The sequence below is a fragment of the uncultured Mucilaginibacter sp. genome (assembly GCF_903893715.1).
In the GTDB taxonomy this organism is placed as follows: domain Bacteria; phylum Bacteroidota; class Bacteroidia; order Sphingobacteriales; family Sphingobacteriaceae; genus Mucilaginibacter.
The window spans coordinates 1-41,922 of record NZ_CAITNG010000069.1; the positions used below are offsets into that span (position 1 = coordinate 1).

Below are 41,922 nucleotides of genomic sequence, written 5' to 3' on the forward strand. Positions count from 1 at the left end.
AATTGAAGATATTACCTTTTTTTCTTTTTACAAGCTTCGCTGCAATATTGTACTTCGTCCCAACTTCGGCTCCATTTTTTTCGCCAGGTAAACGGACGGTTGCAGGTTTTGCATATTTTGGCAGGCAGGTTCTGTTTTTTTATTTGGTTCACTTCAAAATTTTTCTGAATGTAAGGTTGATTCTCGGAGAATTAACTTTTAATGATTTTGGCAACGCATGTAACCAATTCTGTTGAATTGGACCTTTCATTTCGAGCAGGGATCCGTTTTCAAGCAAAACAGAAACCGTTTCTTTAGCGTATTTTTGTTTAAAGGAAAATTTCCTTTCGGCGCCCAAGCTCAACGACGCGATAGAACTACCGGGCGCGATCTCTTTTTCGTTATCGCTATGCCAGCCCATGCCTTCGTTTCCGTTATGGTATAAGTTCAATAAACAGGCATTATAGGTTGTTTCGGTATGCTCTTCAATTTTTTTCCTGATGTCCAATAAAAGGGTCGGCATAGCCAATCCTTTTTTGGTTTTTTGCGAATAGGTGTAGGCAATTTCGTCATCGGCGTAAAAGGCTACCTTTCTGGCGGTTGTTATCAGTTTACCAAACATGATAATTTCTTCATTTTGCCATTCGATAGTTTTTAGCAAATCATCAAAATACTGTTTTGCCAATCCTTCTTCAAATATCGCCCCGTAGTACACAGCCTGACCATTAGTATTTATTATCGTTTTGGGTTGGTAAAACATGCCCTAAACTTAGGGAAAGGCAGCCGGATGCAAATTTATTTAATGTAAATTTTTGATTTGTTGAGGCAATGGTCATGGTTCATCTACATTAAGCTGCATCTAACTATTTGTTAATTATACACCATAAAAGCGTTTTACGTCATTTAACAACAGTTTAGCTTATTATTGTTTATATTGCGATGGGTTATCATACAAAACCATACACTATTTATATCCTGCCTAAACCAATTATTTGTCATGACTGCACCATCGCCATTAGCTATTGCCGACCCGCTACCTTCCTTTGCCGTTATTATCAATGGGAAACCGATAAACGATGCGTACCGGGTACTATCGTTAAACATCGCGCATAGCGTAAACTCAATTTCGGAGGCGGCAATCGTGTTCGCCGACGGCGACCCTTCATCAGGCACTTTTCCTTTAAGCGACAGTTCGGATTTTATACCCGGCAATATCATCGAAATAAAGGCGGGCTATGGTGGCGAGCCGGGTGTTTCCATATTTACAGGCTACATTGTAAAAAGCGCGTTGGAGATAAATACTAATTCGGGCCCCAGCTTAACTGTTACCTGTAAGCATAAAGCGGTGCAAATGACTTTTAATCGAAAGGATAGCGTATTTTCCAATACGTTGGATAGTGATATCATCAAAAAAATAATTAACGGCTATGGCCTGTCGTGCATAGTAACAGATACAACTTTTAAACACGAAGCCGTTTTTCAAAAACAGGCGACTGATTGGGATTTTATCCTGTCAAGGGCCGACCTGTTGGGGTACATTGTTACCTTTAAGGGGGACGCTGTTAACGTAGGTGCGCCCAAAACAGATGCCAATGCTGTTTTACGGGTAGCATACAGTGAATCAATATTGGCATTTAGCGCAGAACTTAGTGCCGAAGCGCAAGCTACAAGTATTACAGCATCGGGTTGGGATATTAAAAACCAGGCATTGTTAACCGCCAACGCCACCGAACCAAGTATAAATAAACAAGGTAATATATCCGCCAAAAACTTGTCGGGCGCATTGAACCAAACTTCCCGGGAACTGTTATCGGGCACGCCCACCGCGAAGGATGAATTGAAAACCTGGGCTGACGGTAATTTATTGAAAATGCGGATGAGCGCGCTGAAAGGCGAAGTGAGTTTTATAGGCAATGGCAGTGTTTGGCCCGGCTCCATTATCGAATTGGATGGTGTGGGCGCACGCTTCAACGGCAATGCTTTTGTTGCCTCGGTAAGCCACGAAATTAAAGATGGCAACTGGACAACAACAGTTAAATTTGGGCTCGAAAATACGATTACGGCCAATAAACCAGATTTTGCCTACCCGGAAGCAGCAGGGATATTGCCCCCGATACATGGTTTGCAAATAGCCACGGTGAAACAACTTTTTGGCGATGAGGCCGGCCAGTACAGGATATTGGTGAGCATTGTTTCGAATGCCGGTAATGGAAGCGAAATTTGGGCGAGGTTATCTAATTTTTACGCCACATCGGGGGCAGGGGCGGGTTTTGTTCCCGAAGTTGGCGACGAGGTTGTGGTTGGATTTCTTGAAAATAATCCCGGATATCCCGTGATCATTGGTTCGTTGTATAGCACTGCTCATAAGCCGATTACCGAGGCCACCAGTAACAACAATGATATTAAATCTATTGTAACCAAAAGTCAGCTGAAGATATCGTTTGATGACGCTAAGAAAATTATGCTTTTACAAACCCCCGGGGGTAATAGCTTTATGCTGAATGATGACGCAAAATCGGTCGAAATTGCGGACCAAAACGGAAATTCCATAAAGATGACCTCGTCGGGTATAAACATCATCAGCGCAAAGGATATTACATTGAAGGCGACCGGCAACATAAACCTGGATGCAACCGGAGGGGTAAGTTTAAAGGCTGTGCAAGAGGTTGCGATTTCGGGAATGAATGTAAGCAACACCGCTCAAATGGCCTTTACGGCTAAAGGCAACGCCTCCGCCGAGCTATCTTCATCGGGGCAAACCACCGTGAAAGGTGGAATGGTAATGATCAACTAAGTAAATTGAATAATATGGGAATGATGGCCGCTAGATTAACAGATATGCATACTTGCCCGATGGTTACACCGGGTGTACCACCAATACCACATGTCGGCGGACCGATAATAGGCCCGGGTGCTCCAACCGTGCTGATAGGTAAAATGCCTGCGGCCGTATTAGGGGATAGTCTGGTGTGTGTAGGCCCGCCCGATACGATTGTTAAAGGGTCGGCAACGGTTATGATTTGTGGCAAACCCGCCGCCCGTATGGGTGATGCGACCGCGCATGGTGGCACTATTGTAATGGGTTGCCCAACGGTAATGATAGGTGGTTAAATCCAGGACTCTGCTGATATTGGTTGATGAGGACAAGGAGACGCCCGCTCAACGCCAGCGTTCTGCAAAAGCAGCAAACTCATCGCGGTACTGGTCGGATACGGGGAACATGGATTTGTCCATGTATACTGCGTTTTTTGTAACCGCAGTTACTTTGTCCAGCGAAACAATGGTGGATTTATGTATGCGCATAAATTTATCCTTTGGCAGTTTTTCTTCCAGCGCTTTCAGTGTTATGAGCGAAAGGATGGTCCTGTCGGGGTTCACCAAATGTATCTTGGCGTAATCCTTCAGGCCTTCTATAAAGCTGATATCGGCGCAGGCAATCTTTACCGTTTGAAACTCCACCTTCAGGTAAATGTATTCTTCTTCTTTGGCAGCGGGTTCGGCAGGTACCTGGGGCGCTTTTCGCGATGCCATGTTCAATGCTTTGTTGGCCCCTCTTAAAAAGTCCTGGTAGCCAAAAGGTTTTAACAGGTAATCTATCACATCCAGCTTATAGCCTTCCAAAGCAAATTGGTCGAACGCGGTGGTGAAAATAATGGATGGCGTATGCCCCATATTTCTCCCTGAAAGGATGCGTGCCAGGTCGATACCGCTTAAGTCGGGCATTTGTATGTCCGAAAAAATAAGGTCTACCTCGTTTTCGCTGATAAAGCGTAAACTTTCGATGGCGTTCGAAAAACTGCCCTCCAGTTTTAAAAAAGGGGTTTGCCCGATAAACCTGCACAACAAGTCGAGTGCAGGTGGTTCATCGTCGATGGCGATACAGGTCAATATCATAATACCAGTTTTAATTTAACCTCGTATTCGGTTTCGTTAATCATCCCGGCGGTCAGCGTATACTTGCCGGGGTACAGCAGATCGAGCCTGCGGGTGGTGTTGTTAATGCCGATGCCATTGCTCTCATCCTCACTTGCACGTCTGCTCTCGTAAACGGTGTTCTTCACGATAAGTTCGACTTCGCCGACGCTTTGGATGATCCAAATGCTGATATAACCCTCATCAATGCCGCTTATGCCATGTTTAAAGGCATTTTCTACGAAAGGTAAAAACAACATAGGCGCAATCATTACATCACCAGATGTTTCCTGTACTTGTAATAATACCTTGGTTTTGCTGCTTATCCGCAGCTTCATCAATTCGGTATACTCGCTGATAAAAGCAATTTCTTTGCTCAGCGGTGTTTGCAACCCTGCGGCATCATACAACACATACCGCATCATTTTCGAAAGGTTGGTTATGGCGGCACGGGCGATATCACCGTCGGATAGTGTATATGAATAAATCGTATTCAACGTATTGAAAAAGAAGTGCGGGTTGATTTGCGCCTTCAATAAAGTCAGTTCGGTAGCTATTTTTTCCTGTTCCAATTGTTGGCGAAGGCTGACTTCCTGCTGCCATTTTTGGATAAAGCTGATGGTAATACCCAGGCCTATCATCAACAGGTTCATCCCGGGTACAAAGTTATCAAAATGGCTGCGGCGATCGGGATGCCCGCCCGGGCCACCCGGACCACCATGCGGCGGGCGGGGATGGTTAAATACAAATGGCGTTAAGTTAAATGTGGAGTTGATAAAGCTGTTTAAAAGCGTAACGCTCACCAATAACGCTATCACCACCGCAATATAGATAATTACCTTACGACGGATCAACAGCCGAGGTATAAGCACATAATAATTGAAATAGAAAACAGCCATTAAAATAATGAGCAGGTCGGTTTGCCTGATCCAGAAGCCATTGGTAACGGTAATGTCGAGTCCGGTAGGGTGCGTGTACAGTACACCAACCGCCAGGATGAGCCAGCAGAAAAAGTGTACCAAAATAAATATGTTGTTCTTGTTCAGGATCTTCATTTTCTTGTTTTTCCGTCAATGATAAAGATACAAAATCGATTGTAAAGTACTGATCGTCCAAAACCCATTCCCTGTCGACCATTTACCGCTTTTAACCGATGAGGGGAAAAATACTCTTCATTAAAGTGTTTTTTTTGTGATTTATGGCCACTAGTCGATTACTTTTTAGTAATGGTCTATCGTGTTTTTCGGCGCCGCAAATACACCTTTTCTTTGAGCCGTATTAATTTTTAAGCAACTCAAAATACAAAGGTCATGTTCAGGAAACTCTTATTTATCGCAATCCTTTTTATAGGGCACAGCAGCTTCGCGCAGCAAACTTATACCGTTAACGGTATGGTTAAAGATACCACCAACCAAACTGTACCCGGAGCTACAGTTACTATTTTGGCCGGAAAAGACAGCTTGTCCATGAGCACCGGTATCGACGGCATCTTTATTTTTAAAAGTATGCAGCAGTCTGTTTTTAGCATCAAGATATCGGCTATCGGTTATGCATCTTACCACAAAACATTTGTTGGCGCTAATAAGGCCGGGGCATTTTCGTTAGGTGTCATCACATTAAAAAACGAGGTAAGGCAACTCGATGCGGTAAACGTTGTTGGTATTATATCGGTAAAACTGAAAGAAGATACGATAGAGTTTAATGCAGCTGCCTATAAAGTGCAGGATGGTGCCCCGGTTGAAGATATGCTGAAAAAACTGCCCGGTGTAGATGTGGATAAAGATGGCAACGTAACAGCTATGGGCAAAAGCATCACCAAAGTGCGTGTAAACGGAAAAGACTTTTTTGGCGGAGACCTGAAAACAGCCACCCAGAACCTGCCCGCCAATATTGTACAAAACCTGCAGATAATTGACGACTATGGCGACCAGGCTAACATTACCGGCGTTAAAACAGGCGACCCTGAAAAAATACTGAACATTACCATCAGGCCGGATAAGAACTACGGTTATTTTGGACAGCTTAATTTGGGCGATGGTGCCGACCAGCAAACTTCATTAGTCGGTAAAAACGAAGATGACAGGTATCTCGGTTCGGGCAGCTTGTTTAAATTTAATGGCGACCAGCAAATAGCAGGCCTGGCCAACCTGAACAACACCAATGCCAACCTGTTTACATTTGGCGGCGGCGGCCCGCGTGGTGGTGGCCCGGGCGGCGGTGGCGGCAGCAGTTCGTCAAGCAGTAACGGTATTACTACCACCAAGTCGGCGGGGTTAAACTATCGCGACCAGTGGGGCAAAAAAATATCAGTATATGGCAGCTATAGTTTTTCGGACAATAGCGTGAACACCATCAGCTCTACCATACAAAACAATACATCTTTAACATCGCCGAGCACCAATAATTACAGCAGCAACCAGGTTGATGAAAAGATAAACCATCGTTTTAATTTGAACATCGAGTACAAAATTGATACCCTGAACTACCTGAAAGTTACACCAACCATCACTTACGCCGGGATAAATACGCTACAATCGCAAAACAGCGTGCTTAATCAAAACGGTGCGCTTGTGAGCGATTATAACCTAAACTCGACACTGAACTCATCGGCGCCAAATTTTGGTACCAATATTTTATACAACCATAAGTTTATAACGAAGGGCCGCAATTTGAGCATCAATGTAAGCGCAGGCTCAACCGCCTTAACCCAGACTCAGAACCCGGTTTACAATTATCTTGCAGGTGCGGCTAATGCACCCGCGAACCAATTGATCAGCACCAATGTGAAACTGGATAGCGTCGGCGCTAACCTGTCGTACCTGGAACCATTGGGCAAACGCTCGTTTATGGAACTGAATTATGCTTATCATGATGCACATACTACTTCGAACAAAGAAAATGATACTTTGGCCACTACAGGCAACCGCAACGAATACAGCCTGTTGAGCAACGATTACGCTTTCGACTTTATTACCAACCGAGTAGGCTTGAACTACCGTTTTATCGAACAGAAATATAACTATACACTGGGCCTTGCCGCGCAACCGGCTTTATTAAGTGGTTACTCGCAACTGACAGGAGTGAATACCCGCGTTACCACGTTTAACTTTGCGCCAACTGCACGCTTTGTGTACAATGTATCGCGTAGCCAGGCATTCAACTTTAATTATAGTGGTTCGAGCAACCAGCCCACCTATAGCGAATTGCAGCCTGTAACCGATTTTTCGAACAGCTTATATCCCATACAAGGTAACCCCGATTTGAAGCCTGAGTTTAACAACAGCATTTCGGTACGTTACAATAAGTTCGATTTCCAGACAGGCAACATACTTTTCGCAGGCTTGCAGTTTACCCAAACTGACGATAAGATAGTGGCCAATACTATATCATACCCGCAAACATATACACCTAACAGTAAGTTGGCAGGTACAATACTTACCCAATACCAAAACGCGGGTGGTTTTTATATGGCATCGGGTAACTATACCTACTCCAAACCATGGCAGGAACGTAAATACACGCTGACTTTTAATGGTAACATCAGCTACAGCAATAATATTTCGTACATCAGCAATGTAGCGCCTACAACTTATGCCTTAACCAGCGAAGAGAACTTTGCCAAGAGTATTAATGTTACGCAGGGTCTTAAATTCCGCACCAGCATACAGAATGTTATTGATGCCGAAGCCAGCGGCAGCTACGGCGTTACCAGTACCGACAACTCGCTGACGCAAAACAACCTGAACAATAAGTTCCGCACCATGAACCTGGGCCTGAACGGCAAAAATTATTTTGATAAGACCTGGACCCTGAGCTATGATTATACAAAAACTATATACTACGGCTATACCGGTGCTACCAACCCCAATATATTAAATGCTTATGTGGAGAAGAAGTTTTTGAAACAGAATGTAGGCGCATTACGCTTATCGGCCTTCGATATTTTTAACCAGAACACGGGCTTTACCACAACGCAAAACGGAAGCTATATCAGCCAGACACAGAGCAACCGTTTGGGCAGGTATTTCCTGCTGACATTCACGCTGCGCCTTCAAAACTTTGCCGGCGGCACACGCCCGGGTCCACCTGATGGCGGTCCGCGCGATGGTGGCCCTCGTGGTGGCTTTGGCGGCCCCGGTGGTCCAAGCGGCGAGTAATTGTTTCACCGTTTCCTAATTAATAGAAATATAGATGAACCTTAAAAGCCCTACGAAAGTAATTAATGGTCATCATCTTCCAGCAAAACCCGGCCGCGCTGAAAGCTGTAGATGAGGTAAAAAAGTGCAGGCAGGATAAACAAGCTGCCGGCCAGTAAGGCTATGCCCAAAGTGAGCATGGTTTTATCGCTGCCGCCGCCATCCATGAGCGACAGATAGCCTCCGTTTTTTAGGGTTACGATGTTGGGATAGTGTTTCCAGGTGGTGGTAATAAAAATCATGGTTACCTGGAAGCCGGCTAGCAGGCGGATGATTTTGCGTTTGCCTTTGCCGATGAGGTACCACAATATCACGAGGGAAATAGTAGCGGCGGTTACGGCTGTGATGCCTACGGCATTCCCGAAAACCCAATCGGCGAGAGGGATATGCTCGGACAGGGCAGCCACAAAAACATTGGCGCCAAATATTACCGCGGCAATATTCATGGCTTTAGCTTTGTTTATAAAGCTACGCCTGCGCTCGTCTTCTTCGGCTTCGCCGATCAAAAATATCGCCGCAAGGAAACCACAAAGCGCGATGGTGAATAACCCGATGGATACCGAAAACCAGTTTAGCCAGGAGTAAACGTAGGCCGACATAAAATCGTGCGCGCCGGTATCAATACGGCCCGAAACTGTGCTGCCCGCGATGATGCCCAAAAACAGGGGCGTAATAAAGCTGGAGTAGATGAATATACGGTTATATAGCCGCTGCATATCATCGTGCACGGCGTCGTAATTACGGAAAGCGAAGGCCGTTCCGCGGGCGATGATGCCCATCAGCATGATGAGGAGCGGGATATGCAGGTAGGTGGATACCGTGGTGTAGATGACAGGGAAACCCACAAACAAGATCACGATGGCGATGATGAGCCACATGTGGTTGGCCTCCCAAATGGGGCCTATGGCATGGTACATAATTTTGCGGTTGCGCGCACGGTTAGCACGCGAAGAAAACAGTTCGAGGATGCCCGCGCCAAAATCGGCACCGCCCATGACCAGGTACAGCAGCAGCGCGAGCCATAAGAAACCGATGATGACGTAAATCATGATTTGGAATATTGAATATCGATAGCCTGGTTGTATATTTTGGGCACCATTTTTATCTGGCGGTAAAGCATAAAAACAACGATGCAGCTTAGCGACAGGTAAACCGCTGTAAACAACGAAAAAGAATAGGTGATGCCGGGCATGGGCGTAACGGCATCGGCGGTGCGCATAATGCCTTGTATGATCCAGGGTTGGCGGCCGGTTTCGGTAACCGTCCAGCCGGCCTCCACGGCAATGAAGCCGATGGGTGTTGCCCAGGCAAACAGTTTTAAAAACCAGTTGGCATCAAACCAGCTACGTTTTTTGAACAGGGCGATAAAGTAGAGCAACCCCAAAGCCATCATCAACATGCCCAGCCCAACCATAGTTTGGAAGGCATAATGGGTGATGGGTACGGGTGGCTGGTCCTTCTCGGGAATTTGGTCGAGGCCTTTTACCGGGTGTTTAAAATCATCGTACACCATAAAACTGAGCAGGCCGGGTATTTCGATATCGTAGTTTACTTTTTTGGCCTTCATATCAGGCACACCGCCAATAATGAGCGGCGACCAGGGTTCTGTTTTAAAATGGGCCTCCATTGCGGCCAGTTTAGCAGGCTGGCGTTGGGCTACGTCGCGGGCGGACAGGTCGCCGCTGAAAGGCTGCAAAATACTCGCGGTAACGCCAAATACCGCCGCGATACGGAAGGCTTTTTTATGAAAAGCAACACTTTGCTTGCGTACGATCATGAGGGCATGTACGCCTGCGACGGCAAGCCCCGTGGCTGCGAAGGCCGCTATGGACATGTGCAAGGCTTGCTCAAACCAGGCCGCGTTAAACATGGCTTTGATAGGGTCGATGTTAAGGTATTGCTTGTTAATATAGTCGAACCCTGATGGGCTGTTCATCCAACTGTTGGCGGCTACCACCAGGATACCCGATATGATACCGCTGATGCCTACCACTACGCCCGTTAGCCAGTGGAACCAAGGGTTAAACTTATCCCATCCGTAAAGAAAAAAGCCTAATGCGATGGCCTCGATAAAGAAAGCGGTGCCTTCCAATGAAAACGGCATGCCGAAGATGGGGCCGGCGTGTTTCATAAATTCGGGCCAAAGGAGGCCGAGTTCGAAGGATAATACCGTCCCGGAAACGGCACCTGTGGCGAAAAAGATGGCTACGCCTTTGCTCCACGCTTTGGTGATGTTTTTGTAGACCGGGTCTTTTGTTTTGAGCCAGAGCAAATGTGATATGGCCATAAAAAAAGGCATTACCATACCGATACACGAAAATATGATATGAAAGCCTAACGATAAGGCCATTTGCGAGCGGGCGGCAACGAGGTTATCCATAGGCGTTTTGTTGACCTTGTAAAGTTCTGCTATTTTAAAAGAAGTAGTAGAGTTAATAGTTATTTTTATTGAATATAAATTGCAGAAAATGTTGGAGATCAATCAATAATTTTTAAAGCTTATTTTTCTCCAAACCATTTTTTCCCTTAGTGGTTATGCTTTTATGGACACTAACCGATTATCAGCAACACTCGAAAAGGCTTTAAACGCCCAGATGACCAACGAGGCGCATAATGCGCAAATATACCTCGCTTATGCCTCTTGGGCCAGCGAAAAGGGATATGATGGCATCGCTAACTTTTTGTTTCGCCACGCGAACGAGGAGCGCACCCACATGATGAAATTTTTGGAGTACATTTTAAAACGTGGCGGTAAGGTCACCGTCACGGCCATACCCGGCCCGGGCGATAACCCCAAAAGCGTTAACGACTGCTTTGAAAAGGTGTATACATCCGAAGTGGAGAATACCCGCCGCATTTACGCCCTTGTTGATGCCAGCATGGCCGAAAAAGATTGGGCCACTTATAATTTTATGCAATGGTTTGTTAACGAACAAATTGAAGAGGAAACTTTGGCCATGGACCTGCTTTCGAAAATCAAGGTTGCCGGTGGCGCAGATGCCAAAGATACCGCCTTATACGCGTTGGATGCCGATTTGGGCAAAAAACCCGATGACGCGCAATTAGCGCAGGATGCTACGGTGGAAAATCCGTGATTGAGAATCAAGAGTCGAGAATCAAGAATCAAGAAAAATGGGGATATCTGTAGCCCATGCTATCATTTGCACATACGCACATTTGCCCATCTGCTCATTGAAAACCCTACATCGTCACCTTCACCTTGATTTGCCCGGTTGACAGGGTGCGGATGATGAGCTTGTCGGTAGTGGGGAAGATGGATTGGATGTCGAGGTCCTGTATGCTCACGTCGGAACGCACGCCGTTGCCCATATCGCGGCTCATTTGGCTTTGAATTTTGGCTTTGCTGTCGGCTATAAACGGGGTAAAGTTATAGGTTGCTTTTTGGCGTATGGCCTCGGTTATTTTATTGCTGAACATCCAATTGGCGGCTTTTAGTATCCAGGCCTTGGTTTGCAGGTCGAACGTCAGGTCGGGGAAAGACAGTTCGTGCGTGGCGGTATTATAAACCGGGGTGCCCACCAGGTATATGGTGCCGTTATTCGTGCCGCTAAAATCGACCTGAATGGCTACTTGTTTGCCGGTACCGGTTACTTTGATATTGTCCACAATGAACACCCTACCTGCTACGTTGGTAGTTTGCCCTTTGGCTTGTTGGTTTACCATATTGGTGAGGTGGTCGTAATTCTCAACTAAATCCAGGTAAATATTGAAACCGCTGGCGGGGGTATATGTGCTCAAGTTGGGCAGTGGGGTAGCGGTTTGCGGTGTGCTAACGGTAGTTACCACAGGTTTTGCCGAAAGGCCAACGGAAAAATTGAGTACCGAACCGCTGAGGTTAAAATTGCTCAACCGTACCGATTGCGGGTTGATGTACAAAAAGCCCACATCGCCCATTTTCGTTTCGCTATCCAAATTTTGCCATAACTGGGCTATCATCGGCTTTACATTGTATGCCGCTACTTTGGCATCAACCTGTTTTCCAAGGTCGTTAAGTTGTGGGGTAATGTATTGGATGAGCTTGTCGGTAACGTCGATGTTCCCGAAGAATACGTTGCAGCGGTCGATAGGTTTTGGTGCCGGGTAGAGTACGGTTTTGGACTTGAGGTGGAAATCGGGCGTAACGCTGATGGTAGACTGATAGGAAATTTCCATGCGGCGCGGCGGCTCGTTGCCCCAACCGCACTGAGCAGACAATACAGGAACGATGCATTGTGGCCCCGAGCCTAAAAGACCCGAACATTTAGCGCAATACGATGCCACGAAACCATAATTACCGGTAAACTTAAGGTTTACAACGTTATTGCTGCCGGTAATAACAAAGGGGCTTCGGGTAAAGGTGTAGGTATATCTTAAACCTTCGCAAGGTTGCTGGTTATCGCCAAATTTATTGGGGACTGAGTTTTCGGCCTGTAAGAAGTACTTGTTGAGGTCGACACTAACAGGCATTTCGATGTTGGAAAGCGGTTGTACAAGTTTAGGGATATCAACTGCTGTATTTGCAGGCGCCAACGGTTTCACGGTTGCACAGCTGTAAAACAGCAACGGTAATATAAAGAGCGCTAAAAAGGGCTTGCGGGTCGATTTCATATTTAAATATTGAGTCCGTAAAAATAATAAAGCTTTCGGGTTTTTAGTTTCAATTTTTAGGTTTTGGTGAAAATACTGCGACTACTGAGGGTTAAAGTATTTTGATAATAAACAGAAGGGTTTGTGACCGAAGTCATTTTTGATAGGCTAAATTTTTGGCAATTTTATAGAACATCTTCTTCAAATTCTCGCGAAAATGAAAACTATCCTTGTTATAAACGATGATTCATTTGAAGCCGAGCACGCCGCAAAATTCGCGCTGGTAATTGCACAAAAAGTGCAGGCCGACATTTTGCTGGCCAACCGCCAAAGCGAAACCCGCAAGATTATTGAAAAGGTAGTTGCAGGCAACGCGCAAAAGAATACGGGTATTGAAAAGGGCCCGCACATACTGCACGAACACCTGTCGCTGCTTAACGACCTTTCGGTGGGGTATTTGCCATCGATAAAAGAGGTTGATATTACCGACCTTAATGAAACCGATTTGGCTGAGGTAATCAACCGTAATCAGATATGGCTGGTAGTTAAGGGGATGGCCGATATATTGCCCGAAGAACTGCAAAAAAAACAGGTTAATATTGATACTGTGTTGAAAAGAGTTTTGTGCCCTGTTCTGTTGATTCCGTATGCATGGTCGATAAGGAACATCGAACGATTGGTTTATATTGCCGATTTACGCTACTGCCGCATGCATATTGTAAAATATCTGGTAGAGTTTGCCAAACTGTGGCCGGCCGATTTGTCCATCGCGCATTTATCGGCGAAAGGCCTCCCTAATATGGAGGAAAGTTATGCTCAGGGTATTTTTAGTCAGGAGATATGTAACAATGTGGACTACGACCGTATGTTTTTCAACAACATAAAAGAGCGTAATATGGCCACCGCGGTTGACGTGATGATTAACGGAATGCACAATGATATATTGGCGCTGATAAACCACCGTTTTCATTTCGAGGAGATTATTGGTAATTACATTACTGAAAGATTGCCCTCCGCTATTACCATTCCATTGCTTATCTTTCCTTCGTAGCAAATAACTTGTGAAATTTAATCCTGCCAAAATTATTGATGATGACAATCAAATATGTATCTGACGGGCGTCATGCATTTTTGCAGTAATTGTGGCGAACTTTACTTGATAAACTAATCTTTTTCAATCATGTCAACATTAGTAAAGTCAAATGGGACTTCGTCATTAAAGTCGATGATGGAGGATTTTTGGAACGCCGACAAATTTTTTAACAAGCCGTTTTTTAATCCCGAAAAACTACCGGCGGTAAATGTGCGCGAAACAAAAAATCGTTATGAATTGGAACTTGCTGTACCTGGCTTTAAAAAAGATGATTTTAAAGTAACCACAGAGAATGGATTTTTGACCATTTCGGCAGAAATTAAAGAAGAAAAAAATGAGGAAAAGGAAAACTTTACCCGCAAAGAATTTTCGTACTCATCGTTCAGCCGTACTTTTAATTTGCCCGAAGATGTGGTGGAAGACGACGTGAATGCAAGCTACCACAATGGTATACTTTCAGTCGAACTAAAAAAATCGGGCAAGCAGCTTACCTCCAAAAAAGAGGTAAAAATAAGTTAGCTTTTATACAGTTTCGTTTTCCAATAAATAACAATCAAAAGCAGGGCGCGCGTAATAACATACGCGCGCTTTATTTATGCTTAGCTCTAAAGTGCTTTAAGTCTGTTTGATATATGACGACAGGCATTTCTTTTACCCGCACTTAGGTCGAAATTTACTATACTAAACCCGAAGGAGATGGAAAAGACATATAAACTGTCCCGGTTTTTAAAGTCGAATGCCGAGAGTATGGTGTTAGTATTGATGTTTATGATTTTATTGCTGTTGGTGTTTTGTTTCAGCGCCACTGCATCAAAAAGCAGAACCTATAAGGTCATATCAAATGAGTTGGCAGATACTTCGGTCTCCGCTCAAATCCAGCAACAGCTGAGCAACAACCGTTTCGAATCCGCTTTGTATTTCCCTGTTTCGGTAAGCGGTTTTTATAATGCAAACAACTTTACTCCCGTGTGGACGAAATTTCAAAACGGAACAGGCAAAGGCTGGGAAGCAATGCTGATGTTGGATTGCGTTTTGCAATTCGGGCTTTTATACGAGGATTTTCACCCGCATGAGCTTCTATATGGCACATTGCATGATATGCTGGAAAAGCCCGCCTCTGTCAGTAATTATCAAAAAGCAAGATTTGATATATTGCTTACCGATGCGATGATTGAGTTTATCAACAACCTGCATTTTGGTAAACTTAACCCTGATTACCCCACTGCAAAAATCGATATTGGTAATACAAACGGGTTTAGCGCGATAACCGTTTTAGCCAGCGCTTTACGCCAAACCGATTTTATGGGCACCATAACTGCCGTGCAGCCAAAAGCAAAGGAATACGTTTATCTGCAACACTATCTGCGGGTAGCGGCAGGCCAGGATGCGCAAGACTGTTATGCGTTGCCTGAAGGGGTATTAAAAAAGATAGCCGTCAACATGGAGCGTTTGCGTTGGGCCGCTATAAACAACGATACTTACATCCATATCAACATACCTTCGTTTACGCTTAAATTCCACCAGCCGGATACTACATATCTGTTTAAAGTAGTTGTGGGTAAGCCCAATAACCCTACACCTACGTTGCAAAGCGCCATTGGCTATTTCACAACAGCGCCCGAGTGGAAAGTGCCTGATAAGATTTTTGTAAAAGAAATACTTCCGAGGGCACTGGCCAATATCGATTATCTGGAAAACAACCACTACACTATTTATAATGACAGAGGCGGATGGATAGAACCCAGCAGGGCAAATCTGGCCGTGATAAAGCAAAACAAAAGTAAATATCATGCTACCCAATCATCAGGGTGTGATAATGCCCTGGGGTTGGTTGTATTCCGTTTCCCTAATATTTACGAGGTATACCTGCATGATACTCCTGAGCAGCAATTGTTCAAAAAAGATGTGCGCGATTTTAGCCATGGCTGCATCAGGGTAGAGCAGGCCGAAAAACTTGCGGGGCTTGTATTGAAAAACGACAATTCTGCCGATAAAATTGCCGCGGCGCATCAAGCCATAGTGAAGCGGAAGACAGAAACCTTTACGCTGAAAAAAGTATTACCCATAAACGTAACCTACCTCACTTGCGAAGTAGATAACGGAGTACTGACCATCTATCCGGACATATACGATCTGGACAATCGTTTGGAATGGGCATTATTTGGTATACCGCCAGCCATTTTATAGCGGTACGACAGGGACGATGAAATTTTATTAAAAACATTAAAGTCATGCAAACTATAAGTTTTAAACCAGTGACCGATACCACCAACTATTGGTGGTTGCTGCTTTTTTCGGGTATTGTTTTGATAGGGATGGGGGTTGCAGCAATTATCTACCCTTTGCAATCCTACATGGCACTTTGTACACTTTTTGCCGTCGGCATCATTACAACAGGCTTTTTAGAGGTGCTGTTCTCGATAAACAACCATAGGCATTATCATGGTTGGATATGGATAACCATATTAGGCCTGCTCGATATAGGTTTTGGGGTATACCTTATCAATTTCCCTCAATTAAGCATGAATTTTTTGCCCGTGATAGCCGGTTGCTGGATGCTTTTTAAAGGTTTTACCGCTATGAAAAACGGGCTGGATATGCGCAACTATGGTTTTTTTGAGTGGGGTTGGATATTTTTGACCGGGATAATGTTGATTATATTGGCGGTAATGATGATTGCTGAGCCGGCTTATGGCGCTTTTAACATTATTTTATGGACATCATTTGCCATTATTTTCACTGGGATTTCGAGGATTTACATGTCTATCAAGTTGAAGAAATATAAGAACAACCTATCATAGTTCGTCTGCGGGATCAATAGATGTCATTGTTTGACAGCACAAATTTTGTTGCTCCTGTTTGATGACGCTTATCACATTCTGCCATGAGCGTTATCACAGGCAAATGCTTTTTATCATGTTAATTTTATATCAATCAACAGACTGATGTAATGGCCCCTTTTTCGCAAACTAAAAAGTTTTTAGATGATACCGGAAGCATATCCAGGTTTGCGGGCCACTTCTTCAGCATTGGGATAAAGCCGCGGTACGAAATCAAGGAGTTATTGGCGCAATGCTATATCATAGGCTATAAATCGTTGCCGTTGATAGGACTGACCGGCTTTATCATGGGTCTGGTACTTACTATGCAATTGCGTCCTTCGCTTATTATTTATGGGGTTGAATCGAAACTGCCGGTAATGATCGGGATAGCCATTGTGCGCGAAATCGGACCTGTGATTACCGCTTTGATATTTGCCGGGAAAATTGGAAGCAGCATTGGTGCTGAATTGGGTTCGATGAAGGTAACCGAACAGATAGACGCGATGGAAGTGAGCGGCACTAACCCGTTTAAATACCTTGTTGCTACAAGGATATTGGCTGCCACCTTGATGCTCCCCGTTTTAACACTTTTGGGCGATGCCATCTCGTTATTTGGAGCTTACCTGGGCGTAAATATCCATACAGTAACCAACTATCATTTGTTTTTTACGCAGGTTTTTCAAAGCCTCAGTTTCGGCGATGTTTTGCCGGCATTTATCAAGACATTTTTCTTTGGTTTTGCTGTAGGGGTTATTGGTTGTTATAAAGGCTATTTTTCGAGCAAAGGGACACGTGGGGTGGGTAATTCGGCAAACTCGGCAGTGGTGTTGGCATCGGTAATGATTTTTGTTATCGATTTGTTGGCCGTGCAAATTACAGATGTATTGGGCTTAAATTGATGTAACATGGAAACCGAAAAAGATGATGTGTTGACCAAGCCCGGTACACCCTTAAAAGAGCCGGTTATTGTGATAGAACATCTTTACAAAAGCTTTGGCGACAATGCAGTGCTGAAAGATTTTAACCTCATCATAAACGAAGAAGAGAATGTAGTGGTATTGGGCAAATCGGGCTCAGGCAAATCGGTACTCATCAAATGTATCATCGGGCTGTTAAAACCCGATAGCGGGAACATATTTGTGTTTGGTGAGAATGTACCTGACATGGCGCATGAAGAATTAGATAGGATAAGGACCAAAATGGGATTCCTTTTTCAAGGCAATGCTTTGTACGATTCGATGACCGTCCGCGAAAACCTCGAATTTCCGCTGCGCCGGCACTGGATAGGTTTTTCGCAAGCAAAGGTGGATGGACTGGTGATGGAAGCGCTGGGCAATGTGGGTTTAAAACACGCTGTTGATATGATGCCGGCCGAATTATCGGGCGGAATGCTTAAACGTGTGGCGTTGGCCCGTACCATGATACTGCAGCCAGACATCATTTTATACGATGAGCCAACAACAGGGTTAGACCCGGTAACCGCGCGCGAAATAGATACGCTTATTATAACGCTGCAACGTAAATATCATACATCGTCAATCATCATATCGCACGATATGAACTGTGTTAAAAATACCGCCGACAGGGTGGTGCTGCTGCTGGATGGCAAATGCTATACCGAAGGCACTTACCTCGATTTTGAAAAATCGACGGATGAAAATATCAGGCAGTTTTTTGAATAAAAGGAAATGGCAAACCAGGTAGAAAACAATACCAAACTCGGCATATTCGTACTATCAGGATTGATGGTGCTGATGATTGCATTTTATATGATAGGGAAGAACCACACTTTGTTTGGAAACAACTTCAATTTAAAGGTGCGTTTTGCAAACCTGAACGGATTAACCGAAGGGAGCAATGTGATGTTCGCGGGTTTACAGGCGGGTACAGTTAAAAACATTCAACTGATCAACGACACCAGCATTGAAGTAACGCTATTGATAGATGATAAGATAAAAGATTTTGTTCGTAAAAACGCTTTGGCATCCATCGGAACCGATGGATTGATGGGCAATAAAGTGGTTAACATTGTGCCGGTTAACCAGCCGATGGGCAAAGTTGAAAATGGTGATATGCTAATGGCCAAAAAAGCCGTTAACATGGATCAGATGCTGCAAACGCTATCGAAAACCAATAGCAACGTTGCCGATATATCCGAAGGGCTTAAAACAACGGTACTCAGCATCAACAAAAGTTCGGTTATGGGTATCTTAAATGATAAAAATATCGGCAGCAGTTTGAGTTCATCGTTAAAAAACATCAATAAGGCTACTTTAAATGCCAATCAAATAACAGCGAGTATAAACGAGATGATGTTGCAGGCAAAAAGCGGCAAAGGCACATTGGGCATATTGCTTACAGATACGGCCACGGCCGAAAATTTAAGGGAGGCCATTGCCAAGATAAGGATGGCGGGCGATAACGTGAACCACATGACTTCCGATTTGAATAAAATGGTATTGGACATCAATCATAACCTTACCAGCGGTAAAGGCACGTTAAATACTTTGCTGCGCGATACCACAATAGCCAAAAACCTAAAGGCCAGTATGGACAATATCCAAAAAGGTACTGATGCTTTTAATCAGGATATGGAGGCCTTGAAACACAATTTTCTGTTTAGCGGATATTTTAAAAAGCTGGAAAAACAGCAGGCAAAAGACAAGAAATAACAGGAACCGAGTCCAAACCGTCGGAGCGTTAATACGAGTGTTCAAAAAACCAAAAATGCCGCTAAGTCACCCATTTACATGACTGCCGTCATTTCATGTGAACTCTTTACTACAGAGATTTATAGTTTATAACAGTTTCAAGACTTTCCTGAAGCTGAACGTTCTTTTAATCCATATCATCATGAAAACATTAACTCTTTATCTGACAGGTATTTGTTTGATGTGTTTTTTCACCGATGTTAAAGCGCAGAGCCTTTATTTGGGTGTAAGGGGAGGCCTGAGTATCCCTAACCTAACAGCCGGCAGCGGTTACCAGAACCCGTTAAACACAGGCTATAGTTCGCGCCTTGGCCCCGATGCGGGTATTTTTGCAGAATATAAAATATCGAAGCTTTTTTCATTCGAAACCATGTTGCAATACTCATCGCAAGGGGGTAAAAAGAATGGCTTCCAGGCTTTTACGACACCTACAGAAATGGTGGTTATGTTCCCGCCCGATCAAGCTCCTGCTTATTTGTATGCAGATTATAAAAGCGAGGCTAAAATGAACTACCTGATGTTGCCTATTCTGGCAAAATTCGGTTGGAACATAAGCCGTACACCTTTGCACCTTTATGTTGGTGTCGGTCCATTTACCAGTTATTTAATAAATGCAAGCCAGGTTACCAGCGGGCAAAGCCAGTTTTTTGTGGACGCAGCAGGACAGCAGCCATTGCCCGGCGGCGCACAATCGTTTGATGCTACTACCGATATCAAAGACCAACTACATAGGTTTAATGTTGGTATTGAAGGCAACTTGGGCTTTAGTTACCGAATTGGCGCAGGCAATATCTTTATAGAAGGCGGTGGCAATTACGGGTTGCTCAATATCCAAAAGAACGCGGTGGATGGCAAAAACAATACAGGTGCCGCTACCATTGATGTTGGGTACAGTTTTCTGTTTGGCAAATAATATGTTCCGTGTTTTTTGATTACGACCCCGTTTTAATATTGATTGGTTATGATAAAATGTTTAGCCCGTGAATTATTCTTGACGCTAATTTCTATCGGGGGCTGCGTTTTTCAGTCGACAGGTCAGATGTTACTTTATAACAACAGCAATACCATGCAGTACAGCGCAGTAAAATTGACGAACCCTAGTTTGACCGAAAAAAAAAGGTTTGGCCGGGCAACACTGTTTTTTGGCTTGGGCGAGGCAGTGCCATGGTCGTTTGATAAGTATATCGCAAAAGCAGATTTTGCCAATATCAGTTTCCAAACTTTGGGCTATAACATTAACCCCGGTAGCTGGTCGTGGGATTCGGATGATTTTATTACCAATCAATTGGCGCATCCTGCGCATGGCAATATATTTTTCAATGCTTACCGGTCTAATGGTTACACTTTTTGGCAATCTGTACCTGCGGTATTTGTTGGGAGTTATATTTGGGAAACTGCAGGAGAAACACAGGCCCCGTCAATCAACGATTTTATCAATACAAGCTTTGGCGGCGTAATATTGGGCGAGATGACCCACCGGCTGGCCAATAAGATCATCAATAACCATACCCGTGGGGTTAAACGCCAGCTTAGCGAAATATTTGCCTGTATGATAAACCCGGTAAACGGTCTCACCCGGATAACCAATGGCCAGTGGGGAAAGGTATCGGACAATTCAAAAGAACGCGACTCATCGCTGGTAGCCACGGAGTTTGATGCCGGCATGCGCCGGTTTAGCGCAAACGGTCAGCAGGGGAAGTTTGGTTGGTACGCGCATATCAAACTGATGTATGGTACACCTTTCGAGCAATATAGAACGCCGTTCAGTTATATAGAGGTGAATACCGAGTTTGGGCAAGACAAAACCTCTATTGCCAACGTGGTTACCGTGTCCGGGTCGTTGACCGGGTTTTCCGTCCAATCGTCAGATCAAGTAAAGCATGTTGGGTTGCTCACCGTAAACTACGATTATATCAATAACGAAGCGTTTTTTTACAGTGCGCAAAACATCAGGTTTAACTTGTTTTCGGAATTTAAACTGAACAAAAAACTTAAAGTCAATACCTCGGCAGGAGCGGGCGCAATTGTTCTGGCAGCTGTACCTGATCCTTATTTGTACGCAGGCCGGCCGTATGATTTTTGTTCGGGTGTAGGGTTCATCGGCTCTGCAGGGGTTGATGCCGGCGAAAAATTCTTTTTAAACATCCGATACCGTGGTGGTTGGGTTACAACATTAAGCGGTAATTCATCCAGTTATTTTATCCATACTGTTACAGGCGAAGCAAGATACGCTTTTACCGACAGGGTTTCGATTTGTGCCGAACCGGGCTATTTTACATTAAGGGGCGACTATAAATTTTATGAAAACATCAATAAAACTTATCCTTATTTCAGAGCATCGGTAAGGTATGCTGTCGATTTTAGGTGATATGAAGTCAGCAGCATCTGCTATTAAATTAAAGATAAAGCCATGGAAAACATTAGCGATTTAAGCAAAAAAATAGCAGCAGGTAAGCCTGTTGAGTACCCGATACCTGGAAAACAGCCCGAGATAAAACCATCTGTTGTGCCCGAACATGCGCCAATGCCGGGCGAAAAGCCGGAGGTTGTGCCGAAGGAGGAACCTTTTGAAGGCCCGCCGCCCGAAATACCGCAGCCGGAACAAGGGCAATAAAAATAACTTTCAACCGGGCTAATACAATGTAAAACCTTTTTTAATTAGTGTATCATGAAACAACCATTAAAAATGAAATATCCTAACAGCAGGCTAAACCCTTATATCGTATTGCTCCTTTTGCTATTGTTGCTTTTTATATTGTTTACTGCGGTGGTTTTTTTGATAAAAAATCCTGCTTTTTAGTGTCGGCGAGGTAATGTTAGACAGCGTTTATTTCTTTTAAATTAAAGATTATGTTAGGGAAACTAAGTGAAAAACAAATCGAGGATTTGTTGACACGACGGGTAACCGGAAGGATAGGTTGCCACGCCGATGGGGCGACCTATGTTGTCCCCATTAATTACGTTTACCGCAGCCCGAACATTTTTGCCCATTCAACGAGTGGAAAAAAAATTGAGATGATGCGCAAGAACCCGGAAGTGTGTTTTCAGGTAGATGAAATACAGGATATATTTAACTGGCAAAGCGTGATAGCCTGGGGCAAGTTCGAAGAAATAAAAGATGAGAACGAAAAGCACCGGGCAATGCAGGGTATCATACATCAATTGATGCCCTTGGTTAACAAGCCTTCAGGCCATGCGTCGCACGGTATTGCTGATAGGGAAAAGGATATCGGCACGTCGGTTGAGCTGATTGTATACAAAATAGTGTTGCGCGAAAAGACAGGTCGTTTTGAGTCGGAATATTAAGGAGCTTATTCATTGTTTAAACCACTGTAAAAAACAGGGATGATTTGATGCAAAAGTTAAAAGACGAAACGCCGCAGATCCACGAATTGTTCGACCAGTTAAAACTATCGTACCGGAACCTTAATGCCGCCTTTAAACGGGAAAAGGAAACCAATAAAATGAAAAGCCATTTTTTTGCCATGGCCTCTCATGAATTTCGCTCGCCATTAACCAGTATCCAGCTTTCAGCTTCGTTGGTTGAGCGATATTACGATAAGATGGATGAACAAAAAAGGACATTCCACTTAAGAAAAATACAAACGGCGGTTACCGATATGACTGCCATTTTAAATGATTTTTTATCGGCAGAAGGCTTGGAAAATGGAAACATGGCGCCCGTTTTTCAGGAATTTGACTTAGTAACGTTTTGCGAAGATGCTGCTCAGGAAATGCAATGGGCTGCAAAACCACAACAAAAAATATTGTACCGGCATATGGGTAAAATTACCCGCGTTTTGCTCGATAAAAACTTCCTTAAACACTGTATCGTGAATTTGATTTCGAATGCCATCAAATACTCACACGAAACCGGCATCATCTGGATTGAAACCGCGATGAGCGAAAGGTCGTGTGTGATTAGGATAAGGGACAAGGGAATTGGCATCCCCAAAGAATGTCAAGACCATATTTTCACACCCTTTTTTCGGGCGACCAACACCGCCGACATATCGGGCACGGGCCTGGGATTGAATATTGTTAAGCATTATGTGAATTTAATGAACGGGAAAATTCGCTTTACCAGTGCTATTAATACGGGTACCACCTTTACCATTGTTTTCCGAGTGTAAATCCGTAGTCAATATTTTATTACAGGGAAGGTTATTGATCATTTCCGAACTGATGTAACCGTTTGATTACAATCAATATAACACATGTCCAGTGTCATTTAATTTAGTGTTGTTGAGGGGTAACTTTATGTATTATTTTATTAACCTAAAATTTTAAGATTATGAAAACTGACATTCAAATTCAGAAAGACGTGATGGAAGAGCTGAAATGGGATCCGTTTCTGGTGTCGTCCGAAATTGGTGTAGCAGTAAAAAACGGTATTGTAACCTTGTCGGGAATTGTTGATACCTATTCGAAAAAGCTAAGTGCCGAATTGGCTGCCAAAAGGGTAGCGGGGTTAAAGGCTGTAGCTGAAGACATACAAGTGGGCGTATCGTCAAAATATATGAAAACCGACGCCGAAATTGCGGATGCCGTTTACTCGGTTTTAAAATGGCACTCGGCCGTACAGGAAGACAAGATAAAGATAACCGTGGAAGACGGCACCGTTAAATTGGAAGGAGTTGTTGATTGGGAGTACCAGCGCAACAATGCGCGGACAGCAATTGAAAACCTGGTGGGCATCCACTCGATCATCAACCTGATTACAGTAAAACCAAGGGTTGAAACCACTGATCTGGAAAAAAAGATCAAAGCCGCTTTCCATAGGAGTGCAACTATTGATTCGGGTAAAATCCATCTCACTGTTTATGGTAGCAAAGTTACACTGCGTGGCAAGGTACGTTCGTTTGCCGAAGTTGAAGAGGCCGAAAACGCTGTGTGGGCAGCACCCGGGGTGCTTACCGTTGATAACCAATTAGAACTAGACGAACCCGAATATGCTTTTTAAGGTAGCTGGCTGCTTCGCTTGAAATAACAACCGCCAGTCCATTATGAAAAAGGCTATCTTAACAAATGAAGTTGAGATAGCCTTTTTGTTGATAAGTATCATTTTACCCATTGACGGCAGTCATGCAAAAGCAGATATTTTGCAGGTAACTTGTATAGCTTATTAACAAAGGCAACAGGCTATGAAAAAGATTATAAACCTGGGTATCGGCTTACTGATGATGGTTGGCTGTACCTCGTCGAGGATTACCACGTCGTGGAAAGTGCCGGGCATTGTACCACAACAATATCATAAAATAATGGTGTTAGGCCTTGTACACGATAAAAACCGGGCATTGCAGGAAGATATGGAGAACCACATGGTTGGCGATTTGCGCGACCTTGGATATCAGGCGGTTTCATCGTTGCAGGAATACGGACCAAAGGCTTTTGACAAATTGGACGAAGCGACAGCCATCGCACAATTAAAAACAAGCGGGGTGGATGCCGTTGTTACCATCGTACTGCTCGATAAGCAACGCGAGCACGATTACGTGCCCGGTCAAATCTTCTACTCTCCCTATGGTGGCTACTATCACGACGCGTTTTGGGGTTACCGGACTGTTTTATACAGCCGTATTTACGAGCCAGGTTACTACGTGGTGAATACCAGGTTTTTTTGGGAAAGCAATTTGTATGATATGAGTACGCAAAAACTGATTTATTCTGTTCAAACTGAGTCGTTCGATCCCGCTAATTCAGAGACTATGGCCCATGAGTATGGAAAGATGATCATAAAAAACATGGTGCAGCAAAGCGTATTGAAAGATAATGGTGCAGTGCTTGTTAAATAAACGGTGCAAACGTTAAATCGATATTTATAGCGTACATTTATTCCATTCGTTCGTTCCCAGAACAGCTTTCAAACCGGGGCCTAGTTACAAGCCCCGGTTTGACGTTTTTTGCTCTTTTGGTTTTTATCATCCATTAAAATCAAAAGGGTAAACTATGTGTTTTTCGGCAAGTGCAAGTTTTGGGGCAGGGGCTGTTCTGTTGGCTATGGGCGTTACATCGCTCAAAAAGTGTAGTAAGCCATCGCAAATACTGTTTGCAAGCATTCCATTGTTTTTTGCGCTACAACAAATTACCGAAGGCTTTTTATGGGTGAGTTTGTTGCACCCTTCATTTGCTTTGTGTCGATGGCCGGCTACCTATCTCTTTTTGTTGTTTGCTCAAATCATTTGGCCTGTTTGGGTACCACTTTCAATCCGGTTGCTTGAGAAGGATCCAAACAGGAAAAAGTGGCTGAATATGGCGTTGGGGACGGGCTTATTGGTGTCCGTTTATCTGGCATTCAGAATGGTAACCCAACATGTTGGAGCCAGCATAATCGGCTGGCATGTGGTGTACGATATCGGTGAGCCTGATCCGGTTTTACATTCATCAACCGTGCTATATTTTATTGCAACGGTGGCGCCATCATTCATTTCATCGGTAAAAAAAATGTGGATATTCGGCATTTCAGCTACCTTGGCATACATTATTTCGTACATATTTTTTGAGCATTATCTAATATCGGTATGGTGTTTCCTTGCCGCTATCATGAGCAGCGCGGTGATTACCATTATGTTTGATTTGTACAAAAATGTTTTAGAGGATAACAACGCTCCCAAACCAAGTGTGGAAAGCGATGGGGGTAAATAGACCACACTTTCAAAATAAAAAAAACAGGTAAAACCTTTTGCTTTACCTGTTTGGGCATTATGATAGGTTTGAAGGTTGCCTGACCTAATTTTGCAACGCCGATGGGACGATTAGCAATGGTATTTTTTGATTGATCAATACTTTTTTGGCAACACTTTGATGCAACATTCGGATAAAAAAAGTGTGCGGATAGTAGATAACGCTCAAAACATCCGAAGCGGTATCATCGCACAGGCGGTTCAGCCTTTTTACAATGTCTTTTCCTTTAATAGCTGTATATGTGAGGTTTGTATAGTTTAAACTCTCCACCATGCTTTTAAACCCGGCTTCTCTTTCGTCTTCTGCAGCGCCTTTTTTGTCTAAAGGATCTACATGCACTATTTCGAGATGAGCGTTGAATACCTTTCCGAGTTTAACCAGATAACGTATCGCGTTCAAATCGGCCCCATTAAAATCAGTGGCCAGTGTGATCTTCGAAAAGTTTTTGAAGCTGGTGTTGGGTGGTATAACCAATATCGGCCTGTCGGAATGGTCTATTACTTTCGATGTGTCGCTTCCGTTTAAAATATGGTCTATGGTGCTATCGGTACTGGCGCCCATTACAATAAGTTCGATATTGTTTTCGTGTACCACGGTACGGACATTTTGCCCCAGTTCACCTTCCCCGCACTGGTGGGTGATGACGGGTTTATAATGTTGCGCATCTAAGTGTTTTACATAAAGGGTCAGTTTATCCGCAACTTTTGCTAATTTTTCCTTTCTTTCTGAACCATGTTCCATCGGGTCGTCGGGCACCCATGGGCCGGCCCCGTAATATGATGTAACCGGTAAAGCAACATGGTTATTGAACAACAGCAAGTTGGCGTGGAGTTTTGAACAAAGTTTTATTGCCGACAGTGCGGCGTGGTTGGCGTTTTCTGAAAAATCTGTGAGTAGAAGTATGGTTTTCATGACAAGTATAGTTGGTTTATTGGCCTACGAATGGTTTTAACTGGTTAATGAAAACCAATTAATGATTTTATATATAAAGTTTGTTTTTGGGGGTGTTGAGTTCCTGTTCTTTTGCAGCTTCAAAAACAAAGCCCATCCGGCTTCATCAACTGCTTTTTTGTTAACACGGATACGTGTTTTCATACGATATGTGCCATGTGATTTGACAATTCAAATTTGTGGATACACCACTCCTAAAAGAATGACGGGCATCATTTAAATTATTGATAGTCAACAAAAAGCCCTTTATAGCCCGGAATGAGAGGAAGCTGTCGCTTACGGTGGAGAAGAGATGTTTTACGAATTGATTTTTTGCAGGTCTGCTTTCAATTCGGCAAGCTTAAAGCCGTTTGGTGCTGCCTTTTTTCCCACAAAATCGGTGCTGATGATGGCATAGGCCTCTTCAAAATAGGTTTCGTAGAATGACCATGTCATTTTTTTGGCTTCGCCCCAGGTAACAGCGGTCAATCCTTCATGATCATAGCCTATAACGGCCATGGCATGCCCGCCCCAGGTACCGGGCAAACCATCGCCAACAGGACCACCCGGCAATACAGACCAAATGTTTTGCATCTGAGCCGAAAAAGGGAGGTTTAGCCCAATCATACAACCACCAAAAAGGTAAACAGCTTGTTTTACATGATGATGGTTTTTGGGTTCGAGCGCGATATAAGCCAGAATTTTGTGACCTGAAACGCCGTTGTTGCGCCAATAGTTTAGCGTAAGTTTTTCGTCGGCGCCGGTATCGTTTTGGCCGGTAGCAGGGTCGTAACCGGTAATGGTGCTATACAGGTTAATGATATCCTGATCGGCAAGGGTAACCATGTTCCCATTATCATCAGTCCATTCCATGATGAGGTGCCCGGCCGCGGCGCATGTACAGTTGTTTATATTGTGATTACCCATCATGCCCCAGCTATCGGGGGCAATATTGCCGGCATACATATGTTTTTGGGGCACAAGAGGAAGAAGGTCATGATGGAGGTAATCGGCAAAGTTCAATGTCCTCGGGTCATGAACAGGAGTCTTTTTGCCTAATTTCATCATACTATAGTCGGTTTGGGCTGATTTCATCTATGTAAAATTTATACACTCTATAAAAATGTATTGCTTCTATATGCTTGCAAAATACAAATATTCTTTCGACATTGTGTAAAATTTTAAGTTGTGGATAATTTACCTTTGCTGTCCATATTCCATACTTTCGTTGCCGTACTGGCCATTTTAATGGCATTTTATGGTTTATTCCGCAGCGGCCGTATCAACCCAACGAGCGATGTTGGCAGGTTGTATACGCTTTTTACAGTTGTATCCTGCTTATCGTCTCTTCCCATCATGAAAACCGGACATCCGGGTGCAGGTCATGCTATTGCTGTTGTTATTTTGATATTGTTACCAATTGGCGTACAGGCACGTTCAATAAAGTTTTTTCGCAAGAACGCTATATATATACAGACCATTTGTATGTCGGCAACGGTTTATTTATCGCTCATACCGGCGATTACAGAAACACTGACAAGAGTGCCACCCTTTGACCCCTTAGCCAGCAGCCCCAAAGCGCCCATAATACAAGTATCGATATTTATTTTGACAATTGCTTTTGTGTTTGGCGTATCGTATCAGCTAAACAAATTCCGCCCGCGCAAACGATCTGTAAAAGCAGAGACCCGCGAGCTTGTTTAAGTTAAGGTTTCTTTAACGTTTCATCGAACAGCTTTAAAATACGGCAATACTCATCTGTCCAGCTGCTGGGTTCAACAAAGCCATGATCTTCCACCGGGAAAACCGCGAGTTCCCAATTCTGTTTATGTAGTTCGATGAGTTTTTGGCTTAGTTTCACAATATCCTGGAAGTTCACGTTTTGGTCAACCATGCCGTGGCACATCAACAAGCGTCCCTTTAATCCATTAGCGAAATAAATAGGTGAGCTGATTTTGTAGGCATTAGGGTCGTTAAATGGTTCGTTCAAAATATTGGCAGTGTAGCCATGGTTATAGTTTGCCCAGTCGGTAACGCTTCGTAATCCTGCACCTGCGGCAAAAACATCGGGTGTGGTAAACATGGCCATCAGGGTTAAAAACCCACCATATGAGCCACCGTAAAGACCCACGTGTGCGGGGTTTACACCATAATGGTCCACCAGGTATTTTACCCCATCAACCTGATCGGTCAAATCTTTGCCACCCATGTGGCGGTAAATGCCGGTGCGCATATCGCGACCATAGCCTGCGCTGCCCGTATAGTCGATATCGAGCACGGTATAGCCGTTATCGGCCAAAAGGTTGTTGAACATGTATTCTCGGAAGTATGAGCTCCACCAGTAATGTACATTTTGGAGGTAACCGGCACCATGCACAAATACCACTGCCGGTTTTGCCGGATCCGGGTTTTTAGCAGGATACACGCGCGCGTAAATATCAGTGCCGTAGCGGTTTTTAAAGGTGATGACTTCCGGGTCGCGCCAGGGGTAGCCGTTAAACTCCTCCGTGGTCGATTTGGTTACCTGTACAGCTTGCGCGCCGGGTTTATTTGGCTGCAGGTATAGTTCCCAAGGCTTGTTGGAGTAGGAATAGTGTATGGCCAGCCATTTTTCATCCGGCGAAAGTTCAACTTCATTGCCACCTTTCATGCTGGTTATTTTAACAGGTGTGCCGCCCGTTACCGGGATCCGGTAAAAGTGAGTAATACCCGGATGTTCGATGTTGGCTGTAAAGTAAAAGTCTTTTTTGTCATTGGATAGCTTGAGTGTCGATACTTCGTATTTACCGCTGGTGATCTGCTTTTTATCGCCCGAGATAATATCCAACACATAAATATGCGAGTAGCCGGTCGCTTCGCTTTGGTAATAGAAATGGGTATTATCCACCCAGCCTGTGCTACCGCCACCAAAACTGCTAATGCCGGGGCCGCCTATCCATGCATTGTCGTGCTGGCGGTCTAGGAGGAGTAATTCGCCTGTTTCTAAATCTACTTTCATTATCCAGCGGTCCTTGTAATCCTGCGCGGTGAGTATCACTACAGCGTTTTTACCATCGTCGCTCCAGTTTAAGCCGCTAATGTTGATTTTACGGTCAGCGTTTTTGGCGGTGCGGTCGGCCAGTTGGTCGGGGTAATCTTTTACATAATCGGGCAGGTCTTTTATGCCCGGTATTTTTTTAGAGATGGTATAGACCGAATCGCGCTGGGTATCGAAAATATAACTTTCGGAAGTAGCCTGGGGTGCACCCACTTTTAACCGGTTCGGTATTTCTTCGGTAAAACCCGACGCGGTTACATAATCAGGGACGTTGGCTATACGGCCCGGAGCAGCGGGCTGCGTAGTCAAACGATAAGTGATATAGCGCTCATCGGGACTTAACTGTATATTGCTGATCTGTTTATCGGCCAGCGGTATCTCTTTTAGCTTTTCGGGTGTTTGCATGGCCCTGCGGTCGGCAGCATCCAAACGGGCATCTTTGGCTTTCTTTTTAATGATATCGAAAAGCTCCAACTGCTCATTTTTTAGATAGGTATCCTGTGGGTTGGCAGAAGCATCGGCTCCGCCGGCACCACGGCCACCCGCGGCACCTCCTCCGCCGGTACCGCCACGACGGGCACCAACGCCACCTCCGGCCAAACCGGCTGCGGGGGCAACCCCGGCAGGTGCAGCTGCGGCACGGGTAAAGTTGGTGAGTTGTACAATTTCGCCGCCGTTTAGTTTTACCGAGTATAGGTTTTCGGCACGTACGAACAGTACTTTGGTTTCATCTGCATTAAAAACGGGGTTACTTTCGCGCTCCACGGTGCGGGTGAGCGCTATAGATACGCCTGTTTTCAGGTCGTAAAAATATATATCGCCGTTTTTCTCGTAAACTTTTAAGGTGTGCTTTTTGTTCCAGGTACCGTTGCCTATCATGGATTTGCGTTCTTCAATGCCTACGGTAACAGGTTTCAGATTGACTGGGGTGATGGAGTATAAGGAATCGCGCCCTGTATTTTTAGCATTCCAGGTAAAATAAATTTTTTTGCTGTCGTCGCTCCAACTAATGTTTGATGGTGAAGTGCCCATCCATTGCGGGTCGCGCATAATTTTTTCGACGGTCAGCTTTTCGAGTTTCTGCCCGAAGCAGCAGGCAGCGCAAAGTAACAGAGCGAGGGTAAGTATTTTTTTCATAGTACAGATAATGAGGCCGGGTTATTATCCGCAATTTAGTATTTATACCGTAAATGAAAAATTTGTGGCAAAGAATTGTTACAAAGGGGGTGGGTAATAGATATAAGTATAGCTTCAAACAATGAAGTAACCACTTGTGGAGATAAGTAGATGATTTTCTACCTCTGCAAGCTTGTTTTTGATTGGCTTAAGTAATGCTAAAACATCATTATAGCGATTAGTTTTGGAATTGATATTTACGATGCAGACACTTAATGAGCTGATTCTTTGTTGATAGTATAAGTTTTTATCATTGGTGTGAAGCACGTTAAATCCATTATTTTTCATCAAACGTAAGAGGTCGCCATTCTTTTTACCAAGCCATTCCATATCCCGGACGGTTGAAATTTGGTACGTTGTATCGGTAAATCTGTATTTAAGTTTTGTAGGTAATTGCTCGTCAATTAATATTTTCATGAATTTGAGCGTCTATCAATAACTTTTCAGACAATTTTAATACAGCGAGGCAATGCTCTTTTGGGATATAATCGAAGTCGCTTAAAAAGTCGTTCAATGAATCGCCTGCTTCCAAATAGTCGAAAAGATTTTTCACTGGCACCCGTGTCCCTTTAAAAACTGGTGTGCCGCCCAAGATATCCTTATCAACCAATATAACTTCACTTGCTTTCATATTCAAATATAAGCATAATTGAAATACAAAATGAAAAGGCCGCTTAGGGCTTGATCTTCACCACACCACCATCGCGTATTTCATCGTTAGCGGCTTGTATAATATTATCGCCAATATTCAGGTCGCCGTAAACCTCTACCTTGCCATCGCTTTCGCGGCCTTTTTTTACGTCGACCCATTGGGCTTTGCCGTCGACAACACGTATGACGAACACCTTTTCGGTTGATTGTACAAGCGCTGTTTTTGGTATGATATACGTGCTGTCTTTAGCCGGAAGTTGTAAGTTGACTTCGGCATACATACCGGGGAGCAATTTTTTGTCATCATTCTCCACATCCATTTCCAATCTTTCAGAACGTAAGCGTTCATCCAAAGCACCCGCGAGGCGCTTCACATTGGCGGTAAACTTGCGACCGGGAAAGGGGCGAACGTTGAAAGTAACTTTGTCATTCTCTTTCAATATTCCCGAATAACTTTCGGGAACTGATACCACCAGCCGTAATTTCTTTTGTTGCTGCAAGGTAAATAAGGGCATATCGGAGCCTTTGCCCGAAGGGCCTACGTATGCGCCTGGGTTGGTATTGCGCGCACTGATAACGCCTGAAAATGGCGCGCGAATCTCCAGATAAGCTAAATTTGCAGCAACACCATTATATGCTGATTTAGCAGCTTCAACCTGTGCCTCGTCAGAGCTTTTACGGGCAGCGGCCTGATCAATATCGTTGCTTGCAATGGTTCCTGGCGTTTTGGCGGTTTCCACCAGGCGGTCGTAGTTGGCTTTGCTGGCCAAAAAAACCGCTTGTGCCGATTTAAGTTTTGATTGAGCTTCGGCCAGTTGCGAGTTGATCTCGGGTGCTTCCATGGTAACCAATAGCTGGCCTTCGCTTACTTCGGAACCTACATCGACATAAACTTTTTTTACGAAGCTGCTTATTTTGGCATAAACATCAACCGTTTGGTAGGGTATTAACTCGCCCGGTATGTGCAGGTCGGACGATAGGATACCTTTTTGCAGAGGGGCCACCTGCACCAAGGGTGTTGGGTCGGCCGGGGCATGTTCTTCCTCGGGCGCTTTATCTTTCGTTCCGCAGCCGTAAAAGGTACATATGGCTACAAGGATGGCACAAAAAATAGCCAGTCCCTTTTTTAATTTTATATTCATCAGCGTATGTTGCTTTATGTTCATTGTTCAAATATTTTAATTGCCGCCAAATGCCGGTTGATCTGTTTGCTGATCGCCAAACGGGATATAATGGATACTATCTTTATCGTCGGGATCCAACGACACCGATTGTGTGCTTGTTTTACCCTGCACCCATGCAAAAACCAACGGCAGTACAAATAAGGCTGCAATTGTAGACATAAACAGCCCGCCGATAACGGCGCGGCCCAATGGCGATGCCTGGTCGCCGCCTTCGCCTAATCCCGAAGCCATCGGTATCATACCCACGATCATGGCCAAACTGGTCATTAAAATAGGGCGCATACGTAAGGCCACAGCTTCTTTGGCAGCTTCGAGCGCGTTGCCGCTGTGCATGCGCAGTTGTTCGGCATTGGTAATCAGCAATACCGAGTTAGATATAGATACACCTACCGACATGATCATCCCCATGTATGATTGCAGGTTGAGCGTAGCGCCGGTCAATCGCAATAAAACCAAAGAACCCAATATTACCGCCGGGACAGTGGACAATACCACCAGCGACACTTTAAAGGATTGGAAGTTAGCCGTCAGCATCAAAAATATCACGATGATGGCTACCAATAAACCACTTTGTAAACTGTCGAGCGTATCAATTAAGGTAGATGTTAGACCTTTGGTTTCGATATTTAACCCTCGCGGCAATTTGCTGATGAATTTGATGGCTTTTTGAACATCAGCATTGGCGGTACCCAGATCCATGTGGGTGAGATTGGCCGTTACCGATAAGATGGGTAAGGCACCGAGGTTATCATTTTCGCCATTGGTGGTATCGCGTTTAATATCGGCCACATCGCGCAGTACCGGGCGAACATTGTTTGGGGATACCGATATTTCCCCGATATCGTTTATACTGCTCATGTTATATTCCGGCACTTCCACCTGCACGCCGTAGGTGAGGCCTGCTTTTTGATCCATCCATATGTTCTTTTCGGTATATCTGGATGACGAGGTCGATGCCAATAAGGATCGCGATATATCATCGACACCCACGCCCAATTGGGCGGCACGGGTACGGTCGATATTGATATCGATAGCAGGATAGTGGATGGCCTGGGCTAATTGTACATCGCGCAGGTAGGGTATTTTGTTCAGTTTGGCAATAACTGTGTCGGAATATTGCGCCAGTTGTTTTTTGTTTTTGCCCGAAATTTGTACTTCGATAGGGGTTGGGGAGCCCTGGCTCAATATTTTATCGGTCAGTTCTATCGGTTCGAAGGATAGTTTTACATCGGGCAAATCCTGGTATACTGCTTTGCGGAACTTTTCCTTCAGGTCGTCGAGGTTTATCCGGTAATCTTCTGTTAAATTTACTTGTAAAACAGCTTCCTGCGGTCCCGCCATAAACAGGTAAATGGGGCTGGTTGAAAACTGGCCGGGGTGCTGCCCGATAAAGGCCGATGTTACGGCGATATGATTTGGCCCGACAAGTTTTTCCAAAACATGCAGCATTTTTATCATGTCCAATTCGGTACGCTCCATTCGGGTGCCGTCGGGGGCGCGCATACGCACCTGAAATTGGCCGCCATTAACTTTTGGCAATACATCGCGCCCGATAGTCAACAATAAAAGTACCGCAAATGCTGATATGCCAATAATATAGATGGTTACAATGCTTTTACGGAAATTCATTATCCGGTCGATAAACGAAAGATAACGTTCGCGCAACCTTTCAAACCTCGATTTTTTTGTTTCGGGTTCATGTTCGGCCTTGATGAGCGAAGCGAGTTTTTGTTCGCTGCTATCCAGCTCGTCATGGCGTTTATAGTCTTTTTCGGCATGGCCCTTACCTACGTTATGATCTTTCATTATCCAGTTGGCCAATACAGGCACAAAGGTTTGCGAAAGCAAGTATGACGTAATCATGGAAAAACCAATAGCCAGCGAAAGCGGTAAGAACAAAGCGCCCGGTATGCCTTTCATGGTAAGTGCCGGTGCGAACACAGCCAGGATACAGAATAGAATCAATAATTTGGGGAAAGCAATCTCTTTACAGGCATCCCAAATGGCCAAAGCCTTGGGTTTACCCATATCCATGTGTTGGTGTATGTTCTCGATCGTGACCGTGGACTCGTCGACTAGAATACCGATAGCCAGCGAAAGACCACTCAGCGTCATGATATTGATGGTTTGGTGGAACAGGGTCAAGAACAACACCCCCGAAATGATACAGGTTGGGATGGTGAGGATAACGATGATCGCACCGCGCCAATCGCCGAGGAACAGCAGCACCATTAAACCTGTCAGTATCGCACCGATAGCACCCTCAGTAATCAAGCTTTTAACCGAGTTGATCACATATACCGATTGGTCGAACTCGTACGAAAGCTTTACATCTTCGGGTAATAAACTTTGAAAACGGGGTAAGGCTTTTTTGAGGTTTTGTACTACTTCCCAGGTTGAGGCATCGGCCGATTTGGTGATGGGCAAGTAAACCGAACGTTTTCCGTTTACCAAAGCGTAACTGGTAGTCACATCAGCGCCATCTTCAATGGTGGCCACATCCCTTAAAAACAAGGTTTGCACACCGCCTTTAAACAGGGGGATATCGCCAAAATCTTTAATGTTTTTAATGGTGGTATTACTTGGCGTGAAGTAGTTCAAGTCGCCAACGCGAACGTTGCCTGCCGGCGATGTTTGGTTATTGACGCGCAAAGCAGCAACCACCTGGTCGGGCGTTAGGTTGTGGGCACGCAGCAGTTCGGGATCAACCTTGATCAGTATGGTGCGCACGTTGCCACCAAAGGGTGCCGGCGCCACCAAACCCGGGATGGATGTAAACCCGGAGCGAACGTATACGTTGGCCAGGTCGAGCAATTCGTTATTGGTACGCTTATTACTGCTCAGCACCAACTGACCGACGGGGAGAGTAGAAGCATCGAACCTTAAAATAAAGGGCGGGTTTGAGCCATTGGGAAATATCGCCTGCGCCCGGTTTGAAAATGCCGTGACCTCCGCCGCGGCCTGGGCCATATTGGTGCCCTCGTAAAAAGTTAATTTTATGAGGGTGAGGCCTTGTATGTTTTTGGTCTCTATACTTTTAACACCTGACACATAGAGCAGCAAGTTTACATATTGCTTGCCAAAATAAGCCTCCATTTGGTTTGGCGAATAACCGCCGTAAGGGTGCGAAAGGTAAATAACGGGCAGATTCAGGTCTGGGAAAATATCGATCTTGATGTTGCGAACAGCGTTGATACCAAAGAAAAACAAACCCGCCACGATAACCAGCACGGTAATTGGTTTTCTTAATGCACTTTTTATTAAGCCCATGTTTTATCTATATAAACGGCCAAAAGCCGGTATTAAAATTCGTTAATAAAGGTAGTAAAATCGCCACTTGAGGCCGATTTGAGCAATAGCGCCTGCCAAACATTATTGTAGGCGATATAGCTGTCGGTTTCGGCCCGGTTAAGGGCGTATAGCGCCTGGGTTACGTCAACAATGGTTGCCAGACCGTTTTTGTACAATACCGTTTTTTGCAAATAAGCATCGGACGCGGCTTTTAGGCCGATTGGTGCCTCACGGTAGTTTTTCAACGCATTTTGAATGCGGGTTTCGGCCAGGATCGCCTGGTTCTTCAGGTTTTGGTCCACTACCTCATATTCGTTCTGTAAACCTAATGAGTTGAAGTGTTGTGCTTCTATTTGTTGTTTTACACGCAGCGGGGTAGATAAATTCCAGAAAAGGCCTATCCCGATAAGGTAATTGCCACGGGTAGGATCGACACCGGGGCCATAGCTTTGTGTAAAAGCGCCGGGGTTAGCCAAACCGTAAGCCGAGTTAAAACCGCTGCCCCGTTCCTGAAAGGTACTGAAGAACGAGAACGTTGGGTAATAAAAACTTTTGTAGTATTTGATCAACTCATCGCTATAGCCGATGCGGCTTTGGTAAAACTTAAGCAGCGGGTGGTTATCGGTATTCACCACGGTTTGCGGGTCGATGGTTTTTGGGATGGTGGTTACAAACAAGGTATCCAATACAAAATCCTTTTGAACAACGCCCATAAACTGCGCCAACTGGTTGGCCTGCACTTGTACAAAATCCTGTGCGTTGGTCAAGGCTATGCGGGCACTTGATACCTCGGCATTGGCAAGCGACGAATCGACACCGGGGTTGAGGCCGCCTTTTACGCGCGCCAAAACCACATCGCGCAAAGCGATGGCCCTGTCGAGGTTTTTTTGCTGTGTGGTACTTAATTGCTGCGCGGCCAGCAGGTTAAGGTAGGCGCTAGATACACGAACTTCGTCTTCAAATTGTTCCTGGGCTAGGTCGGTAGTGTTTTCTGCGAGGATGGACCGGGATACTTTTACTTTTTCTTTGGCTTTGCCGAAGGAGAAGAAATCCCAACTGATGTTAGCTAAGTACAAAGAACCAAAAGCGGCCGTCCAGTTTTGGTTGGGCAGGGTGGGCCCCGATGATGCTACGCTAAAGCCTTTGTAACCATACGAAGGGCCGAACTGACCGTTAACGGTACCATAGTCCTGCTGGCCGGATATATTAAAATCGGGCAATTGTTCGCGTTGGCTTTCTTTAACATTGGCCGTTGCCGATTTGACATAATTTGCTTTGGCCTTTATGATGCCGTAATTATTGAGCGCGCTTTGTATGGCGTCTTTAAGTGTAAGCGGTTTTTGAGCACTTGCGGTGTACGAACAAAAGACAAGTAAAATAAAGAAACAGGTGTTACGGGTGTTTAACATGTATATTTATCTGGATCAGCCTGACAAATGTACATCGGGTTTAGCTATGAAAAAAATGTGTAACGCGCGGTAGACCTATAATTAGTACATAAAATTAATGTTGCAACACCCTTGTTTCTACTGTTTTTTTAATAAAAGTGCCTTTAAATGGCTGCTAAGGAACTTTTTTACACGTTTGTAGCAAAAAAAATTAACTTTTATAAAAAAAGACTTATTTGTCAGGAAATGTACATGATTTTTACAAAAAATTGATTTAGGAATTGACAATCCCGCAAAGGATTGTCAATTCTGTTAATGGATTGTTACTTTTTAGCGGGAGGCAGTGTTTCTACTACTTTGGAGCAATTGTCCATTCCCATGTAAGGGTCAATACCCGAAGAAGTATTGCTTAGAAAGTATCTCTTGGTCATGCTGCAGTATTGGCGGTACAATACCGAATTGTTTACTTTTAAGGCTTTTAAAACCGCATATAAATTGTTAGAGAGACTTGCAAAGTGCTCGCGCTGGTGGGGGATGAGGGTTACTTCGCTGATATGGCGGCTATCAAACTCGAGTTTTGGTTCGTATTTGGTCCATGTCGTCGCCTGATCGCTGCTCATGCCTTTTACCGACACATTGCTTATGGAGGCCAATAATATTTTGGCTTTGCCCGCGGCCGTGGTGCCATCATTTTTTGCGAGGGCATCTTTTAAGGCCAGGTAATTGGCAATAACGCTATTGATGGCTTCGTTTGCCTGTGCGTTTGCTGTTAGATTGATGGTAAATGCCATCAGTGCTGCCAGAATGGTAATTTTCAATGCTTTCATATTTTTTTTAAGTTTAATTATTTTTTTGCTGCATCCTGATGAACTGCACCCCCAAAAGGAAATACCAGTTTAAAACTTACGTTTTGGCCCATGTTGTACACCCCCTGGTTTTGTTGGGTTACCGTAACAGGTGTGCCATTGATGCCATAAAAGTATTGAGCCAGATTCAGGTGGTCGGCATAAGCTACGTTGGTGAGGTTGGTGCAATTTACGTATAATGAACAAATAGTTTTCCCTGTTTTGGGGTTAACAAAATTGGTACCCAGGCCGGCATTAAATAGGGTGTATTGTGCCGATGGGAGTTCGGTGTAAAAGGCACTGTACACGTTGTTTTGCGCCCAATCGTGCTGTAGGCCAAACTTTAAATAGGTGCCTTTTAAAATGGAATTGCGGCCATTGTTCAACCTTAATTTAACTTCGGAATGCAAGTGCGGTGCAGGCATATAAGGGAGATGCTGCGTTGAATCGGGCGAATTGGCGATGTGAGAATAAATATAAGTGAACCCGTTATCTATTTCCAGCCATTTGGCGGTGGCGGGGTGAATATTTAAGAAACCGGAAACCCCTTCGATAATTGCCGTATTAGTAGAAACGTATTGATAAATTGGGAAACCGCCGGAAAGCGAATCCGTACGACCCGAAAATATGAAGTTGTTGATACGGTTATAAAAACCATCAGCTTCCAGGCTCACATCTTTACCATCATATCCGTAGGCAAAATCAACCTGATAGCCTTCTTCAGCTTTTAAATGAATGTTACCTAGTTCTACCAAATTGGAACCAATGTTGAGCCCATTACTGGTCAGTTCATTAATGGCGGGCGCGCGATAGCTCTTTGAAATGTTCAATTTTACGTAATTATCGGTTGGCAATTGATAGAATGCGCCGATACTGCCAGATGGACCAGAGTAGGTATTATTGAAACCGGTAAACTGAACGGTAGAACCCGGCGTACCGACAGGCACGATATTGCCATCGCTGTTTAATGACATGGGGTCGCCTACAAAATTTGTCCGGTCGAAACGCAGTCCGCCGCTAAGCGTTAGATTTTTGTAGTTCTTTTCGATAATTACATACCCGCCACTCTCAAAGTTGGTGTAGTTTGGAATAGAGTAGTTTGGTGTATAAGGCGCCGGCGGCGCTTCCCCATTGCGATGAAATTCATACATTCCATTGACACCTGTAGTTAGTTTCAGGCCGGATTTTTCGCCGGCTATCTGGTATTTGAGGTTGAAAGGGATGTCGCCTAATAATAAATTGCTCGAACCCACTGTCCCGGTGTCAATATCGTGGTGAACACTGCGGGCAAAGCCAATATCAAAACCAATTCGTCCTTTACCCGCATTGATGCTATTTTGCCACCAGGTTTGATATTCTTCTAAAATCTTATCGCTGGCAATATCAGCGGAATAAGATTGAAAATCAGAAGTGTTGGGATACACTCTGCCATCATGCCGAGTATCAAACAAAAAGCGGCCGGTACTGTCGCGGTTACCATCGGGCAGTTCAATCCTGCGGTGTAAGGCGCTTAATGTGAGCCTTGAATATCCCCAATTACGGTTAATACCAAGCGTTAGCCGTGCGTTTGCCTGGTTCCAGGCAGTTCCCCAAACATAGCCGTCTTTAGGGTTGGAGTAACTGTGCGCTGCTTCGCCGCTGGCTTGCAGGCCCCAAACAAAACCATTGCGGTTGCCAGCAATATTCAGCGAGGTACCCAGGTAACCATCATTGGTATGGTACTCGGTTAGCACGCTGCCTGCAACGGTGCCGTTTTGCGGCAACGGTGCAGATTTAAAAATGATGACGCCCGCTTCGGCACTGGCACCGTATTGTAGCGAGGCGGGGCCGCGGATGATCTCCGCATCATGCACGGCATAGGGGTCTATCAATATGCCGTGGTCATCGCCCCATTGAAAGTCTTCCTGCGGAACGCCATCCATGAGTGTTAATACGCGGTCGAAACCGAGGCCGTTGATTTGCGGCTTGGTGGTGCCCGAACCTTCTGTCGTCTCGTTAACACCCGGTTGTGAGGCTACCAGGTCGATAGCCGTATTGGCGGAGTTTTCCTGAATCATTTTTTGGGTGACCACGGTAATGGGTATGGTTGCGCGCTTGCGGGTGGTGGTATTGCCCAAGGCGGTTATCACCACGTCGGACAATTCGTAGTTGGAGGCTGACAGTTTAAAATCAACCGAAGCTGTACTGCCCAAATCCACCAATTTGGTGATACTGGCATAACCGATGGCCGTAACCTGAATAAGGTATTCGCCTTTGGGCAATTGTTGTATCAAATAAGTACCATTGGCATCGGTGCTTGCACTTATTTTTAAATCGGGAATGGAAATGGTTGCACCTGCAACCGGCTGGCCCGTAGTTTTATCGGTTATTTTGCCGGTTATTTTATGGGTGCGCGCGGGTATTTTAGCTGCGTTTGCGGCACTAACCCACAGCAAAATTGATATATAAAGCAGTTTGATAAAAGCTCTTTGAGGTTTCATAGCATGTATTAAAAAATAGAAAAATAAGACGGTGCACTCCTTTTTAGGAAGCGCGTTTGATAAAAAAAGAAAATAGGAGTTTTAACCCACCTGTGGAGGGCGGAAAATAGCGCTCAATGATGCCGATGGGGCAGGCGCATGATAGGGCGTACTGATGGTGCGCAATAAAAAGGTATGGAACTTAACGGTTTTAACAGCCTCGCAAAAAGTTTCCTGGAAGCCGTTTTTTTGGTTTTGGCGTTCTTCGGCTTTTTCTTTTTCGTTGGCTTGCTGGATTTTTTTCATGAGGTAGCAACGCCCGTTACAGTGCAGCCAGGGCTTGTTGCGGTTTACGCAGAGGTTGGCGGCGATATAATTTTGGTTGAGCTTAAAACCGGCGTACACAAACAGGTAGGAGTAGTTAGCGGAAAGAACCGTAACAATTAAAAGCCATCCTGTGAAACGTTTTAACATGCGGTGCGAAAATAGGGAATAATATAAAATTTAAAGAGGAATTTTGATATTTCGTTTAATGGATTAGATGTTAACGTGATAGAATACCTGCGTTGATATTATCGATAAGTTTAGCTACGAATGCTCAATTGATGGCGTATTTTTTTGCAAATCCAGATAAAATTCGTAACTTGTAGGGTTTAGAACAAGGAATAACGGGTAAAGATCAATGAGAAAAAGAAGTCGAAATATTTCTTACTTTTTCCCCCCTTACTGGAGAGAGTCAAGAATCAAGAGCCGAGAATCAAGAGTTAAATATGGTCGAAAAAGTTCTTACTTTTTCCCCCCTGCTAATGATTGAAGGATGGATTATCTGAATGATTGAATGGAAAGATATGGTCGAAAATATTCCTACTTTTTCCCCCCTTTGGAAAGTCATTGGTCATTGGGTCATCCCGATAGCTATCGGGAAGTCAGTGGGATAGAAGAGGATGATTGAGTGTATGAAAAGTTCTTACTTTTAC

At 44.5% G+C, this 41,922-nt stretch carries 38 protein-coding genes; 20 read left to right on the plus strand and 18 right to left on the minus strand.

Annotation, left to right across the window (positions count from 1 at the left end; genetic code table 11):
• Positions 1–11 precede the first annotated feature (11 nt).
• Positions 12–152, minus strand: a complete 141-nt coding sequence (locus tag QZX97_RS08405; RefSeq protein WP_295651617.1) for a DUF2256 domain-containing protein — start codon at positions 150–152, stop codon at positions 12–14.
• The gene (locus tag QZX97_RS08410; RefSeq protein ID WP_295651618.1) at positions 149–739 is read right to left on the minus strand and encodes an alpha-ketoglutarate-dependent dioxygenase AlkB; all 591 of its coding nucleotides are present in this window, start codon (positions 737–739) and stop codon (positions 149–151) included. The genes QZX97_RS08405 and QZX97_RS08410 overlap by 4 nt, the downstream gene beginning before the upstream one ends.
• Positions 740–976: 237 nt before the next feature.
• Between QZX97_RS08410 and vgrG the strand changes: the two genes are divergently transcribed.
• On the plus strand, positions 977–2,773 hold the full coding sequence (gene vgrG / locus QZX97_RS08415) for a type VI secretion system tip protein VgrG (RefSeq protein WP_295651620.1): 1,797 nt from the start codon (positions 977–979) through the stop codon (positions 2,771–2,773).
• A 20-nt stretch (positions 2,774–2,793) separates the two neighbouring features.
• Positions 2,794–3,090: a PAAR domain-containing protein gene (locus QZX97_RS08420; RefSeq protein WP_295664569.1), complete on the plus strand. Its 297-nt coding sequence runs from the start codon at positions 2,794–2,796 to the stop codon at positions 3,088–3,090.
• A 48-nt stretch (positions 3,091–3,138) separates the two neighbouring features.
• Here the strand turns inward: QZX97_RS08420 and QZX97_RS08425 are convergent, their stop codons facing one another.
• Together QZX97_RS08425 and QZX97_RS08430 are read right to left on the minus strand one after the other, a co-directional pair.
• On the minus strand, positions 3,139–3,873 hold the full coding sequence (locus QZX97_RS08425) for a LytTR family DNA-binding domain-containing protein (protein ID WP_295651624.1): 735 nt from the start codon (positions 3,871–3,873) through the stop codon (positions 3,139–3,141).
• A complete protein-coding gene (locus QZX97_RS08430) occupies positions 3,870–4,946 on the minus strand; it encodes a histidine kinase (RefSeq protein WP_295651626.1) in 1,077 nt (358 codons plus the stop codon). Before QZX97_RS08430 ends, QZX97_RS08425 begins: the two co-directional genes overlap by 4 nt.
• A gap of 255 nt (positions 4,947–5,201) precedes the next feature.
• On the opposite strand from QZX97_RS08430, the gene QZX97_RS08435 reads away from it, so the two are divergent.
• Positions 5,202–8,048: a TonB-dependent receptor gene (locus tag QZX97_RS08435; protein ID WP_295664570.1), complete on the plus strand. Its 2,847-nt coding sequence runs from the start codon at positions 5,202–5,204 to the stop codon at positions 8,046–8,048.
• Between the two features lie 62 nt (positions 8,049–8,110).
• On the opposite strand, the gene QZX97_RS08440 is transcribed toward QZX97_RS08435, so the two are convergent.
• Positions 8,111–9,136, minus strand: a complete 1,026-nt coding sequence (locus tag QZX97_RS08440; protein ID WP_295648784.1) for a cytochrome d ubiquinol oxidase subunit II — start codon at positions 9,134–9,136, stop codon at positions 8,111–8,113.
• Positions 9,133–10,467, minus strand: coding sequence for a cytochrome ubiquinol oxidase subunit I (locus QZX97_RS08445; RefSeq protein ID WP_295648786.1), 1,335 nt, complete (start codon positions 10,465–10,467; stop codon positions 9,133–9,135). The genes QZX97_RS08440 and QZX97_RS08445 overlap by 4 nt, the downstream gene beginning before the upstream one ends.
• Before the next feature lie 163 nt (positions 10,468–10,630).
• Between QZX97_RS08445 and QZX97_RS08450 the strand changes: the two genes are divergently transcribed.
• Positions 10,631–11,182 carry a ferritin gene (locus QZX97_RS08450; protein WP_295648789.1) on the plus strand — a complete coding sequence of 184 codons (552 nt, stop codon included), beginning with the start codon at positions 10,631–10,633 and terminating at the stop codon, positions 11,180–11,182.
• A gap of 106 nt (positions 11,183–11,288) precedes the next feature.
• Here the strand turns inward: QZX97_RS08450 and QZX97_RS08455 are convergent, their stop codons facing one another.
• A complete protein-coding gene (locus QZX97_RS08455; protein WP_295648792.1) occupies positions 11,289–12,695 on the minus strand; it encodes a DUF4403 family protein in 1,407 nt (468 codons plus the stop codon).
• 196 nt (positions 12,696–12,891) lie between these two features.
• Between QZX97_RS08455 and QZX97_RS08460 the strand changes: the two genes are divergently transcribed.
• The 15 genes from QZX97_RS08460 (at position 12,892) to QZX97_RS08530 (ending at position 25,945) form a co-directional block, all read left to right on the plus strand.
• Positions 12,892–13,725: a hypothetical protein gene (locus QZX97_RS08460; protein WP_295648793.1), complete on the plus strand. Its 834-nt coding sequence runs from the start codon at positions 12,892–12,894 to the stop codon at positions 13,723–13,725.
• A gap of 129 nt (positions 13,726–13,854) precedes the next feature.
• Positions 13,855–14,286, plus strand: coding sequence for an Hsp20/alpha crystallin family protein (locus QZX97_RS08465; RefSeq protein WP_295648795.1), 432 nt, complete (start codon positions 13,855–13,857; stop codon positions 14,284–14,286).
• A gap of 177 nt (positions 14,287–14,463) precedes the next feature.
• Positions 14,464–15,954, plus strand: a complete 1,491-nt coding sequence (locus tag QZX97_RS08470) for a L,D-transpeptidase family protein (RefSeq protein WP_295648797.1) — start codon at positions 14,464–14,466, stop codon at positions 15,952–15,954.
• 44 nt (positions 15,955–15,998) lie between these two features.
• A complete protein-coding gene (locus QZX97_RS08475; protein ID WP_295648800.1) occupies positions 15,999–16,568 on the plus strand; it encodes a DUF308 domain-containing protein in 570 nt (189 codons plus the stop codon).
• A gap of 149 nt (positions 16,569–16,717) precedes the next feature.
• A complete protein-coding gene (locus tag QZX97_RS08480) occupies positions 16,718–17,488 on the plus strand; it encodes an ABC transporter permease (RefSeq protein WP_295648802.1) in 771 nt (256 codons plus the stop codon).
• Between the two features lie 6 nt (positions 17,489–17,494).
• On the plus strand, positions 17,495–18,271 hold the full coding sequence (locus QZX97_RS08485; RefSeq protein WP_295648805.1) for an ATP-binding cassette domain-containing protein: 777 nt from the start codon (positions 17,495–17,497) through the stop codon (positions 18,269–18,271).
• A 6-nt stretch (positions 18,272–18,277) separates the two neighbouring features.
• Positions 18,278–19,261, plus strand: a complete 984-nt coding sequence (locus tag QZX97_RS08490; RefSeq protein WP_295648806.1) for an MlaD family protein — start codon at positions 18,278–18,280, stop codon at positions 19,259–19,261.
• Positions 19,262–19,442: 181 nt separating this feature from the next.
• Entirely contained in the window at positions 19,443–20,213 is a 771-nt protein-coding gene (locus QZX97_RS08495) for a porin family protein (RefSeq protein ID WP_295648809.1), read from the plus strand.
• A gap of 189 nt (positions 20,214–20,402) precedes the next feature.
• On the plus strand, positions 20,403–21,668 hold the full coding sequence (locus tag QZX97_RS08500; protein WP_295648811.1) for a DUF3943 domain-containing protein: 1,266 nt from the start codon (positions 20,403–20,405) through the stop codon (positions 21,666–21,668).
• 42 nt (positions 21,669–21,710) lie between these two features.
• A complete protein-coding gene (locus QZX97_RS08505) occupies positions 21,711–21,914 on the plus strand; it encodes a hypothetical protein (protein WP_295648814.1) in 204 nt (67 codons plus the stop codon).
• A 236-nt stretch (positions 21,915–22,150) separates the two neighbouring features.
• Positions 22,151–22,606 (plus strand): pyridoxamine 5'-phosphate oxidase family protein, encoded by a 456-nt coding sequence (locus QZX97_RS08510; RefSeq protein ID WP_295648817.1) that lies wholly within the window; start codon positions 22,151–22,153, stop codon positions 22,604–22,606.
• 47 nt (positions 22,607–22,653) lie between these two features.
• Positions 22,654–23,433: a HAMP domain-containing sensor histidine kinase gene (locus tag QZX97_RS08515; RefSeq protein ID WP_295648820.1), complete on the plus strand. Its 780-nt coding sequence runs from the start codon at positions 22,654–22,656 to the stop codon at positions 23,431–23,433.
• Between the two features lie 161 nt (positions 23,434–23,594).
• Positions 23,595–24,263, plus strand: a complete 669-nt coding sequence (locus tag QZX97_RS08520; protein WP_295648822.1) for a BON domain-containing protein — start codon at positions 23,595–23,597, stop codon at positions 24,261–24,263.
• 181 nt (positions 24,264–24,444) lie between these two features.
• On the plus strand, positions 24,445–25,095 hold the full coding sequence (locus tag QZX97_RS08525; RefSeq protein WP_295648825.1) for a hypothetical protein: 651 nt from the start codon (positions 24,445–24,447) through the stop codon (positions 25,093–25,095).
• Positions 25,096–25,249: 154 nt separating this feature from the next.
• The gene (locus tag QZX97_RS08530; protein ID WP_295648826.1) at positions 25,250–25,945 is read left to right on the plus strand and encodes a DUF6629 family protein; all 696 of its coding nucleotides are present in this window, start codon (positions 25,250–25,252) and stop codon (positions 25,943–25,945) included.
• 84 nt (positions 25,946–26,029) lie between these two features.
• Here the strand turns inward: QZX97_RS08530 and QZX97_RS08535 are convergent, their stop codons facing one another.
• Entirely contained in the window at positions 26,030–26,896 is an 867-nt protein-coding gene (locus QZX97_RS08535; protein WP_295648829.1) for a universal stress protein, read from the minus strand.
• Positions 26,897–27,232: 336 nt separating this feature from the next.
• Positions 27,233–28,009, minus strand: coding sequence for a hypothetical protein (locus QZX97_RS08540; RefSeq protein ID WP_295648832.1), 777 nt, complete (start codon positions 28,007–28,009; stop codon positions 27,233–27,235).
• Positions 28,010–28,102: 93 nt separating this feature from the next.
• Between QZX97_RS08540 and QZX97_RS08545 the strand changes: the two genes are divergently transcribed.
• Positions 28,103–28,618 carry a hypothetical protein gene (locus QZX97_RS08545; RefSeq protein WP_295648835.1) on the plus strand — a complete coding sequence of 172 codons (516 nt, stop codon included), beginning with the start codon at positions 28,103–28,105 and terminating at the stop codon, positions 28,616–28,618.
• 1 nt (position 28,619) lies between these two features.
• Here QZX97_RS08545 and QZX97_RS08550 read toward each other — a convergent pair whose 3' ends face one another.
• The 9 genes from QZX97_RS08550 to QZX97_RS08590 all read right to left on the minus strand — a co-directional run bounded on the left by QZX97_RS08550 (position 28,620) and on the right by QZX97_RS08590 (position 41,419).
• Positions 28,620–31,088, minus strand: coding sequence for a prolyl oligopeptidase family serine peptidase (locus QZX97_RS08550; protein ID WP_295648838.1), 2,469 nt, complete (start codon positions 31,086–31,088; stop codon positions 28,620–28,622).
• 114 nt (positions 31,089–31,202) lie between these two features.
• Complete coding sequence (locus QZX97_RS08555; RefSeq protein WP_295648842.1) at positions 31,203–31,544, minus strand: DUF5615 family PIN-like protein; 342 nt, start codon at positions 31,542–31,544, stop codon at positions 31,203–31,205.
• Positions 31,528–31,758: a DUF433 domain-containing protein gene (locus QZX97_RS08560; protein WP_295648845.1), complete on the minus strand. Its 231-nt coding sequence runs from the start codon at positions 31,756–31,758 to the stop codon at positions 31,528–31,530. Before QZX97_RS08560 ends, QZX97_RS08555 begins: the two co-directional genes overlap by 17 nt.
• A gap of 43 nt (positions 31,759–31,801) precedes the next feature.
• Entirely contained in the window at positions 31,802–32,944 is a 1,143-nt protein-coding gene (locus tag QZX97_RS08565) for an efflux RND transporter periplasmic adaptor subunit (protein WP_295648848.1), read from the minus strand.
• Positions 32,945–32,956: 12 nt separating this feature from the next.
• Positions 32,957–36,232: an efflux RND transporter permease subunit gene (locus QZX97_RS08570; protein WP_295664571.1), complete on the minus strand. Its 3,276-nt coding sequence runs from the start codon at positions 36,230–36,232 to the stop codon at positions 32,957–32,959.
• Positions 36,233–36,264: 32 nt separating this feature from the next.
• A complete protein-coding gene (locus QZX97_RS08575; protein ID WP_295648854.1) occupies positions 36,265–37,662 on the minus strand; it encodes a TolC family protein in 1,398 nt (465 codons plus the stop codon).
• Between the two features lie 302 nt (positions 37,663–37,964).
• Entirely contained in the window at positions 37,965–38,468 is a 504-nt protein-coding gene (locus QZX97_RS08580; RefSeq protein ID WP_295648856.1) for a DUF3347 domain-containing protein, read from the minus strand.
• 17 nt (positions 38,469–38,485) lie between these two features.
• Entirely contained in the window at positions 38,486–40,966 is a 2,481-nt protein-coding gene (locus QZX97_RS08585; protein WP_295648858.1) for a TonB-dependent receptor, read from the minus strand.
• 81 nt (positions 40,967–41,047) lie between these two features.
• Complete coding sequence (locus QZX97_RS08590; RefSeq protein WP_295648861.1) at positions 41,048–41,419, minus strand: hypothetical protein; 372 nt, start codon at positions 41,417–41,419, stop codon at positions 41,048–41,050.
• Between the last annotated feature and the right edge of the window lie 503 nt (positions 41,420–41,922).

Coding starts and splice junctions, on each gene's coding strand:
- QZX97_RS08515 (WP_295648820.1), top strand. CDS start 22,654: ATGCAAAAGTTAAAAGACGAAACGCCGCAGATCCACGAATTGTTCGAC.
- QZX97_RS08490 (WP_295648806.1), top strand. CDS start 18,278: ATGGCAAACCAGGTAGAAAACAATACCAAACTCGGCATATTCGTACTA.
- QZX97_RS08425 (WP_295651624.1), bottom strand. CDS start 3,873: ATGATATTGACCTGTATCGCCATCGACGATGAACCACCTGCACTCGAC.
- QZX97_RS08495 (WP_295648809.1), top strand. CDS start 19,443: ATGAAAACATTAACTCTTTATCTGACAGGTATTTGTTTGATGTGTTTT.
- QZX97_RS08420 (WP_295664569.1), top strand. CDS start 2,794: ATGATGGCCGCTAGATTAACAGATATGCATACTTGCCCGATGGTTACA.
- QZX97_RS08440 (WP_295648784.1), bottom strand. CDS start 9,136: ATGATTTACGTCATCATCGGTTTCTTATGGCTCGCGCTGCTGCTGTAC.
- QZX97_RS08510 (WP_295648817.1), top strand. CDS start 22,151: ATGTTAGGGAAACTAAGTGAAAAACAAATCGAGGATTTGTTGACACGA.
- QZX97_RS08520 (WP_295648822.1), top strand. CDS start 23,595: ATGAAAACTGACATTCAAATTCAGAAAGACGTGATGGAAGAGCTGAAA.
- QZX97_RS08430 (WP_295651626.1), bottom strand. CDS start 4,946: ATGAAGATCCTGAACAAGAACAACATATTTATTTTGGTACACTTTTTC.
- QZX97_RS08435 (WP_295664570.1), top strand. CDS start 5,202: ATGTTCAGGAAACTCTTATTTATCGCAATCCTTTTTATAGGGCACAGC.
- QZX97_RS08540 (WP_295648832.1), bottom strand. CDS start 28,009: ATGAAATCAGCCCAAACCGACTATAGTATGATGAAATTAGGCAAAAAG.
- QZX97_RS08565 (WP_295648848.1), bottom strand. CDS start 32,944: ATGAACATAAAGCAACATACGCTGATGAATATAAAATTAAAAAAGGGA.
- QZX97_RS08410 (WP_295651618.1), bottom strand. CDS start 739: ATGTTTTACCAACCCAAAACGATAATAAATACTAATGGTCAGGCTGTG.
- QZX97_RS08475 (WP_295648800.1), top strand. CDS start 15,999: ATGCAAACTATAAGTTTTAAACCAGTGACCGATACCACCAACTATTGG.
- QZX97_RS08570 (WP_295664571.1), bottom strand. CDS start 36,232: ATGGGCTTAATAAAAAGTGCATTAAGAAAACCAATTACCGTGCTGGTT.
- QZX97_RS08465 (WP_295648795.1), top strand. CDS start 13,855: ATGTCAACATTAGTAAAGTCAAATGGGACTTCGTCATTAAAGTCGATG.
- QZX97_RS08535 (WP_295648829.1), bottom strand. CDS start 26,896: ATGAAAACCATACTTCTACTCACAGATTTTTCAGAAAACGCCAACCAC.
- QZX97_RS08445 (WP_295648786.1), bottom strand. CDS start 10,467: ATGGATAACCTCGTTGCCGCCCGCTCGCAAATGGCCTTATCGTTAGGC.
- QZX97_RS08460 (WP_295648793.1), top strand. CDS start 12,892: ATGAAAACTATCCTTGTTATAAACGATGATTCATTTGAAGCCGAGCAC.
- QZX97_RS08560 (WP_295648845.1), bottom strand. CDS start 31,758: ATGAAAGCAAGTGAAGTTATATTGGTTGATAAGGATATCTTGGGCGGC.
- QZX97_RS08480 (WP_295648802.1), top strand. CDS start 16,718: ATGGCCCCTTTTTCGCAAACTAAAAAGTTTTTAGATGATACCGGAAGC.
- QZX97_RS08555 (WP_295648842.1), bottom strand. CDS start 31,544: ATGAAAATATTAATTGACGAGCAATTACCTACAAAACTTAAATACAGA.
- QZX97_RS08485 (WP_295648805.1), top strand. CDS start 17,495: ATGGAAACCGAAAAAGATGATGTGTTGACCAAGCCCGGTACACCCTTA.
- QZX97_RS08575 (WP_295648854.1), bottom strand. CDS start 37,662: ATGTTAAACACCCGTAACACCTGTTTCTTTATTTTACTTGTCTTTTGT.
- QZX97_RS08455 (WP_295648792.1), bottom strand. CDS start 12,695: ATGAAATCGACCCGCAAGCCCTTTTTAGCGCTCTTTATATTACCGTTG.
- QZX97_RS08505 (WP_295648814.1), top strand. CDS start 21,711: ATGGAAAACATTAGCGATTTAAGCAAAAAAATAGCAGCAGGTAAGCCT.
- QZX97_RS08525 (WP_295648825.1), top strand. CDS start 24,445: ATGAAAAAGATTATAAACCTGGGTATCGGCTTACTGATGATGGTTGGC.
- QZX97_RS08580 (WP_295648856.1), bottom strand. CDS start 38,468: ATGAAAGCATTGAAAATTACCATTCTGGCAGCACTGATGGCATTTACC.
- vgrG (WP_295651620.1), top strand. CDS start 977: ATGACTGCACCATCGCCATTAGCTATTGCCGACCCGCTACCTTCCTTT.
- QZX97_RS08590 (WP_295648861.1), bottom strand. CDS start 41,419: ATGTTAAAACGTTTCACAGGATGGCTTTTAATTGTTACGGTTCTTTCC.
- QZX97_RS08450 (WP_295648789.1), top strand. CDS start 10,631: ATGGACACTAACCGATTATCAGCAACACTCGAAAAGGCTTTAAACGCC.
- QZX97_RS08550 (WP_295648838.1), bottom strand. CDS start 31,088: ATGAAAAAAATACTTACCCTCGCTCTGTTACTTTGCGCTGCCTGCTGC.
- QZX97_RS08470 (WP_295648797.1), top strand. CDS start 14,464: ATGGAAAAGACATATAAACTGTCCCGGTTTTTAAAGTCGAATGCCGAG.
- QZX97_RS08585 (WP_295648858.1), bottom strand. CDS start 40,966: ATGAAACCTCAAAGAGCTTTTATCAAACTGCTTTATATATCAATTTTG.
- QZX97_RS08530 (WP_295648826.1), top strand. CDS start 25,250: ATGTGTTTTTCGGCAAGTGCAAGTTTTGGGGCAGGGGCTGTTCTGTTG.